We start from the raw sequence: 57671 nt of genomic DNA on the forward strand, positions 1-57671 counted from the left end.
AGCTTCATCGAAGCCCTGAATGTATTTGGGAAGTTCTTGATCCCAGCGTTTAATAATGTCTTTGGCATGACGAAAAATATAACCGGAAAATAATCCCATAAGCAAAAAAAGTTTAGATGAAATTTTATAGCGGCTAAAGAAATTACTAATCCAAAGTAAAGGAAGCGTCATGCATGTCAAGAAGAGCTCTTTCATTAAAAAAGGAATATATTTTAGTTGATGCCAATAATTAGTTTTAATATTTTCCGGAAATTTGAAAAAGGAATCGTTGGCATAAACGTAGTCATTGATAACTTTAGCCACTTCATTAGTGCTAGTCGCTTGCAATCCGAAGCGTTTCTTGAGCGTATCTAAATTGACTTGAAAGACACTGTATAAAATTGACCAACCCAAAGGAGATACTGCTTCAGGATATCTTTCTTCTGTTAGCATTCTAGACCAACGAATAGGATGCTTTGCATAACTGAAATCAATTTGGGGGATAGGACGCATTTGAAAAAATATTATTTGCTGATCTTTTATTCCCCATTCCAGATCCAAGGCCAGATTAAAATCACTTTGCAGTTGCAGACCACTACGGACCAGTTGTTTAAGTGGTTTTGCAAGGTGGGCGGCTTCCTTAGGTAACTGAATTTTTCCTTGGTTAACAAATACTGAGTGACCACTTACAGATCCACTCATTAAAGTATCGCCGTATCCTCTTTGATATGAAATTACTCCTTGTTGGTAGTTGCCTTTGGGTAATGGATTGCAAGTAAAGTAAGCGCCAGACCACTCCACTGGTATTTGCTCTTGAATTAAGAGAGCTGGCAGTAACGCTTGCAAGGGAATACCATTCTCTAAAGTGTAAAAAATTGCCCTTTCGGAAAAAACTTGCGCCAGTGTATCTTTGATTTTTTCTTTAAGTTGTTCTAAAGAATCCAGATGCAGAAACGATTCAAAAATCCCGGCATAAGAATTTTTTAGCCCATCTTCAACATTCATGGAAGAACGAAGTGCCCATTTGTGTTGATCTAGTTTCGCTAAATAAATATGCTCCAGTTCTGTAGGCAAAATAATGTTCGAATTAGCAATTTCATTTCGTAAATCAAGACTGCAACGCAAAATAGCTTCACGGTCACAAGTAATCGTTAGAGCAAGTAATTTGGGATAAGAAGGCAGTTGCTGACGGTCAAATAAGTATTCTTGAAAATAATCCGTGGTCAGTGCATAAGTTGCCGGAATCGGGAGTTTTTGCTTTAATAATTGCCATAGCCCCAGCCCTTTGCCTCCAATAATTTTTAGGAATTTTGCATCAAGATTAATATCAATTTTACACCAAGGGTTCATTCTAACGTTCCTTTTAATCTATTAATTTGCTCAACACTTAGACCCAAATCATGACAAAAATCTTGAACCCCCTTTTTCTTTATTCCCATTAGTTGGCAAATTCCTGATTTAATCAATGAATAAATAAGATAAACGTGCAGTAAAAAATAAATTTTTGTTCCTAGCTCCGCACAAAAGTGTCTACTTATTTGCAGCGGGGCCAATAAACGTAAAAAAGAGGAATAAGTTGGGCGAAAGGTTAGCTTTTGAATTTGTTCTACGGGAGGGAAAAAAAGTAATTTCCAGATTCTAAAAACAAGGGCACGTTTTTCAGCAAAAATACCAGTGGATTTAAATTGGATAAATTCTTTTTCTATAGCAGTTATGTAAGTTGTCCTAGATCTTAATAAAAAAGAGCAAGAAGAAATTTTATTGGAAAGTTCTTTTGACACCGTAATTGGAAATTCATGTTTTAATTTTTCTAAAAAGTTGGCCAGGGCGCCAATCGGATAAAATGTCTGGACAATCGCAAGAGATTCGTAAACTTTTTGAGCACTTTGAGATTCTTTTACGTTTTTATAAAATAAATCCCAATCTATATTATTAGATTTAATAAGATTATAAAAATCGGCAATTTCTTTAATGCCAGATTTATAAAGTGAAAGATGAATACAAAGATGGAGCAAATTATCTTCAGGGGCCAAATGATAGCATGCAACGCCGTGGAAATTTAGTGGCTTGGCTCTTTTCCAAATTTCTTCGTAGTTTAATTGAATAAAAGAATGGGTGGAAATTAGGCCCCAGTGCGTGCCAATCATGCAATGTAAATCAGGACTAAAAAAAGGTGGGAAGTGGTGAGAGTATGCTATTTGATCTTCCGCTGAATGGCCTAGGAGCGCGCTTACACAAAAATAGTTAAGTTGTTTAAAAATTTCCAGCGCATGCTTAGCATCGTTCTTGAGAATTAAAATATCAATGTCATTCATTTTTTTATAAAAAGGATTTTTATAAATACTCTGTGCAAAAAAAATTCCTTTAAGCAGTACAACTTTGATATTTTTTTTGGCAAATTCTTGAATCAAAATTTTACCGGTTTCAATTCTTGCGTGATTGATTTTAGCAATATCGTTAGCATAACTTTGCATTTGCTCGATTAGGGATGGGGGACAGAATTTTAGTAGCTGGTAGGTACCTAAATTGCTTAAAACCAAAGGGACTGTTTCATTAAGCTGGGCCAATTGATAAAAAAGCTCCCAGTTGAAATCTGATTGCTGGCAAATTTCTTGGAGTTTTTTTAATTCTTTAGCGTCAGTTTTAACTAAACTAAGTAAAATAATTGCTTCATCAACAATGTCGTTTTCAGGCAAATGCATAGCAGAATTCTGTATGTTAAGGAGAAGGAATAATTCCTCTTCGTTTGGCCATTCTAATAATTTTATCAATGGCATGATCAAGCTCATATTGTTCAAAAGTTGCCATCATGCTAAGACGGATTCTTTGTTTATTTTTTGGAACGGAAGGATACTCAATACCATTAATAAAAATCCCTTCATCGTGTAATTCAGCAACAATTTCTTTGACAGAATGTGGTTGTGCAATAAAAATGGGAATAATGGCCGATTCTGTACACGCATTAAACCCTGCATCGCACAGTTTTTGTGCCATGTAGCGAGTATTATGGTGAAGCATCTTAATGCGCTGAGGATTTTGTTCAATGAATTCAATCGCGGCTAAAACGGCCGCTACTGAATAAGGAGGTAAACTAGCAGAAAAAAGATTGGAACGTGCATTAATTCGCAGAAAATCCACGAGATGTTTTTTTCCCGCTACGTAACCACCTGTCACGCAGTAAACTTTGGAAAAGGTTCCCATGTATAAGTCAATCTTGCCAGTTAGACCAAAATGTTCTTGAGTGCCGTGACCATGGTCGCCCATGACTCCCGAACCATGTGCATCATCAATGCATAGTAGAGCCTGGTAATCATCGCAAATTTTTCTGAACTCACCCAGCGGAGCAATATCTCCGTCCATGGAATAAACGCCTTCCACACATACGATAACTGTTGAGCGTGGATGAGTTGATCGAATTTTTTTCAACCGTTTTTGCAGCGCCATTGGATCGTTATGGAGAAAAGGCATGGAATTAAATTGCTTAGTTTTCATGCTGTCATAAAGTGATCCATGACTTTGTATATCGTAGATTAGCCAATCGTCTTTCCCCAGTAAAGCACTGGGCCATCCCACATTCGTTGAGTAACCAGAAGAAAACAAAACAGCTGCTTCTGCCCCTTTAATACTAGCAATTTTATTTTGCAGTTCAATATGTAGTGAGGTATTGCCATTTAAAAGTTGCGGGCCGCCGCAGCCAATACCAAATTTTTTAACTGCAGCAATGGCCTTATTAATAATGTATGGTTCTTGGGCCAAGTCCAAATAGTTATTAGATCCAAACATTAGTACTGGTTCTTCTTTACCGGTACGTGGATTGCGTACAAGCGTATTTTTGCCGATATTGCCGCAAATTTCTCGCATGAGAAATCCTGTTTTGATACATGACTCTTGAATGTTGTAAGAAAAAGCATCGGCCTTTTCATCCAGTGAATCAAATTCCATTTGCAGAAAATCCGACACATTAAAATTTTCTAAATGTCTTGAGTCTTCTGATTCTTCATGGTTTAAAATTTGACTCTTCATGTGTTAAATCCATTCTCCAGAGGGTTGCGCATCGTAGCATATAAATTGAGTATTGGAAACAAATAATGCACAGTCTGTGGGGTAGGCCAGATGCGGAAAAGCAACAGAGAAGATTTACTGCCTTAGATTTTTTTGCGCTCTTTGCCGATAGGGATTTTCATGAGAAGTATCGTATTGGTGATGAACTATAGATAAAACAATTGGGCTTTAGCAGCGGTGATTATTTAGAGTATGGAATTTAAAAAGGACCATCGATGTTTGTGGGGAAATTCAGCGCCAGCGCCTTATTCACCTTCACCAAAGTAATTATTGATTAATTGCACCAAGGCTTCATTCATGCGCTCTTCATCAGGACCTTCTATTTCGAGCGTGAGTTCACTTCCTTTATTGGCAGCAAGCATCATAACCCCCATAATGCTTTTACCATTAACGGTCTGTGAATTTTTGGTGACATCAATATGGCTTTGGTATCGTGCCGCTGTTGACACAAATTTAGCTGATGCTCGCGCATGCAGTCCTAATTTATTGATGATGGTAATTTTAGTTTTTATCATATGACGGACAATGTACCATAAAAGTAGGCATTGGGTACAGGATTTCCTGCTCAAAAAAGAGTTAATTGGCTTTTTGGATAATCATGCGGTAGCGGAGGAGTCGTAGGGCCAACAATAGAGTATTTAGCTAATCTGAGTTCTGGATAAGAAATTGGGAGCAAGCTTCCTCCCCCCTCAGCCCGAACGGATCGAGGTGAGGTAAGGTTTGACTTTATTTCTTATCCGAAATGGATGTTTAGCTAAATATTTTTAGTGGTGACGAATTTTTTCTTTATGCTTGATCAACTGACGATCCAGTTTGTCAATTAGCATGTCAATTGCCGCATACATATCTTCTGATTCGGAGCTGGCATGCAATTCACCACCGACAACAAAAATAGTTGCTTCGGCAATTTTCCTTAATTTTTCTACATCAAAAACGACATTAATCTTCGTGATTTGATCAAAATGGCGCTCAAGTTTATCGAATTTTTCTTCGGTAAAGGTTCTGAGGGCAGGAGTAACATCTAATCGATGTCCAGTAATGTTGATTTGCATAACGAATCTCCTTCTGTTACTAATTTAATTACGAATTTTTTTTCGCTCATTGGATGGAGCAATTCCCATTGCTTCACGATATTTTGCTACAGTCCTTCTTGCTAATTGCACTCCCTGTTCTTCCAACATTAGGGTAATCTTGCTGTCGCTTAACGGTTTTTTTCTATTTTCTGCAGCAATTAATTTTTTTATCACCGCGCGTATCGCCGTGGATGAACACTCATCGCCCGCATTAGTATTAACATGACTGGAGAAGAAATATTTTAGCTCAAAAACACCGCGCGGGGTATGAATGAATTTTTGCGTGGTAACACGAGATATGGTTGACTCATGCATATCTAAGGCTGAAGCCACGTCATTAAGAATCAATGGTTTCATGGCTTCTTCGCCAAATTCCAGAAAGCCTTGCTGATATTCCATAATGCACATTGCCACTTTAAGCAGTGTTTCTTGACGGCTTTGAATGCTTTTTAAAAACCAACGTGCTTCTTGTAAATTGTTTTTTAGAAATTGGTTATCGGCGCTGTTATCTGCACGTTGAATGAGTGCAGCATATTGGTTATTAATGCTTAAATGAGGCAATACATTTTGATTAAGCACTACGTTCCACTCATTATTTATTTTTTTAACGGTTAAATCGGGAATAATGTATTCGGTGATGTCGTGATGAATCAAATTACCTGGCTTTGGATTTAAGCTCTGGATAATTCGTAAAATTTCATCCACTGTTTTCTCACTAATGTGATGGTTTTTCATTAACTGTTTGTAATTATGTTGACCAAGTAATTCGATGTCTTCATGAATAATTTTTTTTGTAAGGCTTAAATGAATGGTTTCAAGCGGTAGTTGTTCTAGTTGTATTAACAATGTTTCAGCCAAGCTGATGGAGGCGCAGCCCACTGGATCAAATAATTGTACGCGGTGACGTACTACCTCAAGTTCTTCGATGTCTAGAGGATGTTCTTCACTGGTTAAGCTGGCATGTAAATCGGCAATAGGCGTGCATAAGAATCCGTCATTATTGATGGCATCAATGATTGCCGTAGCGATCACTCTATCGATATCACTCATGGGGGCGAGTGCGAGCTGCCATCTTAAGTGATCTTGTAAATTAGTCGTGGTGCAATGCAAATTATCAAAATTATAATCGCCATCATCAAAATTCTGGCGTTTGTTTGAAATTTGATAGAGTTCTGACCACTGAAAATCACTAGGTTCATCATTATGGTGTTGTTGCTCCTCAGTGCGAGAATCATCTTTATCCTCATTAGGAGTGGCTTCAAGCATAGGATTTGATTCAACGAGCAGTTGGATTTCTTGTCGGAGGTCAATTGTAGATAATTGCAATAGCTTAATTGCTTGCTGTAGCTGTGGAGTAAGCGTCAAATGTTGGCCTATACTAAGCTGCAGTGACGGTTTCATGCAAATCCTCTTTGTTTCAACTGCTATACTATCAGTTTAAACGATTCGTAAGGATTATCCAGTGTTTACTAAGGTTAATTTAATGTAAGTTAAGGAAATTGTTTAAGATTTAGTTAATTTTATTAGCTTTTTAGCGATTAGATTTTGCTTTGCATTTGCTGCTATTCGTTAATTGAGAGACACAGAGCTCCCATTTCATAGCTCAGCCCATACTTCAATTAAGCCCGATAAAACAAGAGTAAAAAAAAGCCCCAAATTATGGGGCTTACGGTAATTATTTTACTTTTTTCTCTTTGAAAAGAACGTGCTTACGTACTTTAGGATCGTACATCATCAATTCCATCTTTTCAGGATGGTTACGCGGATTTTTAGTAGTGGTTTTATAGTATCCAGTTCCTGCAGTGGATTCCATTTTCACTTTTACGGTAACAGCTGCCATGGTTTATCCCCTTAGTTATACTTTTTCGCCATTAGCTCTGATTTTATCCAGAACCGCTTTGATGCCTAACTTGTCAATAATACGCATGCCTTTGGTACTGACACGTAAGGTGACAAATCGATTTTCTTCTTCAACCCAGAAACTGTGGTTTTGAATATTAGGTAGAAAGCGTCTTCTGGTTTTGTTGTTAGCGTGCGACACTTTGTTACCAGTCATGGGTCGCTTGCCAGTTACCTGACATACTCTAGACATTGTGTTACTCCAAATTAGATATATTTAGTGGTTGTCTTTGTAAAATTCTGGGCAAATAGCCGGATGTGAAATACAAGAGCGGTTTTATATCAAAAAAATGTAATAGTTGCAAGATTTTTGTAGAAACATATAATCGCAACTTTCATATTTTGAGTTATTATAATGCATCGTAGAATAAAAAGTTACGTGTTGCGCGCAGGAAGAGTAAGCAATCGACAGCAGCAGGGATTAGATCTTTGGATTAAAGATTATGAACTGGCGATGACAGGTTCCCAGTGGAATTTAGCGAAAGAATTTGGGCGCAACGCAGATACCGTAGTGGAAATAGGGTTTGGTATGGGGACTTCTTTATTAGCCATGGCGCAAAATAATCCACAACTAAACTACCTTGGGATGGAAGTTCATCAAGCCGGTGTAGGCAGTTTGGCGGCTGATTTACATGATCATCAAGTAACTAATGTTCGTATTGTGGCTCATGATGCAGTAGAAGCCTTCCGTATGCAATTAGCTGATAATTCGTTAGCGGGTGTACAAATCTTTTTCCCCGACCCCTGGCATAAAAAACGTCATCATAAACGACGTTTGATTCAGACAGAGTTTATTTATTTATTAACGCAAAAAATTAAACCTGGGGGATTTATTCACTGTGCTACAGATTGGCAGGAATACGCCGAACACATGTTGACGGTGTTAACTGCTGAGCCCGCTTTGCATAATTCGCAAATAAATGGTGGCTATTCGCCAAAACCAGAATCGCGACCGCTAACTAAGTTTGAGCAACGAGGAGAGCGCTTAGGTCATGGCGTTTGGGATTTAATATTCATAAAATCCTAGAGCTTGTTGACCATTCGTCGTCAAAAGTGTGGCGTGGCACGACTTGTTTGCGTCAGATTAACCGCTCAATTGTCAACCGACCCTAGTTGGTGCTGGCCGCAGTCGCGGCCTTTTTTTACTTATTTTTTGCTCTTCTTTAATCACTGTGTAATATTAGTCCGGTAGTAACCATTCTAAAGGGACGTAATATCATGGAATTTATAAAGGAAATAAATGAAGCTATAGAATTAGGACTCGATAGATTTAAGAAAAAAATTTTGCAAAAACAGGAAGAGGAGATGAATTACCTGGAACAGCCGAGCTGGGCACCAGATGGTTTACAAATGACGGTTCTTAATTATTTAATTCAGTTGCATCAGGAAAAAAAGACGACATCAACAGCATCACCGATGGAGCTTACCGCATACATTGATTTTGTTATTGATAATATGCACGACCACAATATTGGTGAGCCCCTTCATCAAGCAATTGTTGCCGGAAAGCTGCAGTTAGCAACACATTTGTTAATGCGCAACAAAGAGCAGAATATTTTTGACATCAATCGACGCGATAAGCATGGGCTTAGTTTATTGGCCCTGGCTTTAAATACCAGGAGTGAACGTTTGTTGAATGCAATTTTGGCAAATAAGCCGAATATTCATGAAACAACCTTTCGTAACAATATGGATATCGCCTACCAACCCCTACATATAGCTATTGAGTTGGATTTTGCGTTTGCGGTGGGGGCGCTTGCTAAGTCTGATGCCCAATTAAATAATCCTGTAGGCCTCGAAGAAGATACGCCGCTTATACTCGCTGCTCGGTTAGGGAAAATTAAGGCGCTTACGGCGCTTTTAGAAAGTCCTGTAGCCAAACTTAAACTTGAAGCAGAGAATAAAAATATCCCTGAAGGAGAAAAACATGGTGATAATGCAATTGAGTCACTGTGTAAACTTTTAGCGGATGACCCCAAGAACAAATCCTTAATCAAAGGCGTTGCCATGCTGCTTTGTCGCGGTGCTGAACCGCCGCGACGCAAGGAAATGGTTTTGTTATTAGCGAATAAACGGATGGCTCTCCTTCAGGCTATTGATGCTTATTTGGAAACCAGGCCTCATCTCGTTGATCCCTTTGTTGAACGTTGCCATTTCTCAGACAATGCTTTGCATAACATTGTTTATGTGGATCATTCTTGGGGAAATGCTCTGCGACAGTTGTTTGGCAGACCAAGTGCGGCTGCCTTTGTTGTTGAACGCTGGATTACGCGTAAATACAGTAATCCTTCGCAAGAACATCCTGAGCAGGCTGAATTACCTATAATGGCAGCATCGATATTGACAGGACAAGAATCTTCTTTGATGTTGTATGCTGAATTTGTGAAACGTTATGAAGAAACTTATGGCAGCCAGCGGATTACTAATCCTTGGAGTTCTATGCGTTGGATGATTGCTGAAGGGCAATGCAGTTGGGAGATGGTAAAGCAGTATTCGAAAAGCCATCCTGCCAGTAGAACCCGAATTATCGTCAATGATATGTTAAAATCTGTGCCACAAATGGCGATACATGACGATTTAGAACCGGTTGTTAGGGAGGCGACACTAGTCACCCCATAATTTTGAAGAATGGGCCGGAAGGCCCAACCTGCATTTTCAATGGTCGATCTCACTAGTATCTACTTGCTTAAACTTCATATACCCCATAGAATTCTAGCTTTCTTAGAATTTGTTGGGAGAGTAGTACATGGGGTGGAATGAGCCAGATAAAGGCAAAGAGCCATGGAAGGGCAAGAATCAGCCTCCAGATTTGGATGAAGCTCTGAAACGTATTAATGACAAATTGAAGAAAATTCTTTTTGGGGGTAGTGGCAAATCAGGTAATGAGCCGTCTAAAACTTCCAATGGCGGTTTGGTGGCGATTATGGTGATTCTGTCTGCTTTTCTTCTTTGGGTGCTTTCTGGTATTTTCATTGTTGATCCAGCGGAACAGGCCGTTATTCTGCGTTTTGGCGAATATGTAGAAACGGTAGGCCCCGGTCCGCATTGGATTCCACGTATTATTTCTTCCAAAATAATCATGAATGTTGATAGAGTATTAGATCACTCTTATTCGGCACAAATGCTGACTAGTGATGAAAACCTGGTAGCTGTATCTTTGGCTGTACAATACCGCATTGGTGATTTACAACAATATTTATTTAATGTCGCCAATCCTGAGGAAAGCTTACAACAGGCAACTTCCAGTGCTTTAAGACAAGTTGTTGGTACAACCACCTTGGATCAAATTATTACCGAAGGCCGTGAGGTTTGGGGAAATCAAGTTCAGGAAACATTGGTAAAAACATTGGATCTATATAAAACAGGTATTGTGATTGTTAACGTATCGCCACAACCTGCTCGTGCGCCTGAAAGTGTACAAGATGCTTTTGATGATGCGATTAAAGCACAAGAAGATGAAAAGCGATTCAAAGAGCAGGCTTATGCCTATGCTGCTAAAGTAGTCCCTATTGCCGAGGGTAATGCCAGTCGTATTCAACAAGAAGCAGAAGCATTTTCTAAGCAAGTAGTCTTGCGTGCTCAGGGTGAGGTTGCGGAGTTTCTTGCCTTACTACCACAATACACGGCAGCTCCGGCAATTACCGCGCAGCGTATGTATTTAGAGACCATGCAAACGGTATTAAACAAGAGCAGTAAAATTATTGTTGATAGTAAATCAAGTAATTTAATGTACTTGCCATTAGGTAAATTAGTACAAAGTCAATCAGCCAATTTCCCAGCTGATAATGCAAAAACCAATAAAGCCAATAATGGTGATGATGATGGTGATAGTTTAATCGATGGGCGTGATCTTACGAGACCTGTTTATCGTCAAGGGAGAGATTAATCATGAAGAATACAAACATAACCCTTGGTATTGTGCTGTTTCTAGTATTCCTGTTTCTTATTACCACGACATTTACGGTGACTGAGGGGCAGCAAGGTATTATTTTGCGCTTGGGACGCCTGGTTAATGAGAGCGACACGGATAAGGTTAAAGTGTTGAACCCTGGTTTGCATTTTAAAGTCCCTTTTATTGAAAATGTGCGTATTTTTGATACCCGTATTCAAACCATGGATATCAAATCAACCCGTATCGTTACCAAAGAAAAGAAAGATGTGATGGTCGATTATTATGTTAAGTGGCATATTACTGATTTAGCCCAATATTTTAAATCGACAGGTGGTAGTGAATTTAAAGCGGAAACTTTATTAGAACAGCAGTTAAATACTTTATTACGGGCTCAATTTGGTAAACGGACGATTTCAGAAGTAGTTTCTGGCGGGCGTGACGATGTGATGGCTTTATTGCGTACCGCAGCTGAAAAACAAGCTGGTGAATTGGGGATTAATGTTGTCGACGTGCGTATTAAAGGTATAGAGCTTCCAGCAAATACCAGTAATGCAATTTATCAACGCATGCGTGCGGACATGCAGAAAATTGCGAACAGACATCGTGCCGATGGCCAGGCTGCTGCCGAGGAAATACAGGCTAAAGCCGATGCTGATGTTATGGTTTTACTGGCCCAGACACGAAGTGCTGCTCAGAAAGTGCGTGCTATAGGGCGGGCGAAAGCCGCATCAATCTATGCCCAAGCGTACAGTCAAAACAAGGACTTTTTTGCGCTATACCGTAGCCTATTGGCTTATGAAGGAAGTTTTAAAAGTAAGAAAGATATTTTGGTTTTGGATCAAAGCAGTGCATTTTTTGATTATTTTAAGCAATTTACACTAAAAAATGATGGTGTACCTGCTAAAAAGTAATTATAATGTTCGATTTTGCTGAAATCAGGTTCAACGCCTGATAGCATTTTGCAGATTAAGAGTAGATCATGGGTAAGAACGTTGTTGTTTTAGGTACACAGTGGGGCGATGAAGGCAAGGGAAAAATTGTCGATTTATTAACGCAAGATGCGCAGGTCGTTGTTCGCTATCAAGGTGGTCACAATGCGGGCCATACTTTAAAAATTAATGGGGTGAAAACCGTTTTACGGTTAATCCCTTCAGGCATGCTACGGCCACACGTTACTTGTTATATAGCAAACGGCGTGGTGCTTTCACCTGAAGCCTTATTAGGCGAAGTCAAGGAGCTTGAAAGCACTGGCATTGATGTGCGTTCGCGCTTGCGCATTAGTTTGGCTTGTCCACTTATTCTTCCATGCCATGTTGCTTTGGATAAAGCACGTGAATCGCACATGGGGAAGGCCGCTATTGGTACGACTGGACGCGGCATAGGTCCTGCTTATGAAGATAAAGTGGCACGACGTGCATTAAAAGTGGGTGATTTATTTCATCCAGAGCGTTTTGCGCAAAAGCTGACAGATCTTTTAGATTTTTATAATTTCGTTTTGACGCAATACTTCAAGCAGCCTGCAGTAGAAATGCAACCGATACTGGATGCGGCGAAGATTTGGGCTGATGAGTTGCGTCCATTGGTTTGTGATGTTCCTGCAGCTTTGCATGAGCATCGTGAACAAGGGGATAACATTTTATTTGAAGGAGCACAGGGGGTTTATCTGGATGTTGATCATGGTACTTATCCTTTTGTTACCTCTTCGAATACTTGTGTTGGTTCAGTAATTAATGGCGCTGGCTTTGGCCCTAGATACCTTGATTATGTTTTAGGCATTACTAAAGCTTATACCACACGTGTTGGTGGCGGTCCTTTTCCAACAGAATTATTTGATGATGTTGGCAAACAAATTGCCGAGCGTGGTCAAGAATTCGGTGCGGTGACGGGTAGACCAAGACGTTGTGGCTGGTTTGATGCAGTTTTATTAAAGCGTTCAATCGAGCTAAATAGCATTACCGGTTTGTGCATTACCAAGTTGGATGTTTTAGATAACCTCGACGTACTGCGTATTGCTGTGGCTTACAAAGACAGTAATGGCAATTTAATCTCTCGTCCTCCGCAAGCCGCGGCTGACTTTGACGGTTTAGAGCCGGTTTATGAAGAAATGCCGGGTTGGAGCGAATCTACAGCAGATGTTATTAATATGAAGGATTTACCGGCGAATGCGATTGCTTATCTAAATCGCATTGAGCAATTGTTAAATGTTCCTATTCATATGCTGTCAACTGGTCCCGAGCGTGATTCAACGATTATTCTGCAGAATCCATTTACTGCATAGTCGTATGATTTGCAGTTTTTGTAGGTTGGGTCGTTTGACCCAACCTTTAATATTGGTTCTCAAAAGTACTTAATTTCTGTTCTAAATTCCACTGTAAGCGCGCTTTTTCACTACGTTTAATGAATTGCTGACAATGCTCACTCTTTAAATCTTGGCATTCAGGCGTTAATTGCGCTTTATCCGCATCAAGCCAAATGCTTTTGCCGGGCGTGAATGCGTACGTTAATGCGTTTCTATTGATTTGTTTCACGGTTGAATAATCTAAACTATGACCTAGCACCGCTTCCACATACTGCGCAGTTAAACTGGTACGCAATATGCCTTCATCATCCGTAGACAAAACAACAGGTACATGATGAGCAAGGTAATAATTTAATGGGTGTTGACGCCCAGAAACATTTAAGAGACGCTGGTTGCTAATAAGATTAATTTCTACCGGTTTATGCTGGCTTGCCATATACTTTAAAGTGGTCTCGGCATTTTGCTCGTGCGCGATATCCACCCCATGCCCTATTCTTTGCGCTTGTCCCGTCATTAGGGCATCATAAATGTGGTAATCTAAGTCTTTGGGGGGGACCAGCTCGGAAGTTATTTCCCCAGCATGCAAGGCAATATTAACTTGCGGGTACATTTGATGCAGGTATTGATACATCTGCATTTGTTGGTGGTAATCGCGTAAAGAGATAATGCCATCTTCGGGCTGGACTAAATTTACGCCAACTAGGCTACCGCCCTGAGACTGCGATCTGGCTACTGCTTCAAAGGCATTGAGCGTTTGCGCAAAAAGATTATCTAAAGGTTGCTCACGTAGCGAATAATATAGGAACTTTATCGTGACTTGACAGTTGTCTGTTGCTGAATTTGTCATGCATCCTAAATCTTGACGCGCTTTTTTTAGAATGAGTTCCGCTTCCTTAACTGTGTGGTCAATATTTTTTTTGAAATCTTGATTGGCCAATAACAATGTTCTTTTTTGAGCAAAAGAAGAGGTTCCTTTGAGTAAAGCACCAAAAGTAAGCGAGTTGCCATTATCCGGTAAAATCATTAATTCCAAATATTGTTCTTGCTGTTTGGCGGCTCTGCTAATGACATCAGCAACTAATTGTGGTCGGTAACCAAGTACTAGAGGACCAAATTTAAAGAAGGAATTAAAAAAGTGATCGTGCCCGGACTCAGTTCCGGGAATAAAATCTTTTAGTGACCAGCTGCGTACGGTTTTTGCATAAAGCTCTGGTTGATTGCCTAGTTCTTTGGTGGTGATCCCATCACAAAAGCCAGTGCTGCTGGTAACGGCGAAGGTTTTTTTATTAATGCAATAATTATCTTTAGACGCGATGGCCAACATTGTTTCAGGATAAGGACCACCGGCTAAATGGTAGTGTAATTCACCACCTTTAGGCATGCTCTGAAAAAATGCATATAAGGCATTTGGGTCCTCTTTTATTTGCTCGAAGTATGCTTCGACACTGGCCTGAGCCTGCGAAAAAATAAGGGCACTAGCAAGGCATGAAATTGATCTAATAAAATTCATAATGTTCTAACCTGTGGCAGATAATTGCAAATTATCGCACATTTACTCCAAATACCCAATCAAATTTTAGGTGCGTTGAAATCAGACATTGTATTTAGCCGCCATTCATAGGAGAATAATTTTCCACCTGCTAACTGATGAAGATAAATATGACTAAGTTCTTATTCCGATCTTGTGCTTTTGTGGCTACTGTATTCATGGTATCGACAGGTACTGTAGTTGCCAGTGAACCAACAAAGAAAATTATTAATATTGGTATTTATGCACCATTTACGAGTAAATCAGCTTACATTGGTCGTAATATATTAGGCGCGATGGAAATCGCACGTGGCCAATTAAAATCATCCGAAATTAACTATGAATTTTATACCTTAGATAAATTTTCAGCGCATGCAAATACAGTCAATACGTTACAAAAATTTATTGATGCACATCATATTAACGTACTGCTAACCGAAGGTGCCGATACGGGGACTATGGCAGTGCCTTTAGCGAAAAAAAATAGTCTAATTCATTTTTGTTTAGGCTGTGATGCGGTGGCTGATGGCAAAAATACATTCCAGGCGCAAAGTCCTAATCATCAGCATGGCGCGCTTTTAACTAGCGCAATGAAGCCTGAGTTTGTCGCTCAATTCAAACAAGAATACTTTAGCCAGCCAGTTACTGAAGCAGGATATGCCTACGATATTTTTCATTTTTTGAATAATAGCGCAGTGATTGCTATGAAAACAAATACTAATTTTTCGAGCCAGGCCATTGCTAGCAATTTATTAGCTTTGAAATCTGGAACTGGTCTAATGGGTCCATTTCGCATGGATAAACAAGGTATTTCTTATCAGAAAGAAACCCTAACCGTATAATTTATCTGTTGTTTACTTCTGAGTGACGCCAAGTGTGGGTCGTTTGACCCAACAACCGTACTCGTCCAATGGTATTAAATACTGGATGTTGGAGCAAACGATTCATTACGCTCATTTAACGATCTAGCCAGGTTGAAGAGCGCGCTTTCACGTTAATCTTAATGCGCCAGCGATTGTTTTAAAGTCACAATATGTTGATAGGCTTCATCAATGCGCTGCTGGCTAATTTCACCAGATTGTACTTTGGCGGCAATGAGGTTGATCACTTGTTCTGGATTTTGTGCTTTTGCAGTAAGCGTATTACCAAAAATAAACATGTCTGCTCCGGCATTAATTGCCAGTACTAAAGCCTCATCAAGCCCATAATGCTCACTGATTGCTTTCATTTGCATGTCATCGGTGATAATCACGCCTTTAAAATGTAATTGTTGGCGCAACAGGCCAGTTAATATTTTATGTGAGAGAGTGGCAGGCAGTCCTGAATTATCCAGCTGATGGTTAACAATGTGCGCGGTCATGATGATGCCGCAGGAACAGTCTTGATTTAATAAGTGCTGGTAAGGCGCTAATTCATAAGTTTGCCAGGTATCGCTGACGTCAACAAAGCCTAAGTGTGAATCCGCAATAGAACTGCCATGTCCGGGGAAGTGTTTATAGACACACTGAATCTTGTGCTTTAAGAAATGCCGGGAGTAAATTCGTGCATCCTGAATTACTACTGCAGGATCGCTCGAAAAACTACGTTCTTTCTTGGCAATAACTGGATTGTTAGGATTTACATTAATATCCACCAAGGGTGCAAAATCTAAATTAAAACCGGTTTCTTTTAATATTTTTGTCATCAGTTTGACATTAGATTTGGCGGCTTTAATTCCACGTCTGCCAACTTCCGCAGCAGATAATGTTGTCGGAAATCCATATTGTTCACTCAAACGGGTAACCATGCCACCTTCATAATCTACTGAGATTAAAAGAGGCAAATTAGGGCGGTGATGTGTTAAATTGGCATTTTTAGTCGCAGCTTGTAAGTCATGATTCAATTGTTTTACTTGGGCAGGGCTTTCAATGTTTTTATCAAAACTTTGTGTCTGGGCATTATAGTCAAAAAGAATGACTCCGCCAATATTATTCTTATCAATGATTTTTACGATTTCAGATTGGCTATTGATGTGCTTGCCATCAAAACCAATGAGCAGCATTTGCCCAATTTTATCACGTAAACTGACTTTAGGTTGAACACCAGCCAGGCATTGATAAGAGAGGCTTAAGGTGATTAGCAGCGACAGAAAATAATTCATAAATATCGTATTTAGCATTAAATGTTAAAAACATTAACATTTTGTTTGAAATTTGTCAATAAAAATTCCTTCCCTCGTACAGAGAGAAGGAATGAGTTGGGACTTACTTGTTGTTTAAAGCCATACCTTCTAACACCGTGAGCGCGGCATAAAGTTGATAGTCATTGTGCAATAAATCTTCAGGTTTATTCGCACTTGAAGTCGCAGCTTTTTCCGCATTATTTTTATTGATTAAGTGCCCATTCAGATCTGCTTCGCTAAATCCGGTTTTATCCTTGTTTTTTGCGGCAGCATTTTTAGGTATTTCTAACTCGTTCACGACGATGTCAGGCGCAATTCCTTTGGCTTGAATTGAAGTACCTGATGGGGTGTAGTACAGGGCGGTGGTTAGCTTAATCCCAGTTTTATTATCAAGTGGCAGCACTGTTTGTACCGAACCTTTACCAAAACTGGTAGTACCCAGAATAACGGCTCGTTTGTTATCTTTTAATGCACCGGCAACAATCTCCGCTGCAGAAGCTGAGCCATTATTGATCAATACTACCATTGGCGCATTATCTAACACATCAATTCCTTTTGCCAGAGCGGTAAAATCTGAACCTGGTAAACGACCTTTAGTTGAAACGATGGTTTCAGGTTTGCCAGATTTATCTTTACCAAGGAAGGCATCAGAAACTTGGATAGCAGAATCGAGCAACCCCCCTGGGTTGTTTCTTAAATCCAAGACCAACCCTTTTATTTTGCCGCCAGATTGTTGTTTTAGGCGCTCAATTGCTTGCAACATGTCTCTTCCTGTTAAGGCTTGGAATTGGGTTAGACGGATGTAAGCATAGCCAGGACTTAGTAATTTGCTTTGTACACTTTTTATTTGAATAACCTCACGAATTAAATCAAAAGTTAAGGCTTTGTTTACACCTTTACGTAATACCGTTAATTGAATGGTACTGCCGGATTTACCACGCATCATATTAACCGCGTCTTTAAGTGACAGGCCTTGTACGGATTCTTTACCTAATTTTATGATATAGTCACCTGATTTAATTCCCGCTTTAAAAGCAGGAGTATCAACTAGCGGTGTTACGACTTTGACTACACCATCTTCCATGGTAACTTCAAGACCTAAACCACCAAATTCACCACTAGTAGAGGTTTGTAGTTCTTTGAACTCTTCTTCATCCAGATAACTTGAATGAGGATCAAGGCCATTGAGCATGCCGCGAATGGCATTATCAAACAGTTCTTTGTCATCAGTAGGTTTTACATAGTATTTTTTAATTTCGCCAATGGCATTAGAAAAACGTTGCACGTCTTCTAGCGGCACAGCTTTAGAACTAGAGTTCGCGCTAGAATTTTCTGCACTGTCTGCATTAGGCTCATCAGCTGTAAAGGCCGTCAGAGGTAACATCAGCGTCACTGCATACACTGCTGCCAGCATGCATGGATGTAATTTTCTTATTAACATAGCGATCTCCTCGGATGCGGGCCATAAAATAAGCCATCTTCTTTTTTGTTTTTATAATATTGAAATGCAATTTAAGTGCCAGAGGCAAAGGTGATTACTTTATTATTGCGATAAGCGGAATAGCATCCGCTCGATTTTTTCTTTGTTAAAGTAATACATACAACACCTTAAACCGATGACAACCAAGCTAAAGGAGGGATTGCTTTTCCCCTTCGTCTTATTTCGAAGTATAGACCGTTTTGTTTAATTCCGCCGCTATGTCCTACAGAGGCGATTTGTTCGTTTTGGCGCACCGACTCGCCTTTTCTTTTAAATAATGATTCATTATGTGCATATAAGGTCATAAAGCCTTGACCATGATCAATGATAAGCAATAAACCATAACCCTTTAGCCAATCACTAAATACGACTTTTCCCGGGTAAACGGCAGTCACAACGGTTCCTTCATCGGCAAAAAATGTCACCCCTTGATTCATTTGGCGTAATGATCGGCTCTGGGTCTGTACTGGAAGCGGCAATTTTTTGCGCATTTGATTGAATGGTTTACTTGCTTGCGCAATACTTTGTTGCGCTAGTATTTTTAATAAGCGCGCTAAATTGTCTTTATTTCTTTTGGCGTCGCGTAAGGTATTTTGTTTGTTTTGAATTTCATTATTCAATGATTTGATTAATGCCGTATGATAATTTTTAGTTTGCTCTAATTGTTCCTGATTTTTAGTCAGCTCGGATTTTAGCTTTTGATTCTCTGCAAGCTCATTATGCAATATTTCTTTGCTTTGATTTAGCTTATTGCGCGTCGTGTCGATCTGCTCAATCAGCTGTTGGCGTGATTTAACGAGGTACTGATAGTACGTTAAAACCCGACTTACCTTATAAGGATCATCCTGGTTTAGTAACCATTTGAGAGGTTGATATTCACCCATTTGATAGCGAGCCCGGATGTGACTGGCCAATAATTGTTGTTGGGTTGTTAGTTTTTCGTTTAATTGGTTGACTTTATTTTGTAATGCACTGATTTTGTTGGACTTGCTGCTTATGTTTTGTTGAATGGTACGTAGCTCATGGACTCCTTGGCCTATTTGTTTTTCCGTGGCAGATAATTCTTTATTTAAGACCCCACGTTTGTCATGCGCTGAGTTTAAGGTTTGTTGTAAGTGATTAATTTGTACGTCTAATTGTTTTAATTTACTTTGTGTTTTTTGTATTGCCGATGGATCTGCATATAGCGCAAAACCAAGGAGCATGCCCAGGGGGATTGCTATCAGGTTATTCCTGAATTTATTACTTCGTTTAATCATGATTATCTTGTTCTAACAATGGATGCCCAGTCATTTCTGCCGGTGGATTAATGCCTAATAAGGTCAGCATGGTTGGTGCTATATCAATTAAACTTCCTTCCGCGCGGGTAAAATGCCAATTACCACCAACATAAACCAGGGGTACGGGTTCACTGGTATGAGCTGTATGCGGTTGCTCGGTTGACTCGTCAAACATTTCTTCCGCATTACCATGGTCTGCCGTAATGAGCAATTGTCCGCCTTGTTTGCTTAGTGCCTGCCAGACTTTAGTCATGCAGTGATCCAAACATTCGATGGCGCAAACGGTGGCCTTAAAATTACCCGTATGTCCTACCATATCGGCGTTAGCATAGTTACAGATAATGACATCGTAAGTTTGGTTGTTAATCGCCTCTACTAAACGTTCTGTTAATTGTGGGGCACTCATTTCTGGTTGTAAATCGTAGGTTGCCACTTTCGGGGAGGGAATTAAAATGCGTTCTTCATGAGCAAAAATATGTTCATTGCCGCCGTTAAAGAAAAAGGTGACATGGGCATATTTTTCTGTTTCGGCAATCCGCAGTTGGCTTAAACCATGGGCAGCAAGCACCTCGCCTAAGGTATTATTTAAAGGGTAGGGAGGAAATGCTGGCGTTGTCGCTAAGTTCGTGTCGTATTGGGTCATGCTGACAAAATCAGCTAACTGTGGTTGTACTTTTCGCTGAAATTTATTAAATGATTTATCAATAAATGCACTCGTTAATTGCCGGGCTCTATCGGCGCGGAAATTAAAAAATAAAACAGCATCGCCATCAGTAATTGTTTGTTTGGTCCCAATTAAGGTTGGTGGGATAAATTCATCAGACAAATTTTGTTGGTAATAGCTTTCGATTGCGGTTTGGGCATCAGCAAAGTGATGCACACTTTGTCCTTCAGTTAATAAAGTATAAACCGGCTCTATGCGTTCCCAACGATTGTCTCTGTCCATAGCATAATAACGACCACTAATGGAGCAAATTTGGGCGACAGGGTATTTTTTCAGTTTCGCTTGGAGACGCCCAAAACTTTGCAACGCGCTTTGTGGCGGGGTATCGCGTCCATCAAGAAATAAATGCAAACAGACGGAGTGAAAATTTTGTTGCGCACAAAGTGCGAGCAAGGCAAATAAATGGTGTTCATGGCTGTGAACACCGCCCGGGGAAAATAAGCCCATAATATGCAATGAGTGTCTGGTTTGCTTTAATTGTGTGATGACGTTAAGAAACACTGGGTTTGTCGCAAAGCTACCATTGTCTATGCTTTCATTGATACGGGTGAAATCTTGTTGGATAACTCGGCCTGCACCAATGTGCATATGCCCGACTTCTGAGTTACCCATTTGTTTATTGGGTAAACCAACCGGTAAACCAGAAGCTTCCAAAAGGATGTGCGGGCATGTTTGCCACCATTCATCCCACTGTGGAGTGTTGGCCTGGGCAATCGCATTGTGCTTATTATTTTTGTTATAACCCCAACCGTCTAAAATCATCAGTAGCAAGGGTGCATTCTTTCGCATACAGCACTCCATTAAGGAAGTTACAATTAATTTGGATTATACTAGGCCAAAGTATTTATGGCTAACACTTAAATTTTTAGATTAAAAAGGTTAGACTATGTACCATTTTTTAGGGTAGGAAGAGTTGTTTTGGAACATAAAATTCCTCAACACGTTGCCATTGTAATGGATGGGAATGGTCGTTGGGCTGAAAGTCGCGGTTTGCCACGTATTGACGGTCATAAAGCTGGGGTTGAATCAGTAAAAAAGATGATTCGTAGTTGTATGACTAAAAAAATTGCTTGTCTGAGTTTATTTGCTTTTAGCTCGGAAAATTGGTCGCGTCCGGTTGATGAAGTTAATTTTTTAATGGAATTATTTATTGAGTCGTTACGTAAAGAACTTGCCGAACTTAACCAACATGGGATAAGGATGCGTTTTACCGGTGATCGCAGTTTATTGTCATCTATTTTGCAAGAACAAATGCGTGAAGCGGAGCTGATCACGGCAAATAACGCCCAATTAACTTTAAATGTAGTGGTAAATTATGGCGGTAAATGGGATTTAGTCACGGCAGCAAAAAAAATAGCTCAAGCAGTGGCTGAGGGGACGTTGGCATTGGATGAGATTGATGAGCCTCGTTTTGCCCAATGCCTTGATACTGATGGCTTACCTGATCCGGATTTATTCATTCGTACTAGTGGCGAATTAAGAATCAGTAATTTCTTTCTGTGGCAACTTGCGTATACTGAACTTTATTTTACCGATGTCCACTGGCCTGATTTTGGTGAGGCAGAGCTGGAGTTGGCTTTAGCTTCATTTAGTAAGCGTAAAAGACGATTTGGCAACGTGTCTAAAGCAGCAAATGAATAGCATGGATGGAGACGTTAAGGTTTTATTTTAAATAGAAGGGCAATACCATGTTTTTACAACGTTTAATTACCTCATTAATTTTAGTGCCCTTAGTCTTGTTCGTTATTTTCTATGGTCACCCCTGGCTTTTAGCGGGTATCGCTTTAGTTATTTTTTTAGCGGCAGGAAGAGAATGCTTGCAGTTAATTCCTTTTAAAAAAACAAGTATGCAAATCGGCTTTTTCGTGGTTTTACTGTTGTGTTTATGGGGCTGTGGCACAGTATTTTCTTATTGGCTGGCTGTTGGTCTTGCGTTATGGCTCTGTAATATAGTGGCTATTCTGACGTTCCCACGTTCGCAACAATATTGGGGTTATTCTGCGGTGGTTGCTGGAGTGTGCCTAATCCTTTTACCCTTATTTATGCAAAGCTTGATTCATTTATATTATTTACCACATGGTAAAGCCTTACTTGTTTATTTACTGTTTTTAATTTGGGCTTCTGATATTGGTGCTTATCTTAGTGGTAAGCTAATAGGGAAACATAAGTTGATTCCCCAAGTCAGTCCTGGAAAATCCTGGGAGGGTGTTTTAGGTGGCGTAATTTTAGCGATGATTATAGCCGGTGTTGGCTGTATTTATTTTGCACCCGTTGCTAAAATTTACTGGTTCGTTTTAGCGTTATATACCGTAATTATTTCTATCTTTGGCGACTTATTCATTAGTATTTTGAAACGACGTTGTCACTTAAAAGATACTGGTGCTCTTATTCCTGGTCATGGTGGCGTATTAGATCGTTTAGATAGTTTGATTGCCGCTTTGCCTTTATTTTATTTCGGACTAACTTTGGGATAGCATTATGCTTTCAACTCTGCTGTATTTTTTATTGGCCTTGTTATTACTGGTAACGGTGCATGAATACGGCCATTTTCAAGTTGCACGCTGGTGCGGTGTCAAAGTACTGCGTTTTTCTTTCGGCTTTGGCACAGTACTGGCGAGCTGGCGTGATAAACGCGGAACAGAGTATGCCTGGTCTTTATTTCCCCTAGGTGGCTACGTTAAAATGCTGGATGAATCTGAAGGCGAAGTTCCAGAAAATGAACGCCATTTAGCTTTTAATAATCAAGCCATCTGGAAACGGATTGCTATTGTTCTTGCTGGTCCATTATTTAATTTTATTTTTGCTTTTATTGCCTTATGGTTGGTGCTCGTTATTGGTATGCAGTCTTTAGCCCCCATGATTGATACCGTGAAACCAAGTAGTATTGCTGCGAACGCGGGACTTACGGCCCATGAAGAAATTATTGCAGTGAATCATATGAAAATTAATAGTTGGCGTGATTTTCAATATGCTTTGATGCCTCTGGTTGGTTCTAATGCTACAATTAAGGTCACTGTAAAGTCATTAATTGATGGTCATCAAAGTGAAGTTTCTCTGCCTTTAGCTAATTGGCAGCTGGATGATAAAAAGCCGGATCCACTCAAAAGTTTAGGCATTGAGCCCTTTATTCCATCTATTCCCGCAATCGTTGGGGAAGTCGTTGCTGATAGCCCCGCAGCAAAAGCTGGGTTGCAAAATAAAGATAAGATAGTGCGTGTAGATGGTAAGCCTTTTGCGGATTGGCTGTTTTTAGTGAATTATGTGCAAGCACGTCCTGATACCCAAATAACCTTGCAAATTAAGCGAGACGGCACGCTGAAAAATATTATTGTGCATACAGGCAGTCTGAAAAATAAAGGCAAGAGTGAAGGCTTTTTAGGTGTGCGATCGCAAAAGGTTGATTGGCCTAAGCATTGGTTGCGGATGGAAAGAGAACATCCGATAGCGGCTTTAGGCACTGCTTTAAAACAAACTGTACAACTGACTAAGACTACCTTTGTTTTAATGGGGCGCTTAGTTACTGGCAAATTAGGCTTAAACAGTATTAGTGGTCCAGTGGGCATTGCTCAAGGTGCTGGTGACTCTGGACGTGGTGGTTTGGTTTCTTATTTGTTTTTTCTTGCCTTGGTGAGCATTAGTTTAGGTGCGTTAAATTTATTGCCTATTCCTATGCTGGATGGCGGACATTTGCTGTATTATGTGCTGGAAATTATCCAACGTAAGCCCGTATCGGATGGTTTGAAATCAGCAGGGGCTTATGTGGGCTTATTATTATTGTTTGCCTTAATGTTTATTGCATTGACCAACGATATAGCAAGACTAACTAGTTAAACTGAACAAATAAAAAAGTTAGAGAGCAGAAACTTGACAGTGGTTTCTACTTCCTATAAAAAGTGTTTCAATTTTTGGTGTGACTGGATTATTTTTAATTCAGAAATGCACGCGGTACTTCACACGTGTCATAAATTGCCGTTTTAGTGTACTAATCGTGTAATTTGTAGCTGCATGAAGTAAAACTGGATGTAAAATAATAATGAAAAAAATCGGTAGTAAATTATTAGTAGGGGTTTGTTGTTCGACGCTTATTGCTTGGTCCTCTCAAACAATAGCAGATGATGGTTTTATTGTTCGTGGCATTAAAGTGACCGGTTTACAACGGGTTTCCTCCGGAACGGTATTAAATTATATTCCCGTACAAGTTGGCGAAGAGGTAAACTCCAGTTCAACTGGTGAAATTATTCGCACTCTTTATGATACCGGTTTTTTTCAGTCAGTTTCTTTAGAGCGTCAAGGCAATATCCTCATTGTTAACGTCGTTGAGCGCGCAACCATTGGTGCCATTAATATCACCGGAAATAAAGAAATTCCCAGCGATAAAATGAAAGAGTTCCTTAAAGAAATGGGCTTGGTAAAAGGTCGCGTGTTCCAAAAATCCACTTTGGAGCGTTTGGAAAAGGAATTAAAGAAAGCATATACTGCCAGAGGAAAATACAACGCACGCATTGAAACACGTGTTTCGCAACTAACGGATAACCGTGTAGCAATTAACATCACTGTTTCTGAAGGTCGGGTATCGCGCATTAAAAAAATTAAAATCATTGGTAACCACGATTTTAAAGACAGCGAACTATTGCCCGAACTTGCTTTGTCTAATTCGAATTTATTTACTTATTTTACGAAAAAAGACCAATATTCGAAGTCTGGGATGGATGCTTCTTTAGAAGCGTTACGTTCGTATTATTTGGATAGAGGTTATTTGAAATTTAAGATTGTTTCTTCACAAGTATTGCTGTCTCCTGATCGGAAAGACGTATTTATTAATATTCATGTTGATGAAGGTCCGCAGTATCATTTTTCAGGTTATAAAGTAGTTGGAAATACGGTTGTTCCTAAAGAAAAACTTGATTCTTTAGTTCTGGTTCGCAAGGGCGCTGTTTTTTCACGCAAAAAAGTAACTGAAACAATTTCTGCCTTTGGTTTAGCTTTGGGTGATGTGGGTTATGGCTTCCCTGCGATTAATGCTGAACCACAGCTGGATGAGAAAGATAAAACGGTCTTCATTACTTTTGTCGTCGAGCCTGGGCGTCATGTCTATGTGCGTCGTATTAAATTCCACGGCAATACAAAAACCAGTGATTATGTGTTACGCAGCGTGATACGTCAGGATGAAGGCGGCTTGCTGTCTTTGCATAATATTAAAGAATCAGAACGGCAACTGCGCTTATTAGGTTATTTGAAAAATGTTGATGTGAAAACGACACCTGTCCCTGGAGCCAATAACCAAGTTGATTTAGATGTGCAAGTCGAAGAAGCACCATCTGCGGAAGCAAGTGCTTCAGTTGGTTATGGTACGAATGGTTATCAGCTGAATGCTTCGGTGAACCAACATAACTTTATGGGAACCGGCCGTTCCATGGGGGCTGCCTTCACATCAAGTAAGTGGGGACAAGATTATACCGTAAATTACTACAACCCATTTTATACTGATACCGGTATAGGACGGGGGGTCAATCTTTATTTCGCACGTGTCGACCCGAAAAACCTGAATGTCAGTACCTATAGTTCAGATCGTTTCGGGGGTGATGTCAACTATAATTTCCCTCTTGGAGAGGCAAGTAGTTTCCAATTGGGGTATGGGTATCAGGATGTCGACATTAAAACGGTTGGTTATGTTATTCCGATTCAGAATTTCGTTACCGAATATGGTCGCCATTTCCAGGAAATTCGTTTATCTTCAGGATGGGCTAGAAACAGCTATGATCAATTCCCTTATCCTTCTCGTGGTATGAACCAACAATTTACAGCAGTTGTTGCTTTACCCGTGACGTCTAATTCATTGTCATACTATAAGGGTTCTTATCAGGCACGTTTGTATCAGCCACTAGCACGAGGCTGGATATTCTCCTTGCAAGGATTTGCGGGCTATGGAAACATGTTTAATAACAATGGGTTACCTTTCTTTGAAAACTATTATGCTGGGGGAACAGCGCAACCAGGCCAAGTACGTGGCTATGATAGCTTCTCTCTAGGCCCATTGGATAATTTGCATAATTCTATGGGAGGTAACTTCCTGGCGAGCGCAAGCGCGGGTATTATTTTACCTTATCCTTTAAGTCGTGATAACGTACGAACCACCATATTTGCTGATGCGGGTAACGTATTTGCATATAATACGCGGCCAATCTTTACTGGTTATGATGCGGGTCCAATCCGTTATTCAGCCGGTCTTTCTGTAGAATGGCGTTCCCCTTTTGGTCCGTTGGCATTTAGCGTGGCTAAGGCATTAAATCCGCAACAATTTGATCAACCACAAATCTTCCAGTTTGCTTTGTCTTCTGGATTTTAAAGACAGTGCCTGGTTGAACCTTCTCCTCACGGGGAGAAGGGAATTTTTTCGGCGTTATTTTTATTTAACAGAATTATTGAAATCTCCCGTTGTGTATATCGCAACCTATTTCGAATTGTGCTAGCATCTTGATCTTTAATTGAGGAGATAGATATGAAGCGGTTTGCCGGCGTTTTAGCCCTAGTTTTCAGCGTTTTTTGTGCTAATGCATTTGCTGATGCAGCAAAGATTGGTGTGGTTGATTTGCAAAAAATCATGCAGACTTCTAGCCAAATGAAAGACATCCAACAAAAATTGGAAAAAGAATTCAAACCACGTCGTGATAAGTTAGTAGCGATGGAAGGCAGCTTGAAAGCCGATATGGAAAAATTCAAGCGTGACAGTGCAGTAATGGGTGCGAATCAAAAGAAAGATTTGGAAAAGAAAATCATTGCAACGCAGCAACAATTCGAGCGTGATGGCCAACAATACCAACAAGAATTAAGTACTGCTAATAATGAAGCGATGGAAGGTTTGTATTCTAAAGTTCGTGCAGCGATTGCAAAAGTTGCTAAAGACGACAAATACGATCTTATCGTACAAAAAGATGCAGCACCTTTTAGTGCTGATGCTCTTGATGTAACTGACAAAGTTGTTAAAGCAATCAATTAATTAATCTGGCGATGCCAAGTTGCTAACTTGAGCACAAAGAGCAGAGTATGTAGATGGCGTGTGGTATGAAAATGCTGAGCACGCCATTTTTTTGCCTTATTAAAGTGTGTTACCCTCCAATCCTTTGCTTATTATGATCATGCATTGTCTCTAGATCCGACTCTGGCTGGTGTTGTATTGCTGCATGCTTTTGATGTCGGTGTTGAATAATTGGTGAATAGTTATATTTATAATTGATTTGAATAGATTAAAACAGGATAATAATCCCTCTTTTAGAAACCTGATAATTAAACGGGAAATTACGTATGAGTGAATCTATTGTGGATATAAGACAAATTTTTGATTTGTTGCCTCACCGTTACCCAATGCTCTTGGTTGATAGGGTATTAGATTATAAAGCCTATGATTATTTAATTGCGATAAAAAATGTCACTATTAATGAGAATTTTTTTACGGGTCATTTTCCAGAAAACCCAGTCATGCCTGGGGTACTGATGTTGGAAGCGTTGGCCCAAGCCAGTGGTCTTCTCGCTGGCCTCTCGCACACTCATGAGGACAATGTATTACATTTTTTTGCAGGTATTGATAAAGCAAAATTTAAACAAATAGTCACTCCGGGCGATCAATTACGCTTGGAAGTGAAGTTTTTAGGCAAGAAAAGAGAATTTTGGCGTATGCGCGGCGAAGCTTATGTAGGTGATAAACTGGCCTGTTCTGCGGATTTATTAAGTGCAGCAAAGGAAATTCAAAAGTGATAGATGAACGAGCAATAATTCACCCATCAGCTAAACTGGCAAACGGTGTAACGGTAAGTCCCGGCGCAATTATTGGCGCAGATGTTGAAATTGGCGAAAATACCTGGATTGGCCCTTATGCTGTCATTGAAGGCCCAACGACTATTGGTAAAAATAATAAAATTTTCCAATTTGCTTCTATTGGCGATGAGCCACAAGATGTCACTTATCAAGGTGAGCCGACACGACTGGAAATAGGCGATAATAACATCATTCGTGAATATTGTATGATTAGCCGTGGTACCATCAAAGGTGGTGGTCTTACACGTATTGGCAATAATAATTTTTTAATGGCCTATACCCATGTTGGGCATGATTGTATGCTGGGTAATAACATCATCATGATTAATTATGGTGCTCTATCTGGCCATGTGACTGTTGATGATTATGCCATCATTGGTGGTTATGCTGCCGTGCATCAATTTTGTCACGTAGGAGCCTATGCTTTTATTGCGCGAGCGACTTATGCGCCTAAAGATGTACTTCCTTACATTATGGTCGCAGGTTATAACTCTTCGGTATATGGCATAAATACGGTAGGCTTACGCCGACGAGGATTTTCTTCTGAGACGATTAATTCGTTACGTCGTGCCTATAAAATTATTTTCCGTAAAGGATTTACTGTGCAGCAAGCGGTAGCTGAATTAGAACAAATGCAAAATGAATGCCCAGAAGTAATTCCTATGATTGATGCCTTGAATCGATCGGCACGTGGTATCGTAAGATAAGCAAAAAAACTGCATCGCTCTTATGCTAAGAGCGGTGGTATGGAGTTGAAGGGATATAAACCAACCTAATTTAAGAGTGATAGCCTATGTTAGACAGTCAGTTATTGCGAGAAAATCCACAATTTGTTGCTTCTCAATTGTTAACACGCGGTTTTAAGTTTGATGTTGCGGCATTTAGCGCTTTAGAAGAACGACGCAAAGCCTTACAAGTTGCAACGCAAGCGTTGCAAAATGAACGGAATACGCGTTCTAAAGCTATAGGTGAAGCAAAGTCACGCGGTGAAGATATTGAATCGATGCGTGCAGAAGTAAATCGTCTGGGTGCGGAATTAGAACAGAAAAAATTAGAACTTGACGATGTATTGCACCAAATTGAAGCCATTGCTTTGCGATTACCTAATCTTCCGCATGAATCTGTTCCGGTGGGCGAAGACGAGAACGATAATCAGGAAGTAAGGCGCTGGGGAACCGTGCCTACTTTTGATTTTCCCGTTAAGTCGCATGATGAATTAGGCGAAGCTTTAGGGCAAATGGATTTCGCCCTCGCTGCCAAATTGACTGGCAGTCGTTTTGTGGTGATGAAAGCTCAATTGGCAAGGGTGCACCGTGCTTTGATTCAATTTATGTTGGATATTCATACGCAACAACATGGTTACCAGGAAATTTATGTTCCTTACATCGTGAATGCGGATAGTTTGTTAGGAACAGGCCAACTTCCTAAATTTGAAGAAGATTTATTTAAATTAAATGGTGATCAGGGTTACTATTTGACTTCTACGGCAGAAATCCCCGTAACCAATACCGTACGCGATATGCTCTTGTCTGAAGAGGTGTTGCCTATTCGACATGCGTGTCATTCACCGTGTTTTCGCAGTGAAGCTGGTTCATATGGTAAAGATACTAAAGGGATGATTCGTCAGCACCAATTTGAAAAAGTTGAATTAGTTTGGATCACCAAACCTGAAGATTCTTATGCGGCATTAGAGCAATTAACCCAGCATGCAGAAATAATATTGCAACGTCTTGAATTACCGTATCGTGTTGTTGCCTTATGTACTGGTGATTTGGGCGCAGGCTCGGCTAAGACTTACGATCTGGAAGTGTGGTTACCCAGCCAAAATACCTATAGAGAAATTTCTTCTTGCTCGAATATGGAAGCATTCCAGGCTCGACGGATGAAAGCACGCTATCGACAGTCACAAACACGTGAAATCGAGCTGGTGCATACCTTGAATGGTTCGGGGCTAGCTGTTGGGCGAACTTTAGTCGCATTGATGGAAAATTATCAAGATAAAGAAGGGAATATTCATATTCCAACTGCCTTAAGACCTTATTTGGGTGGAATGGAATGTATTCGCGTTGCAAATTAATTTAACTCGCTATAATTAAAGAATTAGATCATTTGAGCAGTTCTGGATTCACTGCCATTAAGTTAAGCACTTTGGGACGTATAACCTATTAAACGTAGCCCGGATTAGCGCAGCGTAATCCGGGCTACAACGCTAACTTAATGGCAGTGTGCGCAGGACGATGGGGTATTTGAAACATAAAATTCTTGGCTTGGTGGCGGTTTCTCTCATGCCAAATTAAGTATTCATTGGTGAATGACATCATGACAATTCAAACGGTTGTAAAAATGGGTAACAAACAATTAGGCATCCCATCTGAACCTGTTGTTGATTTTGATCCAGCAATTCGATCCTATCCAGAGCTTACTGAATTAATTCAAAACATGAAAGATACGATGGATGCTAAAGGTGGCGTAGGGATTGCCGCACCACAGATAGGTTACAATAAACGAGTAATCATGTTTGGCTTTGAAAAAAATAAACGCTATCCTAATGAAAAACCAGTACCATTTACCATCTTGATTAACCCCATATATCAAATTATGTCTGATGAACTGGTTGAGGAATGGGAAGGATGTTTGAGCGTCCCTGGTCTTAGAGGGCTCGTGCCACGTTATAAAAAGATTGAGTACAGCGGTTATGATCCAGAAGGCAAACTTATTACCCGAGTTGCAGCAGATTTTCATGCACGTATTATTCAACATGAGTGTGATCACTTAGATGGAGTGCTTTTTCCTTACCGATTGAAAGACATCCGCTTTTTTGGTTATGAGGAGGAACTGGAGGATCGCATTTATTTATAATCTCGCTACTGATGCGGCGAGATTATGATAACAGGCAATAATCGGTTTAATTGTCGCAAATAAAATCGTAGGGAAATACTACTGAAACGCTATTGTTTGAACCGTTCAATAAAATGGGGCCTGCTTTTAATGTACATTTGCCAATTATTGGTCCTAGAGCTAGGGTATTGGATGAGGTTGAATAAAGTGTTGCGCTAATTGTTAGCGGCTCTGCAGAGCACGGTAGGTGTTCAATAACTTGTGGCTCGCTGCCTGCTCTGAGCGTAATTGATTTACTAAAGCCATTGTCATTATTCACATTAAAAGCAACATTTGCATCTTGTCTGACTGGTGGTGATGCAACCGCAAATTGTACCATACAACTCATGTCCTCATCCGCATACGCAGGAAGAAACGTAGATAAACTAATGACCGCCATGGCGGATAGAATAACTTTTTTTAACATAAGAAACTCCTTAATGAGTTAGCAAATAAAGTTAGTACCCACGCAGCGTAATATGACTGCTCGATAATAGCAAGTACTTATTCATGTCATTATGTTCTTATGTTGATCAATTCATTCTATTGTAGATAATTAGAGGGATAAATTTATAGCGGGAACAATTGCTCCCGCAAGAACTATCTTTCTTCGATGGCTAACACGTGCTTCATAGTCTATGCTGTACAATGGATGACCACTTTAATATCAAGGGAGTGATATAACATGAATTTTTTTCTTTTAAAACCAATAGCAACAGCGCTTATTGTCGGTTTTTTTTCTTTAGCAACCTATGCAGATACGGCACCCCAAAGTGGTGATTCTTTTGAAAAGGTATGCATCAATGCCTGGATGGAAAAAACGGATTTGGCAAAAGATAAAGTTGATTATAAAAATTTTGGTGAAAAATATTGTAGTTGCGTTGCAAAACAACCATTAAATGATGACGCTTCGGTACAAAAAGCCATGCAATTATGTATGTCAAGAACCTTGCTTCATGATGCGATGGATTCATTGGCGGATGAGATTGGTTTAAGCAAGGCCCAGGACAGTGACGTTATGAATCATTGTCAAGACCGCTGGAATCTTATTTATCCTAATTTAAGTGATGCTGATAAACAGAAAACGATTGCTTATTGTGACTGTGCAAAGCCTAAATTAATGGCACTCATCAAACAATCAGATAATATGACTGATAAACAATATGATGAAGGTATCGATGGCATCGCGGCAGATTGTTCTAGTAGCGCATTAGTTAATAAACCAACGTCTACTACTTCTGCGCCAGCAAAAACCGCAAATTAATCATTTCGGTGCCCATATTCTGCAGTCTAATATGGGTATCGTTTCTTATTCTCGCATGACAAATAATTATTCCTTTAAAACATTAAAAATTTACTAAAAATTAAAATGTGCCGCTGTAAGCGTGACTCAACCTCTTACGCTGTATTAAAATATCTGTAGCAACGATAAAACTTCATTTATGCAACGCAGTTAGGAAGAAAGTACTGCGCATGAAGAGTTGGAGATAAAATATCATGAAGAGTTTTACCCAGATAGCTAGAGCTTTATTTATAGTCACTACATCAATAGCCTGTTTATTTTATCAATCAATAAGTTCTGCGGATGTCGTCCTTACCAACAGTCAACAACAGGAATATTTAATTGCTGATTTACTCACGGCAAAAGAAATGTTTTCAACTGTGGTTTTTAATGATAGGGCTGTACCTAATTTGGCGACAGCAATAGGCTCTTATACTCACTCCATTGATTTTAATGCCGATTTTAAGTCATTTGTACATATTCATCCGCTGGGCAATGAATCGCTTAGAGTACTGGAGCGTGGTGGTCCGCAGCTTGAGTTTCATGTTAATCCAAATCAAATTGGCTTCATTAAGTTATTCGCGCAAGTGAAGATTAAAGGCAAAGAAATCTTTGTGCCATTTGGTATTGTGGTGAATCCTAAACGCTTCTCACCAGGATGACAAAAGGTATTGCAGGAGAGTTTATAAAATACTTGACGCGTTCCTGGAAGATGGATAAAAATCAGCACCGAACTATAAATTTAAACAGGTAAAATGATCAACATGAATTTTTCTTTTTTAACAGGGTTGGTAATTGGATGTATGCTGGGAGCAATGATTCATTGTTATCTGCAAAAGTTTACTGGCAACCGGCGTGAAATGGAACGATATAAGGAGAAAAAAAATGAATGGGATTTATTATTCAATAACTATTCGCTATTTATGAATCAGCTTAAAAATGATATTAATGAGCCAATGTATGCCAATATACGCGAGTTTTTTGTTGTCGATAAAACGGCGATTATGAATTCATCGATACCACGGTTACGCTATGATTTAATTGAAGAGATTATGCCGGCGCTGCATCAATTAGAGGCGTTGGGGTATATTCAAAAATTACCTAATGATTCTCTTCTTTATAAAATGGAAGATGATTTTGTGACACGGCTTAAAGCGATGCGGGAAGTCAATCTTTTCGCTGTATAACGTTATTATGCGTTAGTCCTATGCTCTTTTTTTATTAAATTTTTTTTGTATTTAATTTCCCTATTTAGACAATAAATTATTCTAAATAATAGGATGATTCTCCCTTTAATATTGGTAAAAATTCTTGGGAAGTTTCTTTGTTTTACTTTAAGTAACCGGTACACTTCTTAACGATAGATTAAGGATTATTATAGTTTTATGGAGAACATGAATGTTAAGAAAATCAGTTGGATTCGTTCTAGCTTCAGTGGTAATGAAAAGTACTTTTGCAGTGACAATTCATCATGGAGTGATTCTTGAGCACCGAGAATGGACAACTGGGAATATGCCCATCCACGCTAAAGAACGCCCACATAAAGGCAATAAGCACTCATTAAAGTCTCTTCTTAAGCAAAATAATGCGCTGAATTTGAATCAAGACCAAGAAGGAATTCTTTTGCGTAGCAGTGTGGAGCAGGAAATAGAAGGCTTTGTTGGCAAGGCAGCCGTAATCGGCGGTGTTCTTGAGGCTTATATTGAAAACTATACCGCAACAGCGCAAACGTATACGATTTCATCTAATTTTTGCATTACTACCCGATTGGATGCGGATATAAATCCATGCCACTATCGTTCTTATAAAATAGAACTGGATCCGCATGGTTGGTTTCAATTAGATGTGATTCGCGGGTTTTCTTATACTTTTTCTGAAGCTGGTGTATTTGGCACCGGTCTTTTTATGTTGGTAGAGAAAGAAGGAACTCCATCGATGTTTTCTACCTATGATTTAGGTTCTATTCAAATAGACGATTAGTTTTAGGTATTTGTTTACACTAGTCATAGGTTGGGTCAGTTTGACCCAACGACACAGTTGGCGGTATAGGTTGCCTTTTACAATCCGAGGCAGCAGCTTTTTTTCTCATCTTCTGCAGATGCGTACATCGCTTTAAGTTCGGTATAGCGCATTCTCAAATCATTTTTTAAGGCTAAATCGCTTTTCACTGCATTGAATAATGGCGCACGGATACGATATTTTTCGAGAACATTATTAATATGTGTCTTTATCTGATTCCAAAGACCGGGTGCGACCATTAGTGTTGGTATTAATAACTTCGTTGTAAGGCAAATTGGGCTAATTGAGTGAGTGCATTTTTATATTTTGAATCAGGAAGTACCATTAAGAATGATAAGGCCGTGTCAATTTCCTGTGCCGCTACTTTTTTTGTGTATTCTATTGCTTTCGTTTCTTCTAAAGCGATAAGAATTTCAGGTAAGAATTCGAGGCTGCCTTTTTTCAGACTTTCGATGATTTGTTGTTTTTGGCGTTCTGAGCCGTGTTGTAATGCATGAATTAATGGTAGGGTTGCCTTGCCGTCAGCCAAATCGTCACCAATATTTTTGCCAATTGTTTTAGCATCAGAACAATAATCCAAGGCATCATCAATAAGCTGGAATGCATTGCCTAAGTGCAAACCGTAGGCATAGAGACTGTCTTGAACTTCTTTGGATGCATCACTAAGCATTGGGCCAATACAGGCAGCAGCTGCAAATAAGAGCGCTGTTTTTGCACGAATTACATCAAAGTATTCTTCAAAGGTTAGCGCAGGATTATGGCGGTTAGACAGTTGTTTTACCTCGCCACAGCTAATTTCCAGGGCAGTATTGGCAAAAAGTTTAAGAATGGCTGGATTGCCAGAATCGACCATTAATTCAATTGATTGCGTAAAAAGATAATCACCAACCAGAATACTGGCCTTGCTTCCCCAAATATTATTCGCGGTTTCGCGTCCTCGTCTTAAGGTCGATTCGTCCACAACATCATCATGCAATAAAGTTGCCGTATGGAAAAATTCGACCATTGCCGCTAGAGCAATATGCGCGTTGCCTTGATAACTGCAGGCATTGCTGGCTAAGAGAACCAATAAGGGCCGTAGGCGCTTACCCCCACTTTCAATTACATGATGGGACATGTCATCAATCAAACCGATTTGTGATTCGATTTTATTAACAATTAAAGCATTAACCGCGTTAAAATCATCAATTACTGCCGCGCGTATACTCTCAATCGTCATCGTCTGTCCTCTACCATTCAATGAGTAAATGCTAAGGTTGTACATGTTAATTGTCAAGTAAAACGGGAGAAATCTAGATTAGTCAGTAGATACTTGCAGCAGAGTCGAGGGAGGATTTGCCGTAGGTTGGCTCAAACGCCCCAACCTACGTACGCATGATTGAATTGCTCATACAAAGGAAATATTACACATTAAAACGAAAATGCATTACATCGCCATCACAAACGATGTATTCCTTACCTTCTAAGCGCAATTTTCCGGCTTCTTTGGCGCCTTGTTCGCCACCACAAGCAATAAAGGCTTCATAGGCAATCACTTCGGCGCGGATAAATCCTTTTTCAAAATCAGTGTGAATAACACCAGCTGCTTGTGGGGCGGTCGCTCCTTTATGGATAGTCCAGGCTCTTACTTCTTTTACACCGGCCGTAAAATAGGTTTGCAAACCTAAAAGATCATAACCGGCGCGAATTACGCGATGTAATCCGGGTTCGCTTAAGCCTAAATCATCCATGAATTCTTTGCGATCTTCGTCTTCCAGCTCGACTAACTCAGCTTCAGTTGCGGCGCATAAAGCAACAATGCTGGCATTTTCTTGCTGTGCTAATGTTTGTACGGCATCGAGTAATGGATTGTTTTCATAGCCATTATCATCAACATTTGCGATGTACAGGACGGGCTTTGCTGTAAGCAGAAATAAACGACGTGCCAGCAGTTCTTCGTCAGCATTGAGGTCTAGTGTGCGTACAGGAAGGCCTTCATCCAAATGCGCTTTGATTTTTTCCAATGTTTTGACTTCGGCAATTGCTTCTTTATTGCCGCTGCGGCTATTTTTCCCTGATTTTAATAGGGCTTTGTCAACTGTTTCCATGTCTGCTAAAGCCAATTCGGTATTGATAACTTCAATGTCACTTAAGGGGTTAACCTGTCCTTCCACATGAATGACATCGGTGTTTTCAAAGCAGCGCACTACGTGGGCAATGGCATCGGTTTCCCTGATGTTGGCTAAAAATTGGTTACCTAAGCCTTCTCCTTTTGAAGCCCCTTTAACGATTCCAGCAATATCTACGAATTGCATGGTTGCTGGCAACGCTTGTTGTGGTTTGACAATCGCACTTAAAGCATCGAGCCGCAGATCGGGAACCGTGACGATACCCACATTAGGTTCAATGGTACAAAAAGGGTAGTTTGCTGCTTCTATGCCTGCTTTAGTCAGGGCATTGAACAGAGTTGATTTACCGACGTTGGGCAAGCCCACGATTCCACATTTAAATCCCATGAGTAGTACCTCTGTTAAACGTTTAATTGATTCATTGCTCTGGCTAGGTCACCAGAGAATACTAAAGGCATAACGGCTATGCCCCTATCGATCGCATCATAAATTTGTTGTCTATCATGTGCAGACGGTTTACCAAGCACGTATTGATGTACTAAGTCTTTATGGCCAGGATGACCTATGCCAATGCGTAAACGATGAAAATGAGGGCTACCTAACTGGGCTATAATGTCTCTTAAGCCGTTGTGCCCCCCATGGCCGCCGCCAGTTTTTAATTTAATGCGTCCCGCTGGTAAATCCAGTTCATCATGAACAACCAATATTTCTTCAGGTTGAATACGGTAAAATTGACTGATTAGGCGGGTTGGTTGACCGCTGTGGTTCATAAACGTTAAAGGGAGAACCAATTTACCCGTATGATTATTCAACTTCAGTTCAGCCAGTTCAGCCTGCATTTTTTTTTCTAATTTGAATGAAGTGCTGTGTCGTTGCGCTAACGCGGCTGTGAGCCATCCGCCTGCATTATGGCGAGTATGTTCATAAGCTGAGCCGGGATTGCGTAATCCAATGATAAGTTTTATCGCCATGATCATAAGCTCTTTGATTTGGTGCTACATAGGGTTTATGAACTTATATTGTAGCCTGGGTTCGGCTTTTGCTTCGCCCAGGATATCTTTACTTTGACAGGGAAGAATTTATTCTTCACCTTTCTCAGATGCGGAACTTGCAGTAGGTACAGCAGATGCTGAAACTTCTGTAGCTTCTTCTTCGGCAGCACTAACTCGAGGCATATGAATGCTTACAACTGGAGAGTCATGGCTGTGATCCGCTAGATCAACCGTTAAATGAACGCCTTTGGGTAATTTCAAGTTAGATAAGTGAATTACATCATCTAATGCAACTTTTGCCATGTCGACTTCAATGAATTCAGGCAGATCTTTAGCTTGGCAACGGATTTCAATTTGTGTCATCGTATGGTTAATCATACCGCCTGCTTTAATACCGGGAGCTTGTTGCTCATTGACAAAGTGGAGTGGTACTAATTTAACCAGGACGTCTTTCTTAGATACACGTTGTAAGTCCATGTGCATTACTAATGGTTTGTAAGGGTGACGTTGTAATGCTTTTAAAATAACGTGCTCTACTTTTCCATCAATGGTAATATCAAAAACGCTGGAGTAAATACTTTCAGTTTCTAAAGCTTTAATGACTTTATTGTGCTGAAAATGAATAGACATTGGTTTTTTCTCGCCGCCATAAATGACTGCGGGTACTTTGTTTTCAAGACGACGTAGGCGGCGGCTCGCACCTTTCCCCATATCCGTTCTTGATTCTGCTTCTAAAAGAATGTTTGACATTATATAATGCTCCAAAAATTGTATATAATTTCCCTTACCTAATCCGCGACCAGATTAAATACCGAACTTAATTTAGTTTGAAAATTCGGAAAGGGTGGCGAAGTATACAATATTTTAAAATGAACATAAATAGAAATTGCACTTGAAGTCGTTGTCATAATTGCATAGAATATGCGACTTTGTTGAATTTGTGATAGCCAATCAGGCGAATTGGAGAAAAATTATGTATGCGGTAATCAAAACTGGCGGTAAGCAATATACCGTGAAGGAAGGCGATGTACTTAAGATCGAATTGCTGCCTGAAGATGTTGGCAACGAAATCAAATTTGAAGAAGTATTAATGTTGGCCGATGGTGATAACGTTATTTGCGGTACGCCATTTGTTGCTACGGCAATTGTTAAAGCTGAAGTGCTTGATCATGGCCGTCATAAGAAAGTTAAAATTATTAAGTTCCGTCGTCGTAAGCACCATATGAAACAAATGGGGCACAGACAATATTATTCGCAAGTTAAAATTACTGCGATAAGCAAGTAAGAGGGGAAAGCAATGGCTCATAAAAAAGCAGGTGGTAGTACTCGTAACGGCCGCGACTCGAATCCTAAGTTCCTGGGTGTGAAGCGTTATGGTGGCCAGTTTGTTAATGCAGGTGAGATTCTTGTAAGACAACGTGGTACTCGTTTCCACGCAGGACCAGGTGTCGGCGTTGGGCGTGATCATACTTTATTTGCCTTGGTTGAAGGTTTGGTTCAATTCGTTGTTAAAGGCGTGAAGAACCGTAAGTATGTGACTATAGTTGCAGAGCAACAAGAAGAAGCGGTTAACTAGCAAGTTATTTTATGTAGGTTGGGTCATTTGACTCAGCGTTCGTTGTTCATCACCAGTATCAAGTTAGGGATGGCACTGTTTTTGGGGCAAAATGACCCAACCTACATCTAGTTTTACAGTATTCTTTTTTGCTAACCCCGGTAGCGGGGTTTTTTTTTATGTTGAGGTAAGTCATGAGATTCGTTGATGAAGCAATTATTAAAATTGATGCCGGTAACGGTGGTAATGGTTGTGTGAGCTTCAGACGCGAAAAATTTATCCCTCGTGGCGGGCCTGATGGTGGTGATGGCGGAGACGGTGGTAGCATTTACTTTGAAGCCAGCAATAATCTTAATACCCTCATTGATTTTCGCTACATGCGTCATTATAAGGCCGGTAATGGTCAGCAGGGCATGGGTAGCAATTGCAGTGGGAAAAAAGGCGATGACTTAATTATCAAAGTGCCTGTTGGTACACTGATTTATGATGTCGATAGCGGTGAATTGTTGGGTGATATTAGTCAAGTGGGTGTTCCGGTATTGATTGCTCAGGGTGGTTTCCATGGTTTAGGAAATACACGTTATAAGAGCAGTGTGAATCGCTCTCCTCGCCAATCAAGTCCAGGCAGTGCTGGTGAGTCAAGACATTTACGTTTAGAACTGCGTGTTCTAGCTGATGTGGGTTTGTTAGGTCTTCCCAATGCAGGAAAGTCTACGTTAATTCGCGCGGTTTCCAGCTCTAAAGCTAAAGTAGCGGATTACCCGTTTACTACCTTGCACCCTGGTTTAGGGGTGGTGAGTGTTTCTTCGCATAAGAGCTTTGTGATGGCGGATATTCCCGGCCTTATCGAAGGCGCATCTGCTGGTGCTGGTTTAGGGCATCGTTTTCTAAAACATCTTTCACGTACCTGCGTGTTACTGCATGTAATTGATGTGGCACCCTTAGATGGTAGTGATCCAGTCGTTTCGGCAAAAGCCATTCTTAATGAGCTGAATGAATACAATCCCGAGTTGTTGCAAAAACCACGTTGGTTGGTATTAAATAAAATCGATATGTTGCCTGATGAAGCTGAGCGCGAAGCGCGTATTCAGGCCATAGTTGATGGCCTGGAATGGAAAGAGAAGGTGTTTCCTATTTCTGCAATCAGCGGTCAAGGAACACAGCAACTGTGTTACTCATTAATGCAACTCATTGATGAGATGAAAGAGCCTGAAGCTTAACCATTCTGTAGCATGTTCTAATACGGTAGGGGTACGATAAGGAATGGTGTGCGTTTCGGTGCCGTGATGTTTTCCCTTGCTGTAGTGAATGACTAATTGCGTTGTGCCGGTAAAGGGTTTTTGTTGCCAATAGTCTTCAAGACCGGTGATGTGAAAATATGGGCCATTTTTAATTAAGCCATTAAAATTTAATAAATGATGTAACCCAGGTTTATTGAGCGCTCTTTGGAGCAAACCACCAGTTGCCTCATCGATAATAGTTATTGGTTCATTAAGTTTAAGCAAGTGTTCACGTAAGACATCAGAGGCTTTTTTATCAATGGTGCTGATAATATGTGGGGCAAGGATTGGGTCAATAATGCTTTTGACCTTCGCTACTACTTCCTGTTTACAACGTACTTTAAATTCAATGTAGGGCGCTTCCCAGCGATAACCAGTTTGGCAGTCAACATCCTTAAGTGCATCTTCTAATGCTTGGGCTATCTCACTTTCTGGTAAACCAAATATCCGCCATTTCAGTATTTGTTTTTGGCTGTGGGACGTTTTCTGCAGTATAGGGAATGCATAATGATTAAACATTGGCAGGCATTCACGTGGGGGCCCAGGTAATAAAATAAAGGTTTTTTCATTGTGGCGGTAACAACAACCCATGGCGCTGCCATTAGGATTAGGTAAGAGTTTGGCATGCTCAGGAAACAAACACTGTTGCAGATTGCCTTGATTGAGTACCATTTTCGCATGTTGCAGGCGTTTTTTGATGTGTTCAAGGGCTTCTTCATGTTGCACTAGGGTAGTGTCCATAAATTTTGCTAAGGCAAAACGGGTGAGATCATCCGTAGTTGGCCCCAAGCCGCCAATGATAATTATAATGTCATGGTTCTCTGCTAAAAAGTGCAAACAGTTGATGATGTCTACTTCTTTGTCGCTGCATGCTAGCTGGAAGCCTAATGATAATCCTTCTGAACTAAGGGCATGGGCAATATTATGGCCATTAGTATTCAGTGTATCTCCGTGCACAATTTCATCGCCTGTTGCCAAAATAGCTATGGTCATTGGTATTCCCTGATGATTCAATATCTATTGATTTTATCGCATAATTTGAAAAATCTGTAATAGTTATTGACATTTAGACGCGTATTGCCTAATAACTAGGGGTTGTAACACCTGAGGTGTAGGTTGGGTCTTTTTATTTGAGTGAAGGAGAAAGTATGGAGTTTTCAAGTCGTTATGTTGCACATGTTCCCAACGCTCAGGGGTATGTTAGTTATTCGGCAGAAGAAAACAAAGTTTGGACTATTTTATTTGAGCGACAAATGAAATTAATCTCAGGAAGAGCTTGCGATGAATTTATAACCGGGTTGAAAACTTTGGGGATTACTTCACAAAGTATCCCGCAACTTCCTGATTTGAGTCAGCGCCTTAGTGCAGAAACCGGTTGGCAGGCTGCACCTGTTGCCGCGTTAATTTCAGCACGAGAATTTTTTGAGCTATTGGCAAAAAAACAGTTTCCAGTGGCTATGTTTATTCGTGTTGAAGAAGAGTTGGATTATGTAAAAGAGCCGGATATATTCCATGAAATTTTTGGCCATTGTCCTATGCTTACAAACAGTGTGTATGCCGAGTTTGTGCACGATTACGCCTGTAAAGTCCTGAGTTTTCCTGAAGCTGATTGGCCTTTATTACAACGGATGTTTTGGTATACCGTTGAATTTGGTTTAATCCGCACACCGCAAGGATTACGGGCTTATGGTGGTGGTATCTTGTCTTCCATTAGTGAAACGGTATATAGCGTTGAAAGTGATGTGCCATTAAGAGTAATTTTTGATCCCATCGTTGCCTTTCGTATGCCTTATCGTATTGATATGTTGCAACCGGTTTATTTTGTGATTGATAGTTATCAAGTATTATATGACTTTGTATTATCTAATATTGATGATTTACTTGCCCGTACGCGTGAATTAGGTGAGTTTCCACCTCTTTTTGTGGTAGATCCGGGGAATCCTAATATTCACATCAGAGCCTGTTAAGGTAAGCGTACCCTTAGATTGGACGAGGTGCTTCGTTTTTTTTATATTCATGGTAGCCCGGGTTTTGCTGTATGCCCTGGGCTAGGAGCCACTGTCATTAACGCTACATACCCGATTGCTTCGTGGTCGTCGCAGTATTATCAGGCGATTCCTCCGGTTTTTCTTTATTTTTCGTATTGAATAAGCCATAACTTACTAATCCTGCGACAGCACCAACGGTAATCACTGCCGCTATTGCTACAGGCGGCATAATAACAACAGCTGCTAATGCTATGGCCGCGACCACAAAGGCACCAATGGCTAAGGTAGCGCTAAGAGCAATTCCTGCATTGAGTAAGAAGTTATAATTATTGGTATCTTGATGCGTTGTTGATTGTTTCTCTGTTCCAGAATCTTGAATCGTCGCTGTCTGCCTGGTTTTTTCATTATCTTTGTCATGTTCTGGACTTTGTGGTGTTAGAGGTTCTTCATGGTCGAGTATATCTGTCTTTACCATTGCATCCTTATGCGTATTTACTGGTGGCTTATCTTCAGCATTTGGTTGTACAGGGGATTCATGATGATGTGTCGTATCGGCCTGTTGATTTTCCATAGCCGTATGGCTATGTTGTGCTTTAGCTTGGGTAAATTGCAATTCATAACTCTTTGCTAATGCTGCGCGCATACGGTCATGATGTTCTTTACTGAACGATTGATCATAAATATAATGTGGGCCAACTGCCCGCACATATTTGTTGGTCATACCTGCAAGTATCCCCTCGTGCAAAAGAAATAAGTTATCTGCTGATATTTTTGTCTTTTCTTGTTCAGAAAATAAATTACTCATGAGCTCGGGTTGTTGTTGAAACAGCGCTAAAATTTGTTCGGCAAAGGTAAATGAATAAAGAACGCAATTCATGTTTTGCCAGGATGCTTTTTGCAATGGGGTTAGCTGCTCGCGATCGGCGTTTCCTTGTGCCTGGATGACTAAACGTTGCTTAATATGGGGATTTCTTGTTGGGTCAGCATAATTAGGGTAATTATAACCATCAATATTTAATACATGCCCAATTTTACCCTCATTAACCTTGCACAGCAATAAAGAGGTATGGGCTCTGGGGTCATTTTTAAATTGGGGATCTGGGTGAAGGGCTGTAGCGTGTGGCTTATGCGCGTAGAATAAAAGCACATAATCTTTTCCTGGGTATTCTTTTTGTAATTGTGCACCAAGAGTGTCTTCGTCAATTAATTGCTCGACAATGGAAACGTGTTCATATTGGTGCTGTTTTTCAGCTAATAAATTGGCAAACAGCAACTTAAAATGGCCTTTGACGTCAAAGGCATTATTTTTAATTTTATCGAGTTCGATTTGTAATTCTGTTTCATTGGTCGCCATTATTTACCTCAATAATTAGTTACTATTTATGGGCTAGAAGAATTTGTCGTAATTAAAGACAATAAGTGGTTCCTGATTTCATGAAAATCGTGTTCTGGTAGGTTGTGTAGTAAATCTTGACCTAAAGCAAACTCTAAACCTTTGGCATAATTTTTCTTGTATGCCTTAAAAAATTGTTTTAACTGCTCGATGGTATCGAGTGCATCTTTTGCCGCCTTAAGGTAAATTTCTTGGCGCCCAGAGAGAGCTAATATTTCCTCTGTGGATAAATTTTTTTCTTCTAAGATGTAGTGCAGTTCAAGCAATTTGGCCGAAGTATAGCTGTGCAGAAACAAGAGGTAATGCAAAAATACATTATCTGGCTCTGCAATAACCAATTGATCAAGGGACTCTTTTAAACGCGGCAGTTGCGTTTCAATTAAGTTTAAATGGGCTAGCGCCTCTTTTGCTAAAGCGTCCGCATTGGCATTCGCATCTTCTAGTGCCACCGAATCGTTATAAATTTTGATTAATTGATACTCAATGATGAATAAATTAGTATTTACGGCACCAAATTTATTACTGCCATTGGCTAGGAGTTGTTGAAATTCTTGGTAGTCCCCTTCTGGCTTGAATTGTTCTGCGCAAATTATGGTGTAGAACTGCAGCAATTGCGCAGCAAATACGATTAACGAAAGCTTTGTTTTACTCAGCTGTTCAATGATGCGCTTAAATTGAGAACGTGCCGCTTTGTAGGCATCGGTGCCATCAGCGCCAATGAGGTTTACCTTCAGTATTTTTTCACCTAAATGCAAGGTAAGTTTATTCAGCGCCGCCTCATCATCCTCATTAATTTCCTGATTAATTAGAGCATCTTTATAACCAGTGATTCTTAGTGCTGTGAGCTTACGGATTATTTCTGAGTTAGCCGCTTGACTCAATCCCACTCCTTTATTGATTGAAAACATTGATGCGCCCATGATTTTCAACTCCCAATCGATGCACTGTTAGATTACTGGACTAAGCCTATAGTTCTGGCTACATGTTCAATAGCGCTCTTTATTCCTTCCCAGAGGAATTTAATCCCTTTAACAAAGCGAGCAATGATTCCCTCAGTAGGTTTAGGTTGCCCTTCACTTACGGCATGCATCGCAGCTCTTTGTTGTTCTTTTAGATTCTCGTCTGTTTCATCCTGTTTATGCCCAGGTTTTAACTCTTGCTTCTGCTCGGCGGTTTCGTCAATTGTTTCATCCTGTACTTTAGTTTGAGTCTCATCTTCTTCCTGAGCTGGTGATACTATGCTTTTTAAGCGTGCACATATTGGTTGCAATTGATTTTCTAATGCATTGTCCAGCGTATGGGCATTAAGAAAATTTGCCATATGATATAAATGCGTGATCCACACTTTTTCTTGTTCACCAGGCGCATCTAACCAACCGTTTGTTTGCATAAAATTAAAGCGCCTCTCGAGCCAAGTAGCAAGCCGTGGGGCATCCTGATTAAATTGTTGTTGTACCTCATTTTCCTCGCCCTCAAGGGGTAATCCATTAACTGGATTTAAACTATTGGCGTAAGGATTTAGATTAGAGTGTGAATTTTCATATGCTTGCAAAAGATAATCATTTAATTCCTGTTCATTTTTATTGAGAATCGCCTCAATTTTGCCTATTACTGTCTTTTGATATAGCGTTTGATTATGCCAACTATCCATAAATTGCCAGGTACGTTCACCGTGGGCATCTTGGCTTACTGCAGCGGTTACCCAGTGCTCGTCGTTTATTCCCAATGCAAACACATGATGTGCCACACCTTTTGTGCGCGCTAATTTTACGGTTGCTGCAGCAACTAATAAATCTTCCTCCATACCCGCTAAGCCATGTCCTGAGACAATCATATCCAGCCTATAATTTGCAACAGTAATATTTTGCGTACCATCGGGCGTAAGATTTAATTTCTTCAAGTCTTCTTTGGATACCCCATGCGCTGAAAAATCAAAATCGCCCTTTTTCATACGCGCTAAAAGATCCATGAAAGTAGGTAAAGAGACGTCAGTATTATTGGTATTGCCGTGGTATTGGACGGTATCTTTATAGATGGCATCGAATAAAGGCTTATCTTTGCGTAGGGTTTCAAATTGTTGCTCATTAATAATACCTTGCATATGCATCAGGGCTAATAACGAGTTTTTGAGGGTATGATAACCACAACTTTGCGTACCCCCGGCACCGGTTGTTTGATCCATAACGATGAGCTGAGTCTGTTTGGTCATTTTTGGTTTCACCCTTTGTTCTGAAATTACTTTAATTATACCTGGTAAATATTAAGAGTTGGTTAAGAAATGTCTTGATTGGAAAAAAAAATTCTTTCGTGCTATTTTCGAGCCTGCTAGCCATGATTTTGGCTTGAATATGAGAAAACCGCCCTTTTTTAGGTCGTATTAATGCTATTATTTCAAGATGAGCGTTATGTAAGAAATTTAAAGATAAGGTTGATTAACTATGCGATCAATATTTAAAGCAGCGTCTGAACCCAATATTATCGAGCTATTAACGCAACTGCGCCATGCGAATTACCCGATGAGTTCCATTAATAGTCTTAACGAGAATCACCTTTCCCAGATTCAAGAATTAGTGACTGAATTAGGCCAAAAGATTTTAGGTGCGAAGTCTGATGCCGATCCTAAAGTAGGAGAAGCGCGTGCCAACGTACAAAAGGTTGTGAGCGAATTAATTAAAACTAAAAATAAGTACGCGATTGTTTCGTTTGCTACACAGTTGTTGCAATATTATACCATTATCTGTGACCAGGATTTTGAGCCGAAGCAAAGCCTGGAAGATTTTAATCAGCTTTTAGTTAAGAAGCGTGCATTTGGCGATGTCAGTAAGAATTTATTTGTTACGGAATATAGATTGGTAAAAATTTATAATGATTTAATTACCTTAACCGATGCGCAAATGGGGAAGATTGCGCCGATAAGAGATGGTGAGTGCAAGTTGGGTATTTTATTAGAGCAACTTGCTGCTATAAAAGAAAAAATTGACGAATGGGAGCCGCAAAATCCTGATAATATTTTTTTAAGTTACTTAAATTTCACGGTAAATTATACTTATGCGCAAGTACTAGAATGTCAGTTTAATCTTCAAAAACACAAATTATCGGAGCAGGAAAAAGCCTTATACGCTGATTCACAAAAAGATATTTTTCTAAAAGCTGCTCTTGATGCCTTAGTAAAAATTCGGACTTTGGTGGAATATTGCAATGAACGACAGACGCCCTTTGCTAAAGGTGCTGAGTTTAGCTTAGGACAGAGTTTATTACATAAAATGCCAGTTGATGATCTCAAGGTGATTCAGGAGCATGTATCTTCTTTGGTATCTGCACCTTGAGTTGGATACGCATTATCTTGTGGCATTTAACTATGCGTTAAATAAGTCTATTGTAATGCATGCCTAGTCTTGCTAACATCAACAGCCATGCGTTGTTCATTGGCTTATAGGTCAAGGAGCATTATTTGATTAAAGTACTAATTGTTGATGACCATGCCTTGGTTCGAATGGGGATTCGACGATTACTCGAAGACTTGTCGGATGTTGAGGTGGTTGCTGATGCGGAAAGCGGTGAGCAGGCTTTAGCATTGGTTAAATTGCATGCCCCTGATGTCGTTCTTCTCGATATGAAAATGCCTGGTATTGATGGCTGGGAAGTGACACGTCGTCTAAAAAAATCCAACCCCCATGTGAAAGTCATTGCCGTAACCGCTATGTGTTCTGATGTATTGCCTACCCGTGTTTTGCAATTAGGTGCTATGGGTTATTTGACTAAAGAGTCGGGTGCGGAAGAAATGGCGGCGGCAATCCGTAAGGTAGCTAAAGGGGAACGCTATTTAAGTGCGGAAATCGCGCAAAAAGTGGCGATAAATAGCTTAGAGGAAGTACATGGCTCGCCGTTTAATATCTTATCTGAGCGCGAGATGCAAGTCATGCTGATGATTACCAGCGGCATGAATGTCCAAGACATTAGTGATCGTCTGTTTTTGAGTTCGAAGACGATCAATGGCTATCGTTATCGGACTTTTGAAAAGCTGGGGATTAAAAATGATGTGGAACTCACTTATTTGGCATTAAAACATGGAATTATAGAGAACCCCATCGATTTAGCGTCAGATGATTGACTATATTTATTAAATGAATAGCGAAAACCCTTCTTTAGAACTAACGCAGTTTCTGGCTAAACTGCCAAATGAGCCTGGCATTTATCGCATGCTAGACCAGGAAGGGACTGTGCTTTACGTCGGTAAAGCTGCTAATTTGAAAAAACGCGTCACCAGTTATTTTAATAAACAAAATACTGGGGTGAAAACACGTTCTTTAGTCAGTCAAATTGCGTCAATCGAAATTTCGGTGACACGCAGTGAAACCGAAGCTCTATTGCTGGAAAGCAACCTAATCAAAGCATTGCGGCCTAAATATAATGTGCTACTGCGAGATGATAAATCGTATCCTTATATTCATCTTTCTGAGCATCCGGATTTTCCACGCATTGAAAGTTATCGTTCGAAAAAGAAACCCTTAGCCGGTAATTTTTTTGGTCCATACCCCAGTGTCACAGCGGTAAAGGAAACCATTGTTACGATTCAGAAAGTATTTAAAATTCGTAATTGCCGTGACAGTTATTTTAATGCCCGTTCACGTCCTTGTTTACAGTATCAAATCAAACGCTGTACGGCACCTTGTGTGCACTATATTACTTCTGACGAGTACCAGCGTTCGGTGCAGGATGCGATGCGCTTTTTACAGGGTAAAAGTCAATTAATTCTTGATGAACTGGCTAAGCGCATGGAGGAGGCGGTGCTGAATCTGAATTTTGAAGAGGCCGCCATGCTGCGCGACCAGATTAAAAACTTACGTTTGGTGCAAGAACAACAGGGCATGATGCAGTTAAGTGGGGATGCAGATGCTATTGCCATTGAGGTAAGCCCAGGTTTTGCCTGCGTACAATGTGTGACCATTCGCGAAGGGAAAATATTGGCAAGTCAAAGTTTTTTCCCTTCAGTGCCTCCGAATGGATTAGAGGAAGAGCCTGGTTTGGATGATTTATGGCAACAAACTTTTGATGCCTTTGTAAGTTTTTATTATTTGGGTACACCGGAACGAATTCCGCCATTAATTATTACCGACCATGCGTTGCCGACCCATCAATCCTTGCAAGAAGCATTGACCCAGCAACGAGGTAAGTCGTGTAAAATACAAGTTAGTCCGCGGGCTGCCAAATCACGGTGGATGGATTTTGCTCTGAATAATCTGCGGGTTGCGATTGCCGAATATGTAAACAAACATTCCACGATGCGTTCGCGCTTCCATGAATTAGAGCGCTTTTTAGCGTTGACAAAACCTATTGCGCGCATGGAGTGTTTTGACATCAGCCATACTCAAGGTGAGGCCACCATTGCCTCATGTGTTGTTTTTGATAGTGAAGGCCCGAATCCCAGTGCCTATCGACGTTTTAATATCGAAGGCATTACTCCGGGCGATGATTATGCCGCAATGGAGCAGGCAATTACCCGCCGTTTTAAGCGTTTGGTTGAAGCACAGTCGTTGCCCGATATTTTGATTATCGATGGCGGTAAAGGTCAGGTAACTATTGCCCAACGTGTTCTGGCATCATTAAATGTGACTACGGTCACCTTATTAGGGGTTGCCAAAGGACCTTCGCGTAAAGCCGGTTGGGAAAAATTAATTTTAGTGCATGAAGCGCGTGAGGTGACGTTGCCGGATGATTCCAAAGCCTTGCACCTCTTGCAACATATTCGCGATGAAGCGCACCGTTTTGCCATCACCGCACACCGTAAGAAAAGGCAAAAAAAGCGTTTGGAGTCTACATTGGAAGACATTGAAGGCGTGGGCGCAAAACGTCGCCAAGCCTTATTACATCGTTTTGGTGGTCTTCGCGAGTTAGCCAAAGCACCATTGGAAGAAATTGCCAAAGTGCAGGGGATTAGTGAACATTTGGCTCAGCGTATTTTCCAACATTTTCATGGGGGAGCATAGCCCGGTTTTCACCGCTCCCGGGCTAGCATGTGAGTTGTTACGAATTAGAACATCACTGCGATAGCGAAGAGCTTTTGCGCATTTTCTTCTTATGCCATCAATGCAAGTGTTTTACGAAAACGTGACATGGATACTGAAAATAAAACAATTCCAATCAATGCTAACGCAAGAAATTGTGGCCATATAATCCTTAAACCGGCACCTCGATATAATACTGATTGTGCAAGCATAACAAAATGTGTATTGGGAGTAGTCAGCATAATCTTTTGAATAAATTCAGGCATACTTTCACGTGGCGTTAAACCGCCTGAAAGAATTTGCATTGGCAAAAGAATTAGAATCATCAGTAACGCAAATTGGGGCATGGAGCGTGCAAAAGTTCCAAGAAAAATACCTAAAGAAGTCGTGGCGAACAAGAAAAGCACGGTGCCTATCATAAATAAAAACAGGGAACCCTCAATAGGCATAGAAAGGATAAGTCGAATGACCAATTCTATTGAAAAAAAACTGCAGATCAGTACGACAAGTGTCATCGCCCATATTTTACTTATCATAATCTCGAAAGGAGTGACTGGCATTACCAGCAAATGCTCAACAGTTCCATGTTCCCTTTCTCGGATCAAAGCGGCACCGGTTAAGATAATCGAAAGCAGGGTAATGCTTGTGATAAGCTCAATCACCGCACCGAACCAGCTTAGCTCCAATTCGGGATTGAACATTACTCGGAAAGGAACATCTATTCTTGGCAATTTATTCGATTGATAACTTTGCAGAAACGCATTGACTTCTTTTGTAATAATTTGCTGGACATCTTCATTTCCGGCTAAGGCCTGACTAATCCTTGTGGCATCAATGTTTAATTGGATGGCAGGCTTTTTTCCGGCAAGCACATCTTGTTCAAATTTCATGGGAATGACAATCGAAAAAGTATCCATGCCGGCGTTGAGCCGTGCATCAATTTGATTAAGCGTGGTGATCGTTGGGCTCATGAAATAAGGAGGATAAAATGCCGCGATAATTTTCCTGGACAGTGGGGATTGATCCTCATCGACGATGGAAATGGGGGTGTTGTGTAGCGTTTCTGGCAAAGATGTGGCTGCACTATATATATAGATAGTAAAAGAAAACAAAATAAGTGCGAGCAAAATCGGGTCTCGGCGAAGACTTATCAATTCTTTAACACCAAGACAATATATATTTTTAATATGCATATTCAGCGCTCTTGTTTTCGTAAAAATACAACACCAAGTCCCAATAAGATCGGCGTTGTTAATAACAATGGCAGGAACCAGATTTTGAGATCATGAAAACCAAGACCTTTAGAAAAAACGCCAGTAGTAATCATTAAATAGTAGGTTGTTGGAAATATATGTCCAATGAAAGCGCCCAATCCTTCTAAGGCTGAAACAGGATCGATTAGTCCAGAAAAATGGATAGTTGGGAGAAAGGTCAGAATCGCTGTGCCGAAAATTGCTGCTGTTTGGCTTTTTGTGAATGTTGAAAATAAAAGTCCAATAGATGTTGAGGTCATAACAAACAATAATGTGCCGAGTAAAAGCGTAAATACACTTCCTTTAACGGGCACATCAAAAACATTGTAAGCCAATAAAATCATAAGAAAAAAATTGATTATTGCCAGGAATACATAAGGAATCTGTTTGCCGATTAAAAATTCAAGTCGACTAACGGGTGAAACGTAAAGATTGACAATAGAACCCAGCTCTTTTTCTCTCACCACTGAAAGTGCGCTAAGAATAGCGGGAATCATCATAAGAAGGACCCCAAAGACTTCCGGCACAATCGCTTTCGCACTTTTCACATCGGGATTATAAAGGTAGCGAGTTTCAATAGAGATTGATTCATGAGGCATCTTGATTCCAAATCCTTTCATGGTCAAATTATTTAGCCAATGCATGTTCATACCGAGTACGTAGCCACGGATAATTTCAGCCCGTTTGGGCATCGCGCCATCAATCCAGGTACCAATGCTAACCGCTTTGCCATGTTGTATGTCTCGAGCAAAGCCGGGAGCTATTTCTATAGCCAGACTAATATCGCCGCTGCGCATACGGTGGTCCAAATCCTTATAATCTTTAATGGGCGCGCGTTTAATAAAGTAGCGAGAACCAGAGATATTGTAAATATAGTCTCGGCTAATTCCCGTCTGATCTCTATCCAATACCGCAAAAGATAGATTTTCTACATCTAAGCTGATTCCATAACCCAATGCCAGCATCAATATAGCGCTTCCTATAATCGACAGTGTTAAACGGATGGGATCCCGATAAAGCTCCAATGCCTCTCGGCGAACGTAGCTTATCATTCGCTGGAAATTGAAAAAACGGGTTTCTTTTTTTAAATTTAGGCCTTTTTGTATGGGCGCTGCGTTCGTATATATGGAAAAATTTTTCTCAGTCTTGGTCTCTGTACCAAGAGCGCCGGCATCCACAAGAAATTTGATGAACGCATCTTCCAATGTTTTCGTTTTGCTCTCTTCTACTAAAGCGGTTGGTGGACCGCTGGCCAATACCCGTCCTTCATGCATCAAGGAAATCCTATCGCAGCGCTCAGCCTCATTCATAAAATGGGTGGAAATGAAAATAGTGACTTTATCATGTCGGGAAAGTTCGATTATTGTTTGCCAAAACGCATCGCGCGCGATGGGATCCACGCCCGAAGTCGGTTCGTCTAAAATTAATATCTCTGGACTATGAATCATGGCCACCGCCAAAGACAGCCGTTGACGAACGCCCATAGGAAGCGATTCTGGAAGACTATTTATCTCTTCATCGAGCCCAAAACGATGTATGATTTTATCTACTTTTTCATTAAGCTGTTCTTTTGTGATACCAAAAAGACGCGCATGTAGGAGAAGGTTTTGCTTTACCGTAAGCTCTGAGTAAAGAGAGAAGGCCTGGGTCATATAGCCAACGCGCTTGCGGGTTTCTATATCATTGGGATCCAGAACATGGCCAAACAGCTTTGCTTCTCCTGTGCTCGGAGGCAAAAGGCCTGTTAACATCTTCATTGTGGTCGTCTTTCCACAGCCATTAGAACCAATAAAACCAAAGATCTCGCCCCGTTCTATCCTGAAATTGACATGATCGACGGCAGTGAAATTACCGAACGTCATTGTTAAGTTGTGGGCTTCGATGGCAATATCGGAAATACCCTCCTTTTTTCTGGGTACAATAACAACCGGCTTGTAATCTTTGCGCTGCTCTTCCGGAAGCATCGCAATAAATGCATCTTCCATCGCGGTAGAATTTTTCCGCTCCAAAAATTCGGCAACCTTTCCAGTAAAAAGGATACGTCCGGCATTCATTGCCACAAGCCAGTCAAAACGAGCAGCTTCTTCCATATATGCTGTTGCAACTAAAACGCTCATGCCCGAATGGGATGTGCGAATGCCATCTATAAGTTCCCAAAATTGGCGACGAGAGAGCGGGTCGACGCCAGTTGTTGGTTCATCGAGAATCAATATATCAGGTTCATGAATCAATGCGCAGCAAATTCCTAGCTTCTGCTTCATACCGCCGGAGAGTTTGCCTGCAGGACGGTTTGCAAAAGCGGATAATCCTGTTGCCTGTAAAAGGTCATTGATTCGCTGCTTTCGTTCTTCTAAGTTAAGGCCAAACAGACGACCAAAAAAATCGACATTTTCGAAAACGGAGAGAGTAGGGTAGAGATTTTTACCAAGCCCTTGCGGCATATAAGCTATCCTGGAACAGACTTTTTCTCGATGTCGCTTATCGGCCATATCTCCTTTAAACAGCTCAATCTTGCCTATCTGGATTTCACGTGCTCCAGCAATAAGGGATAAGAGACTTGACTTTCCTACGCCATCCGGTCCTATTATGCCAACGGTACATGCTGAGGGAATATCAAGATCAACGGTATCTAACGCAGTAACATTTTCATACTGCAAGGTAACTTTGCGTATCCGCACAACGGATTGCATTGATGAAGATGCCGCATCGGCGTGAATACTCATTTATTTACCTTTACATAACCTGGCCACGGTTTATTAGGATTAAGACGTAGATAATCTGGCCATGGTTTTTGAGGATTAAGACGAATGTAAGTCGTTCCAGGCACTCCGGTTTTAACTTGGGCAATATGCTTTTGCAGAAGTGCTTTAGGAATCCTTGCTTTTATTCGGAACATGAGTTTTTCTCGTTCAGAAGTCGATTCAACGGTTTTTGGAGTAAATTGAGCAACATCTGAAATGAAGGATATGTTGGCAGGAATGACATCTTGGGGCGCCGCATCGAGTAGAATCCTTGCCTCTTCTCCAATTGCCACACGTCCTGCATATATTGTAGAAAGAAAGAAGGTCATATAAACATCACTCAGATCGACCAGGTTCAATATAGGAGAACCCGCAGAGACTATTTCACCTGGCTGAGCCACGCGGTACTGTACTCTGCCTTCGCGTGGTGATTTTAGTGCGCTGTCGTTTATATCTGCTTGTATGCGTTCTACAGAGCCTTTTGCTGTTGTCACCGCAGCTTCAGATCCGATAACTTCTCGTTCTGCCGTTACAATAGCCGCTTCGGCTTCTCCAGTCTGAGCAAGAGAAGCATTTTTTGCGGCAATGGCACTTTCATAAGTTGCCTTATTATCATCAACTTCCTGTTTGGAAGCCGCACCATCTAAAACGAGCCTGGAGGAGCGCGTCAATCTTTTTTTAGCGACTTCAAGTTCAGCTTCTCTTTGTTTTAAAACAGCATCAGCAGACGCTTTTCTATTTTTTGCCTGAATCAGCTTGCTTTGGTTGATGGCGACAGAACTTTGTGCCATAAGCAACCGACCTTTCGCTTCTTTGAGCTGCGCGTCCAGGACATCAGTATCCATTTGCACCAAAATCTGTCCGATTTTTACATAATCCCCTTCGCGCACAAAAATTTTCTTAATCTTTCCCGGCATTCGCGGAGCAATATTAATTTCAGTAGCCTCAATTCGACCATTTCCACTGATAATATTTGTATTTTTACTTCCCAAATAGTTGTAGCAAATAATGAAACCCACAATTACGATAACCAATACTCCTAGTATCTTTATCCGTGTTTTTTTTTCTATAGCCATTAAACGTTTCTTTATTTCTTCTATAGTCATTATCGTTCCTTATTAAAGCATCACGGCGTTAAACTGATGGACTCGTTCAGATTATCTACCGTGTCCTCCGCCTAATGCCACATATAAGTTAATTTGGCTGGCAAGAAGCTCATATCGTGTTTGCACAAGAGATTGCTCAGCCACGAATTTATCTCGCTCTGCATCAAGAACTTCAAGATATGGCGAAGAACCCACTTTGTATCTAGCCCATGCCAGATGCGTACGCTCTTTTTGTGATGCTAATGCTTTATTTTGAACGATAATTTGTTTTGCTAGCCATGTCCGATTGGCTAGAGCATCAGCAACTTCGCGAAAAGCGACTTGTATCGTATGTTCATATTCTGTAATTGCTAGATTTTGGCGTGCTTTTGCAAGGCCAAGATCAGACATGTTTCTTCCCCAATCGAATATCGGAAGGGTTATATTGGGAAAATAAGTCCATATTTTGGTTCCAGGGCTAAATAAGTTATTTAGTTCACTGCTGGTCGTACCGTATGCCCCCGTCAGTGTAATCCTGGGGAAAAATGCAGCCCTTGCCGCGCCAATGTTTGCATTTGCTGCTTTTAATCTATGTTCCGCGGCAATCACATCGGGGCGGTTGTACAATAATTCTGATGGCAGGCCAGGAGAAATCTCTTTTATATAAGAGGGGGCAACCCGCGCAAGTCTACTCTGATTGATTGGTATTTGAGTACCCACAAGAAGGGTCATCGCATTCCAATTCAATTCACGCTTACGCTCAAGTACAGTTAGTTCGGAGTTCGCCTGTTGCAACAGTGTTTCTGCTTGAACCACTTCAAACTTTGATGAAGAGCCTTCTTCGAAGCGTCGTTTCATTAGATGATATGAGTGTTTACGGCTCTTAATGGTTTTTAGGGTGATATGAATCAACTCGTTTAGCTCATGCTCTGTTAGGTAGGTGTTGGCGACTTGCTCTATCAGGCTGATGAACGTGGCATGTTCTGCATCTTCCGTTGCTAAATAATGTTCTAGTGCTGCATCTTTCAAATTTCTAAGACGACCCCAAAAATCGATCTCCCATGAACTCACACTAAGAGCACCCAAATAAGCTGAAAAAACAAAGGGATTCATATTGGGTAGCAAATTCCCTGGCACCCCAGCTTTAAGACCGAGAGCATTTGCATTGAGGGAGGGAAACAAATCAGCCTTTTGTAGGCCATACATCGCTCTTGCTTCCCCCATTCGTTCTATAGCGGTTCTTAAATCACGATTATTATTTAACGACAACGCAATCAATTGTTTTAGAGCGGGGTCAGTGAAAAAAACGTTCCAGCCAAACTGGCGGATGTTGGTGTATTTTTGCGGACCTGTTCCTCTTGGGTATTCTTCTGCAACAGGTATGGGAGGCCTTATATATTTAGGCGCAAATGAACACCCAAACAGGATTACAGAAAGGCAGTAGAATAGGCAGGTTTGAGATAAAGATTTAATTGCTTTTAAAAGCATCCATGCCTCTTGATCAATAATCAAAGCTTCAAAGCATCTATCTTACGTCACGCCACTATAGAAAACAAGTCAAGATAACCAAGCCAGACTATCAGAGCCCACGCATAAGAGTCTCCTTAGATAAACTGGAGACTCTTTCTTTGGTTATGTTCAATTAGAGCAACTATTATTCACAACGAATGTTAATTAGAAAAATTATGACGTAACGGATGAGGTTCATGCTCAATATATTTTTCTGATAATAAAGTGTCTTTCAGTTGCCTTGCAAGATTAGTGGACATGGTCTCGATAAAACGGGAGCTTAAAGAGCCATTCTTAGCGGAGTGCAGTTTTTTATGTTCTTGTTTAAAATCAGCAATCTGCTTTGTTAGTGATGCCAATAGAAAGCTATTTTTCGGTATAAAAAAATCTGCTTCTTCATTCATACATTTGGGATAATTAGGATTTCTCTCAGTATGTAGATGCGCTGCCAATTTCTCGATAATTTTATTGCGAAAGCGATTGTTTTGCGGCAAGCTGGCACGCAGACTAACATAACCCTCTGGTGCTTTGCCTTCTTCTAAATCTAAGCGTAAGGCAGTGGCTTGTTTTTGTGTTTGCCGATAGAGAATTCCCGCCGCTATGGTTTTTTCCACTAACGTATCAAGTTGTGCATTGTATTTGCTACTATCCATATTTGTGCAAATAAACGGTAAAATAACATCAAAAGGGGGATGAAACGCTTTGGCTTCAGTAAAGCGTAGAGGTCGCACTTGTTTTGTTGCGCGTCGATATAATTCGATATCACTAAATTCAACCGCATTCGAGAGTATAGGTGCATATTCATCAGATAAGGTATTTGACATGACTTGCTCAATACACGTTCTTAAATGAGCACAAAGTTCTTCAGCCTGTTCGCGTTCATACTCGTTGTGAAGATAGTGTTGAAATGCAGGTTCAAGTAGATCATTACATAGTGTTTTTAGCGAATGAACTTGTTGTTTTTGGGCGGCATGTTGTGGCTCTAACCACCGTGAATTATGCAGTTCGAGTAAGGTTTTACTGGTATGCCAAGGGTATTGGCTTAACTGCTCAATTTTGGCATTAATACTCTCTTCCATCACTTCATAAACCAAGGTCTTTCGCCACAGCTCGGGGTGTTTATCTATGGAAATGAGTTTGTCTAACTGCAGGCTAAGTTTTGCCTGGGGGGATGATTTTTTTCTGGAAAATTGGGATCTTGCTAATTCTGTTCCATTGTCATCATGTTTCGGCTCTACAATTTGATTCACTGTTTGGGAATTAGTATTTTTTGATTGTTTTGGGTTTTGTGTGGGATGTTCTGGTGCGGAAGTATACAGCTTAAAAAAAATTGGGGATATTGGCGAAAATGCCCTTATTTTTTTCTCTAGGAGTTACTGGTGTACTCCGGCTTGT

General features: G+C 40.4%; 54 protein-coding genes. 27 read left to right on the top strand and 27 right to left on the bottom strand.

Annotated elements, in window-relative coordinates; all coding sequences use genetic code 11:
- The 3 genes from LDG_RS19755 to LDG_RS15795 all read right to left on the bottom strand — a co-directional run.
- Positions 1-1329, bottom strand: a 1329-nt coding sequence (locus LDG_RS19755) for a PEP/pyruvate-binding domain-containing protein (RefSeq protein ID WP_040536248.1), incomplete at its 3' end; no start/stop codon positions are given.
- Positions 1326-2768, bottom strand: a complete 1443-nt coding sequence (locus LDG_RS15790; protein WP_083821492.1) for a nucleotidyltransferase domain-containing protein — start codon at positions 2766-2768, stop codon at positions 1326-1328. The genes LDG_RS15790 and LDG_RS19755, both read right to left, overlap by 4 nt.
- Positions 2698-4002, bottom strand: coding sequence for an aminotransferase class I/II-fold pyridoxal phosphate-dependent enzyme (locus LDG_RS15795; RefSeq protein ID WP_006872445.1), 1305 nt, complete (start codon positions 4000-4002; stop codon positions 2698-2700). Before LDG_RS15795 ends, LDG_RS15790 begins: the two co-directional genes overlap by 71 nt.
- Positions 4003-4067: 65 nt before the next feature.
- Between LDG_RS15795 and LDG_RS20555 the strand changes: the two genes are divergently transcribed.
- Entirely contained in the window at positions 4068-4193 is a 126-nt protein-coding gene (locus LDG_RS20555; protein WP_006872446.1) for a hypothetical protein, read from the top strand.
- Positions 4194-4286: 93 nt separating this feature from the next.
- Here the strand turns inward: LDG_RS20555 and LDG_RS15800 are convergent, their stop codons facing one another.
- The 5 genes from LDG_RS15800 to rpmB form a co-directional block, all read right to left on the bottom strand.
- Positions 4287-4556, bottom strand: coding sequence for an HPr family phosphocarrier protein (locus tag LDG_RS15800; protein WP_006872447.1), 270 nt, complete (start codon positions 4554-4556; stop codon positions 4287-4289).
- Between the two features lie 249 nt (positions 4557-4805).
- Entirely contained in the window at positions 4806-5093 is a 288-nt protein-coding gene (hpf, locus tag LDG_RS15805; protein ID WP_006872448.1) for a ribosome hibernation promoting factor, read from the bottom strand.
- A 24-nt stretch (positions 5094-5117) separates the two neighbouring features.
- Positions 5118-6515, bottom strand: coding sequence for an RNA polymerase factor sigma-54 (locus tag LDG_RS15810; protein ID WP_006872449.1), 1398 nt, complete (start codon positions 6513-6515; stop codon positions 5118-5120).
- A gap of 274 nt (positions 6516-6789) precedes the next feature.
- Entirely contained in the window at positions 6790-6954 is a 165-nt protein-coding gene (rpmG, locus tag LDG_RS15815) for a 50S ribosomal protein L33 (protein WP_006872450.1), read from the bottom strand.
- A gap of 15 nt (positions 6955-6969) precedes the next feature.
- The gene (gene rpmB, locus LDG_RS15820) at positions 6970-7206 is read right to left on the bottom strand and encodes a 50S ribosomal protein L28 (protein WP_040536253.1); all 237 of its coding nucleotides are present in this window, start codon (positions 7204-7206) and stop codon (positions 6970-6972) included.
- A 162-nt stretch (positions 7207-7368) separates the two neighbouring features.
- On the opposite strand from rpmB, the gene trmB reads away from it, so the two are divergent.
- The 5 genes from trmB to LDG_RS15845 all read left to right on the top strand — a co-directional run bounded on the left by trmB (position 7369) and on the right by LDG_RS15845 (position 13183).
- A complete protein-coding gene (gene trmB, locus LDG_RS15825; protein WP_040536255.1) occupies positions 7369-8040 on the top strand; it encodes a tRNA (guanosine(46)-N7)-methyltransferase TrmB in 672 nt (223 codons plus the stop codon).
- A gap of 191 nt (positions 8041-8231) precedes the next feature.
- The gene (gene ankC, locus LDG_RS15830; RefSeq protein ID WP_006872453.1) at positions 8232-9632 is read left to right on the top strand and encodes a Dot/Icm T4SS effector AnkC/LegA12; all 1401 of its coding nucleotides are present in this window, start codon (positions 8232-8234) and stop codon (positions 9630-9632) included.
- Between the two features lie 127 nt (positions 9633-9759).
- A complete protein-coding gene (gene hflK / locus LDG_RS15835; protein ID WP_006872454.1) occupies positions 9760-10899 on the top strand; it encodes an FtsH protease activity modulator HflK in 1140 nt (379 codons plus the stop codon).
- 2 nt (positions 10900-10901) lie between these two features.
- Positions 10902-11816, top strand: coding sequence for a protease modulator HflC (gene hflC, locus LDG_RS15840; protein ID WP_006872455.1), 915 nt, complete (start codon positions 10902-10904; stop codon positions 11814-11816).
- A 68-nt stretch (positions 11817-11884) separates the two neighbouring features.
- Positions 11885-13183, top strand: coding sequence for an adenylosuccinate synthase (locus tag LDG_RS15845; protein WP_006872456.1), 1299 nt, complete (start codon positions 11885-11887; stop codon positions 13181-13183).
- Between the two features lie 46 nt (positions 13184-13229).
- Here the strand turns inward: LDG_RS15845 and LDG_RS15850 are convergent, their stop codons facing one another.
- Entirely contained in the window at positions 13230-14714 is a 1485-nt protein-coding gene (locus LDG_RS15850) for an amidohydrolase family protein (protein WP_006872457.1), read from the bottom strand.
- A gap of 149 nt (positions 14715-14863) precedes the next feature.
- Here LDG_RS15850 and LDG_RS15855 point away from each other — a divergent pair, with 149 nt between their 5' ends.
- Positions 14864-15574, top strand: a complete 711-nt coding sequence (locus LDG_RS15855) for a type 1 periplasmic-binding domain-containing protein (protein ID WP_233491581.1) — start codon at positions 14864-14866, stop codon at positions 15572-15574.
- Between the two features lie 158 nt (positions 15575-15732).
- On the opposite strand, the gene LDG_RS15860 is transcribed toward LDG_RS15855, so the two are convergent.
- The 4 genes from LDG_RS15860 to gpmI all read right to left on the bottom strand — a co-directional run bounded on the left by LDG_RS15860 (position 15733) and on the right by gpmI (position 21166).
- Positions 15733-16872 carry a glycoside hydrolase family 3 protein gene (locus LDG_RS15860; RefSeq protein ID WP_006872459.1) on the bottom strand — a complete coding sequence of 380 codons (1140 nt, stop codon included), beginning with the start codon at positions 16870-16872 and terminating at the stop codon, positions 15733-15735.
- Between the two features lie 103 nt (positions 16873-16975).
- Positions 16976-18334 (bottom strand): S41 family peptidase, encoded by a 1359-nt coding sequence (locus LDG_RS15865; protein WP_006872460.1) that lies wholly within the window; start codon positions 18332-18334, stop codon positions 16976-16978.
- Between the two features lie 167 nt (positions 18335-18501).
- Positions 18502-19578, bottom strand: a complete 1077-nt coding sequence (locus LDG_RS15870) for a murein hydrolase activator EnvC family protein (protein ID WP_006872461.1) — start codon at positions 19576-19578, stop codon at positions 18502-18504.
- Between the two features lie 46 nt (positions 19579-19624).
- Positions 19625-21166 (bottom strand): 2,3-bisphosphoglycerate-independent phosphoglycerate mutase, encoded by a 1542-nt coding sequence (gpmI, locus tag LDG_RS15875; RefSeq protein ID WP_006872462.1) that lies wholly within the window; start codon positions 21164-21166, stop codon positions 19625-19627.
- Between the two features lie 129 nt (positions 21167-21295).
- On the opposite strand from gpmI, the gene uppS reads away from it, so the two are divergent.
- From uppS to def, 9 genes are all read left to right on the top strand, one after another.
- On the top strand, positions 21296-22018 hold the full coding sequence (gene uppS, locus LDG_RS15880) for a polyprenyl diphosphate synthase (RefSeq protein ID WP_006872463.1): 723 nt from the start codon (positions 21296-21298) through the stop codon (positions 22016-22018).
- 47 nt (positions 22019-22065) lie between these two features.
- Positions 22066-22851, top strand: coding sequence for a phosphatidate cytidylyltransferase (locus tag LDG_RS15885; RefSeq protein ID WP_006872464.1), 786 nt, complete (start codon positions 22066-22068; stop codon positions 22849-22851).
- A gap of 4 nt (positions 22852-22855) precedes the next feature.
- Positions 22856-24208 (top strand): RIP metalloprotease RseP, encoded by a 1353-nt coding sequence (gene rseP, locus LDG_RS15890; RefSeq protein WP_006872465.1) that lies wholly within the window; start codon positions 22856-22858, stop codon positions 24206-24208.
- Positions 24209-24410: 202 nt separating this feature from the next.
- Positions 24411-26723, top strand: a complete 2313-nt coding sequence (gene bamA / locus LDG_RS15895; RefSeq protein WP_006872466.1) for an outer membrane protein assembly factor BamA — start codon at positions 24411-24413, stop codon at positions 26721-26723.
- Between the two features lie 153 nt (positions 26724-26876).
- Positions 26877-27374 (top strand): OmpH family outer membrane protein, encoded by a 498-nt coding sequence (locus tag LDG_RS15900; protein WP_006872467.1) that lies wholly within the window; start codon positions 26877-26879, stop codon positions 27372-27374.
- Between the two features lie 305 nt (positions 27375-27679).
- Positions 27680-28129 carry a 3-hydroxyacyl-ACP dehydratase FabZ gene (gene fabZ / locus LDG_RS15905; RefSeq protein ID WP_006872468.1) on the top strand — a complete coding sequence of 150 codons (450 nt, stop codon included), beginning with the start codon at positions 27680-27682 and terminating at the stop codon, positions 28127-28129.
- Complete coding sequence (gene lpxA, locus LDG_RS15910) at positions 28126-28896, top strand: acyl-ACP--UDP-N-acetylglucosamine O-acyltransferase (protein ID WP_006872469.1); 771 nt, start codon at positions 28126-28128, stop codon at positions 28894-28896. Before fabZ ends, lpxA begins: the two co-directional genes overlap by 4 nt.
- A gap of 86 nt (positions 28897-28982) precedes the next feature.
- Positions 28983-30266 carry a serine--tRNA ligase gene (serS, locus tag LDG_RS15915; RefSeq protein ID WP_006872470.1) on the top strand — a complete coding sequence of 428 codons (1284 nt, stop codon included), beginning with the start codon at positions 28983-28985 and terminating at the stop codon, positions 30264-30266.
- 242 nt (positions 30267-30508) lie between these two features.
- The gene (def, locus tag LDG_RS15920) at positions 30509-31048 is read left to right on the top strand and encodes a peptide deformylase (protein ID WP_006872472.1); all 540 of its coding nucleotides are present in this window, start codon (positions 30509-30511) and stop codon (positions 31046-31048) included.
- Between the two features lie 46 nt (positions 31049-31094).
- Here the strand turns inward: def and LDG_RS15925 are convergent, their stop codons facing one another.
- Positions 31095-31493 carry a hypothetical protein gene (locus LDG_RS15925; protein ID WP_006872473.1) on the bottom strand — a complete coding sequence of 133 codons (399 nt, stop codon included), beginning with the start codon at positions 31491-31493 and terminating at the stop codon, positions 31095-31097.
- A 258-nt stretch (positions 31494-31751) separates the two neighbouring features.
- Here LDG_RS15925 and LDG_RS15930 point away from each other — a divergent pair, with 258 nt between their 5' ends.
- The 4 genes from LDG_RS15930 to LDG_RS15945 all read left to right on the top strand — a co-directional run bounded on the left by LDG_RS15930 (position 31752) and on the right by LDG_RS15945 (position 34328).
- Positions 31752-32330 (top strand): hypothetical protein, encoded by a 579-nt coding sequence (locus tag LDG_RS15930; RefSeq protein WP_006872474.1) that lies wholly within the window; start codon positions 31752-31754, stop codon positions 32328-32330.
- A 233-nt stretch (positions 32331-32563) separates the two neighbouring features.
- Complete coding sequence (locus LDG_RS15935) at positions 32564-33010, top strand: hypothetical protein (protein ID WP_006872475.1); 447 nt, start codon at positions 32564-32566, stop codon at positions 33008-33010.
- 102 nt (positions 33011-33112) lie between these two features.
- Positions 33113-33535, top strand: a complete 423-nt coding sequence (locus LDG_RS15940; RefSeq protein ID WP_006872476.1) for a hypothetical protein — start codon at positions 33113-33115, stop codon at positions 33533-33535.
- A 211-nt stretch (positions 33536-33746) separates the two neighbouring features.
- A complete protein-coding gene (locus tag LDG_RS15945) occupies positions 33747-34328 on the top strand; it encodes a hypothetical protein (RefSeq protein ID WP_006872477.1) in 582 nt (193 codons plus the stop codon).
- A 289-nt stretch (positions 34329-34617) separates the two neighbouring features.
- On the opposite strand, the gene LDG_RS15955 is transcribed toward LDG_RS15945, so the two are convergent.
- The 4 genes from LDG_RS15955 to LDG_RS15970 all read right to left on the bottom strand — a co-directional run bounded on the left by LDG_RS15955 (position 34618) and on the right by LDG_RS15970 (position 38217).
- Positions 34618-35586: a polyprenyl synthetase family protein gene (locus LDG_RS15955; protein ID WP_006872479.1), complete on the bottom strand. Its 969-nt coding sequence runs from the start codon at positions 35584-35586 to the stop codon at positions 34618-34620.
- Positions 35587-35770: 184 nt separating this feature from the next.
- A complete protein-coding gene (gene ychF, locus LDG_RS15960) occupies positions 35771-36862 on the bottom strand; it encodes a redox-regulated ATPase YchF (RefSeq protein WP_040536260.1) in 1092 nt (363 codons plus the stop codon).
- Between the two features lie 14 nt (positions 36863-36876).
- Positions 36877-37446 carry an aminoacyl-tRNA hydrolase gene (pth, locus tag LDG_RS15965; RefSeq protein ID WP_006872481.1) on the bottom strand — a complete coding sequence of 190 codons (570 nt, stop codon included), beginning with the start codon at positions 37444-37446 and terminating at the stop codon, positions 36877-36879.
- 108 nt (positions 37447-37554) lie between these two features.
- Positions 37555-38217: a 50S ribosomal protein L25/general stress protein Ctc gene (locus LDG_RS15970; protein ID WP_006872482.1), complete on the bottom strand. Its 663-nt coding sequence runs from the start codon at positions 38215-38217 to the stop codon at positions 37555-37557.
- A gap of 223 nt (positions 38218-38440) precedes the next feature.
- Here LDG_RS15970 and rplU point away from each other — a divergent pair, with 223 nt between their 5' ends.
- The 3 genes from rplU to cgtA all read left to right on the top strand — a co-directional run bounded on the left by rplU (position 38441) and on the right by cgtA (position 40242).
- A complete protein-coding gene (rplU, locus tag LDG_RS15975; protein WP_006872484.1) occupies positions 38441-38752 on the top strand; it encodes a 50S ribosomal protein L21 in 312 nt (103 codons plus the stop codon).
- A 12-nt stretch (positions 38753-38764) separates the two neighbouring features.
- Positions 38765-39043, top strand: a complete 279-nt coding sequence (gene rpmA / locus LDG_RS15980; RefSeq protein ID WP_006872485.1) for a 50S ribosomal protein L27 — start codon at positions 38765-38767, stop codon at positions 39041-39043.
- Positions 39044-39216: 173 nt separating this feature from the next.
- Positions 39217-40242, top strand: a complete 1026-nt coding sequence (gene cgtA, locus LDG_RS15985) for an Obg family GTPase CgtA (protein ID WP_006872486.1) — start codon at positions 39217-39219, stop codon at positions 40240-40242.
- Here cgtA and LDG_RS15990 read toward each other — a convergent pair.
- A complete protein-coding gene (locus LDG_RS15990; RefSeq protein ID WP_006872487.1) occupies positions 40201-41295 on the bottom strand; it encodes a competence/damage-inducible protein A in 1095 nt (364 codons plus the stop codon). The genes cgtA and LDG_RS15990 overlap by 42 nt on opposite strands.
- Before the next feature lie 155 nt (positions 41296-41450).
- Between LDG_RS15990 and phhA the strand changes: the two genes are divergently transcribed.
- A complete protein-coding gene (gene phhA, locus LDG_RS15995; protein ID WP_006872488.1) occupies positions 41451-42269 on the top strand; it encodes a phenylalanine 4-monooxygenase in 819 nt (272 codons plus the stop codon).
- 103 nt (positions 42270-42372) lie between these two features.
- On the opposite strand, the gene LDG_RS16000 is transcribed toward phhA, so the two are convergent.
- The 3 genes from LDG_RS16000 to LDG_RS16010 are packed head-to-tail and all read right to left on the bottom strand — an operon-like array spanning position 42373 to position 45892.
- Positions 42373-43644 carry a hypothetical protein gene (locus tag LDG_RS16000; RefSeq protein WP_006872489.1) on the bottom strand — a complete coding sequence of 424 codons (1272 nt, stop codon included), beginning with the start codon at positions 43642-43644 and terminating at the stop codon, positions 42373-42375.
- 26 nt (positions 43645-43670) lie between these two features.
- Positions 43671-44603 (bottom strand): hypothetical protein, encoded by a 933-nt coding sequence (locus tag LDG_RS16005; RefSeq protein ID WP_006872490.1) that lies wholly within the window; start codon positions 44601-44603, stop codon positions 43671-43673.
- A 32-nt stretch (positions 44604-44635) separates the two neighbouring features.
- Positions 44636-45892 carry a hypothetical protein gene (locus LDG_RS16010; RefSeq protein WP_006872491.1) on the bottom strand — a complete coding sequence of 419 codons (1257 nt, stop codon included), beginning with the start codon at positions 45890-45892 and terminating at the stop codon, positions 44636-44638.
- A 229-nt stretch (positions 45893-46121) separates the two neighbouring features.
- On the opposite strand from LDG_RS16010, the gene LDG_RS16015 reads away from it, so the two are divergent.
- The 3 genes from LDG_RS16015 to uvrC all read left to right on the top strand — a co-directional run bounded on the left by LDG_RS16015 (position 46122) and on the right by uvrC (position 49670).
- Positions 46122-47009: a hypothetical protein gene (locus LDG_RS16015; RefSeq protein WP_006872492.1), complete on the top strand. Its 888-nt coding sequence runs from the start codon at positions 46122-46124 to the stop codon at positions 47007-47009.
- Between the two features lie 125 nt (positions 47010-47134).
- Positions 47135-47794 carry a two-component system response regulator LetA gene (letA, locus tag LDG_RS16020; protein WP_006872493.1) on the top strand — a complete coding sequence of 220 codons (660 nt, stop codon included), beginning with the start codon at positions 47135-47137 and terminating at the stop codon, positions 47792-47794.
- 13 nt (positions 47795-47807) lie between these two features.
- Entirely contained in the window at positions 47808-49670 is a 1863-nt protein-coding gene (gene uvrC / locus LDG_RS16025) for an excinuclease ABC subunit UvrC (protein WP_006872494.1), read from the top strand.
- Between the two features lie 89 nt (positions 49671-49759).
- Here uvrC and LDG_RS16030 read toward each other — a convergent pair whose 3' ends face one another.
- The 5 genes from LDG_RS16030 to LDG_RS16050 form a co-directional block, all read right to left on the bottom strand.
- Positions 49760-50881: an ABC transporter permease gene (locus LDG_RS16030; RefSeq protein ID WP_006872495.1), complete on the bottom strand. Its 1122-nt coding sequence runs from the start codon at positions 50879-50881 to the stop codon at positions 49760-49762.
- A 2-nt stretch (positions 50882-50883) separates the two neighbouring features.
- On the bottom strand, positions 50884-53664 hold the full coding sequence (gene rbbA, locus LDG_RS16035) for a ribosome-associated ATPase/putative transporter RbbA (protein ID WP_006872496.1): 2781 nt from the start codon (positions 53662-53664) through the stop codon (positions 50884-50886).
- Positions 53661-54758 carry an HlyD family secretion protein gene (locus tag LDG_RS16040; RefSeq protein WP_040536329.1) on the bottom strand — a complete coding sequence of 366 codons (1098 nt, stop codon included), beginning with the start codon at positions 54756-54758 and terminating at the stop codon, positions 53661-53663. The genes rbbA and LDG_RS16040 overlap by 4 nt, the downstream gene beginning before the upstream one ends.
- Positions 54759-54839: 81 nt before the next feature.
- Positions 54840-56255, bottom strand: a complete 1416-nt coding sequence (locus tag LDG_RS16045; protein WP_006872498.1) for an efflux transporter outer membrane subunit — start codon at positions 56253-56255, stop codon at positions 54840-54842.
- A gap of 182 nt (positions 56256-56437) precedes the next feature.
- The gene (locus LDG_RS16050; RefSeq protein WP_040536262.1) at positions 56438-57526 is read right to left on the bottom strand and encodes a hypothetical protein; all 1089 of its coding nucleotides are present in this window, start codon (positions 57524-57526) and stop codon (positions 56438-56440) included.
- Positions 57527-57671: the final 145 nt, after the last annotated feature.

Source organism: Legionella drancourtii LLAP12 (genome assembly GCF_000162755.2).
Classification (GTDB): Bacteria; Pseudomonadota; Gammaproteobacteria; order Legionellales; family Legionellaceae; genus Legionella; species Legionella drancourtii.

Coding starts and splice junctions, on each gene's coding strand:
- LDG_RS15790 (WP_083821492.1), bottom strand. CDS start 2,768: ATGAGCTTGATCATGCCATTGATAAAATTATTAGAATGGCCAAACGAA.
- LDG_RS15795 (WP_006872445.1), bottom strand. CDS start 4,002: ATGAAGAGTCAAATTTTAAACCATGAAGAATCAGAAGACTCAAGACAT.
- LDG_RS20555 (WP_006872446.1), top strand. CDS start 4,068: ATGCACAGTCTGTGGGGTAGGCCAGATGCGGAAAAGCAACAGAGAAGA.
- LDG_RS15800 (WP_006872447.1), bottom strand. CDS start 4,556: ATGATAAAAACTAAAATTACCATCATCAATAAATTAGGACTGCATGCG.
- hpf (WP_006872448.1), bottom strand. CDS start 5,093: ATGCAAATCAACATTACTGGACATCGATTAGATGTTACTCCTGCCCTC.
- LDG_RS15810 (WP_006872449.1), bottom strand. CDS start 6,515: ATGAAACCGTCACTGCAGCTTAGTATAGGCCAACATTTGACGCTTACT.
- rpmG (WP_006872450.1), bottom strand. CDS start 6,954: ATGGCAGCTGTTACCGTAAAAGTGAAAATGGAATCCACTGCAGGAACT.
- rpmB (WP_040536253.1), bottom strand. CDS start 7,206: ATGTCTAGAGTATGTCAGGTAACTGGCAAGCGACCCATGACTGGTAAC.
- trmB (WP_040536255.1), top strand. CDS start 7,369: ATGCATCGTAGAATAAAAAGTTACGTGTTGCGCGCAGGAAGAGTAAGC.
- ankC (WP_006872453.1), top strand. CDS start 8,232: ATGGAATTTATAAAGGAAATAAATGAAGCTATAGAATTAGGACTCGAT.
- hflK (WP_006872454.1), top strand. CDS start 9,760: ATGGGGTGGAATGAGCCAGATAAAGGCAAAGAGCCATGGAAGGGCAAG.
- hflC (WP_006872455.1), top strand. CDS start 10,902: ATGAAGAATACAAACATAACCCTTGGTATTGTGCTGTTTCTAGTATTC.
- LDG_RS15845 (WP_006872456.1), top strand. CDS start 11,885: ATGGGTAAGAACGTTGTTGTTTTAGGTACACAGTGGGGCGATGAAGGC.
- LDG_RS15850 (WP_006872457.1), bottom strand. CDS start 14,714: ATGAATTTTATTAGATCAATTTCATGCCTTGCTAGTGCCCTTATTTTT.
- LDG_RS15855 (WP_233491581.1), top strand. CDS start 14,864: ATGACTAAGTTCTTATTCCGATCTTGTGCTTTTGTGGCTACTGTATTC.
- LDG_RS15860 (WP_006872459.1), bottom strand. CDS start 16,872: ATGAATTATTTTCTGTCGCTGCTAATCACCTTAAGCCTCTCTTATCAA.
- LDG_RS15865 (WP_006872460.1), bottom strand. CDS start 18,334: ATGTTAATAAGAAAATTACATCCATGCATGCTGGCAGCAGTGTATGCA.
- LDG_RS15870 (WP_006872461.1), bottom strand. CDS start 19,578: ATGCTCCTTGGTTTTGCGCTATATGCAGATCCATCGGCAATACAAAAA.
- gpmI (WP_006872462.1), bottom strand. CDS start 21,166: ATGCGAAAGAATGCACCCTTGCTACTGATGATTTTAGACGGTTGGGGT.
- LDG_RS15885 (WP_006872464.1), top strand. CDS start 22,066: ATGTTTTTACAACGTTTAATTACCTCATTAATTTTAGTGCCCTTAGTC.
- rseP (WP_006872465.1), top strand. CDS start 22,856: ATGCTTTCAACTCTGCTGTATTTTTTATTGGCCTTGTTATTACTGGTA.
- bamA (WP_006872466.1), top strand. CDS start 24,411: ATGAAAAAAATCGGTAGTAAATTATTAGTAGGGGTTTGTTGTTCGACG.
- LDG_RS15900 (WP_006872467.1), top strand. CDS start 26,877: ATGAAGCGGTTTGCCGGCGTTTTAGCCCTAGTTTTCAGCGTTTTTTGT.
- fabZ (WP_006872468.1), top strand. CDS start 27,680: ATGAGTGAATCTATTGTGGATATAAGACAAATTTTTGATTTGTTGCCT.
- serS (WP_006872470.1), top strand. CDS start 28,983: ATGTTAGACAGTCAGTTATTGCGAGAAAATCCACAATTTGTTGCTTCT.
- def (WP_006872472.1), top strand. CDS start 30,509: ATGACAATTCAAACGGTTGTAAAAATGGGTAACAAACAATTAGGCATC.
- LDG_RS15925 (WP_006872473.1), bottom strand. CDS start 31,493: ATGTTAAAAAAAGTTATTCTATCCGCCATGGCGGTCATTAGTTTATCT.
- LDG_RS15930 (WP_006872474.1), top strand. CDS start 31,752: ATGAATTTTTTTCTTTTAAAACCAATAGCAACAGCGCTTATTGTCGGT.
- LDG_RS15935 (WP_006872475.1), top strand. CDS start 32,564: ATGAAGAGTTTTACCCAGATAGCTAGAGCTTTATTTATAGTCACTACA.
- LDG_RS15940 (WP_006872476.1), top strand. CDS start 33,113: ATGAATTTTTCTTTTTTAACAGGGTTGGTAATTGGATGTATGCTGGGA.
- LDG_RS15945 (WP_006872477.1), top strand. CDS start 33,747: ATGTTAAGAAAATCAGTTGGATTCGTTCTAGCTTCAGTGGTAATGAAA.
- LDG_RS15955 (WP_006872479.1), bottom strand. CDS start 35,586: ATGACGATTGAGAGTATACGCGCGGCAGTAATTGATGATTTTAACGCG.
- ychF (WP_040536260.1), bottom strand. CDS start 36,862: ATGGGATTTAAATGTGGAATCGTGGGCTTGCCCAACGTCGGTAAATCA.
- pth (WP_006872481.1), bottom strand. CDS start 37,446: ATGGCGATAAAACTTATCATTGGATTACGCAATCCCGGCTCAGCTTAT.
- LDG_RS15970 (WP_006872482.1), bottom strand. CDS start 38,217: ATGTCAAACATTCTTTTAGAAGCAGAATCAAGAACGGATATGGGGAAA.
- rplU (WP_006872484.1), top strand. CDS start 38,441: ATGTATGCGGTAATCAAAACTGGCGGTAAGCAATATACCGTGAAGGAA.
- rpmA (WP_006872485.1), top strand. CDS start 38,765: ATGGCTCATAAAAAAGCAGGTGGTAGTACTCGTAACGGCCGCGACTCG.
- cgtA (WP_006872486.1), top strand. CDS start 39,217: ATGAGATTCGTTGATGAAGCAATTATTAAAATTGATGCCGGTAACGGT.
- LDG_RS15990 (WP_006872487.1), bottom strand. CDS start 41,295: ATGACCATAGCTATTTTGGCAACAGGCGATGAAATTGTGCACGGAGAT.
- phhA (WP_006872488.1), top strand. CDS start 41,451: ATGGAGTTTTCAAGTCGTTATGTTGCACATGTTCCCAACGCTCAGGGG.
- LDG_RS16000 (WP_006872489.1), bottom strand. CDS start 43,644: ATGGCGACCAATGAAACAGAATTACAAATCGAACTCGATAAAATTAAA.
- LDG_RS16005 (WP_006872490.1), bottom strand. CDS start 44,603: ATGGGCGCATCAATGTTTTCAATCAATAAAGGAGTGGGATTGAGTCAA.
- LDG_RS16010 (WP_006872491.1), bottom strand. CDS start 45,892: ATGACCAAACAGACTCAGCTCATCGTTATGGATCAAACAACCGGTGCC.
- LDG_RS16015 (WP_006872492.1), top strand. CDS start 46,122: ATGCGATCAATATTTAAAGCAGCGTCTGAACCCAATATTATCGAGCTA.
- uvrC (WP_006872494.1), top strand. CDS start 47,808: ATGAATAGCGAAAACCCTTCTTTAGAACTAACGCAGTTTCTGGCTAAA.
- LDG_RS16030 (WP_006872495.1), bottom strand. CDS start 50,881: ATGCATATTAAAAATATATATTGTCTTGGTGTTAAAGAATTGATAAGT.
- rbbA (WP_006872496.1), bottom strand. CDS start 53,664: ATGAGTATTCACGCCGATGCGGCATCTTCATCAATGCAATCCGTTGTG.
- LDG_RS16040 (WP_040536329.1), bottom strand. CDS start 54,758: ATGGCTATAGAAAAAAAAACACGGATAAAGATACTAGGAGTATTGGTT.
- LDG_RS16045 (WP_006872498.1), bottom strand. CDS start 56,255: ATGCTTTTAAAAGCAATTAAATCTTTATCTCAAACCTGCCTATTCTAC.